Annotated in this window: 60 protein-coding genes and 4 tRNA genes (2 of these 64 cut by a window edge); 28 read left to right on the forward strand and 36 right to left on the reverse strand. The window is 42.1% G+C overall.

Annotated features, from left to right (window positions below; genetic code table 11):
* The 8 genes from ccoN to PHI47_RS07135 all read right to left on the reverse strand — a co-directional run.
* A protein-coding gene (ccoN, locus tag PHI47_RS07100; protein ID WP_299935501.1) for a cytochrome-c oxidase, cbb3-type subunit I crosses the window boundary here: on the reverse strand, positions 1-540 show its 5' end (the start). 942 nt of this gene lie to the left of the window's left edge; 540 of the gene's 1,482 nt are visible here — the first part of the coding sequence; it begins with the start codon at positions 538-540; the stop codon falls past the left edge of the window.
* Between the two features lie 292 nt (positions 541-832).
* Positions 833-1,960: a glutamine-hydrolyzing carbamoyl-phosphate synthase small subunit gene (gene carA, locus PHI47_RS07105; RefSeq protein ID WP_299935772.1), complete on the reverse strand. Its 1,128-nt coding sequence runs from the start codon at positions 1,958-1,960 to the stop codon at positions 833-835.
* Positions 1,960-2,511, reverse strand: a complete 552-nt coding sequence (locus tag PHI47_RS07110) for a DUF507 family protein (RefSeq protein ID WP_299924219.1) — start codon at positions 2,509-2,511, stop codon at positions 1,960-1,962. The genes carA and PHI47_RS07110 overlap by 1 nt, the downstream gene beginning before the upstream one ends.
* 74 nt (positions 2,512-2,585) lie before the next feature.
* Positions 2,586-3,110 carry a PDP protein gene (locus PHI47_RS07115; RefSeq protein WP_299935503.1) on the reverse strand — a complete coding sequence of 175 codons (525 nt, stop codon included), beginning with the start codon at positions 3,108-3,110 and terminating at the stop codon, positions 2,586-2,588.
* On the reverse strand, positions 3,107-3,529 hold the full coding sequence (locus PHI47_RS07120) for a flagellar export protein FliJ (protein ID WP_299935506.1): 423 nt from the start codon (positions 3,527-3,529) through the stop codon (positions 3,107-3,109). The genes PHI47_RS07115 and PHI47_RS07120 overlap by 4 nt, the downstream gene beginning before the upstream one ends.
* A gap of 20 nt (positions 3,530-3,549) precedes the next feature.
* The gene (locus PHI47_RS07125; protein ID WP_299935507.1) at positions 3,550-4,797 is read right to left on the reverse strand and encodes an adenylosuccinate synthase; all 1,248 of its coding nucleotides are present in this window, start codon (positions 4,795-4,797) and stop codon (positions 3,550-3,552) included.
* Positions 4,798-4,814: 17 nt separating this feature from the next.
* The gene (locus PHI47_RS07130) at positions 4,815-5,660 is read right to left on the reverse strand and encodes an ATP phosphoribosyltransferase regulatory subunit (RefSeq protein WP_299935773.1); all 846 of its coding nucleotides are present in this window, start codon (positions 5,658-5,660) and stop codon (positions 4,815-4,817) included.
* Positions 5,661-5,664: 4 nt separating this feature from the next.
* Positions 5,665-6,768, reverse strand: a complete 1,104-nt coding sequence (locus PHI47_RS07135) for an aminotransferase class V-fold PLP-dependent enzyme (RefSeq protein WP_299935510.1) — start codon at positions 6,766-6,768, stop codon at positions 5,665-5,667.
* 113 nt (positions 6,769-6,881) lie between these two features.
* Between PHI47_RS07135 and PHI47_RS07140 the strand changes: the two genes are divergently transcribed.
* Positions 6,882-7,661, forward strand: a complete 780-nt coding sequence (locus tag PHI47_RS07140; RefSeq protein ID WP_299935512.1) for an undecaprenyl-diphosphate phosphatase — start codon at positions 6,882-6,884, stop codon at positions 7,659-7,661.
* Here PHI47_RS07140 and rdgB read toward each other — a convergent pair.
* Positions 7,634-8,260 carry an RdgB/HAM1 family non-canonical purine NTP pyrophosphatase gene (gene rdgB / locus PHI47_RS07145; RefSeq protein ID WP_299935514.1) on the reverse strand — a complete coding sequence of 209 codons (627 nt, stop codon included), beginning with the start codon at positions 8,258-8,260 and terminating at the stop codon, positions 7,634-7,636. The genes PHI47_RS07140 and rdgB overlap by 28 nt on opposite strands.
* Positions 8,261-8,360: 100 nt before the next feature.
* On the opposite strand from rdgB, the gene PHI47_RS07150 reads away from it, so the two are divergent.
* On the forward strand, positions 8,361-9,683 hold the full coding sequence (locus PHI47_RS07150; protein WP_299935517.1) for an MFS transporter: 1,323 nt from the start codon (positions 8,361-8,363) through the stop codon (positions 9,681-9,683).
* A 42-nt stretch (positions 9,684-9,725) separates the two neighbouring features.
* Here PHI47_RS07150 and PHI47_RS07155 read toward each other — a convergent pair whose 3' ends face one another.
* The 6 genes from PHI47_RS07155 to PHI47_RS07180 form a co-directional block, all read right to left on the reverse strand.
* The gene (locus tag PHI47_RS07155; RefSeq protein ID WP_299935520.1) at positions 9,726-10,328 is read right to left on the reverse strand and encodes a hypothetical protein; all 603 of its coding nucleotides are present in this window, start codon (positions 10,326-10,328) and stop codon (positions 9,726-9,728) included.
* Positions 10,329-10,455: 127 nt separating this feature from the next.
* Positions 10,456-11,340 (reverse strand): ORF6N domain-containing protein, encoded by an 885-nt coding sequence (locus PHI47_RS07160; RefSeq protein WP_299935523.1) that lies wholly within the window; start codon positions 11,338-11,340, stop codon positions 10,456-10,458.
* 72 nt (positions 11,341-11,412) lie between these two features.
* Positions 11,413-12,018 (reverse strand): hypothetical protein, encoded by a 606-nt coding sequence (locus PHI47_RS07165; RefSeq protein ID WP_299935526.1) that lies wholly within the window; start codon positions 12,016-12,018, stop codon positions 11,413-11,415.
* A gap of 126 nt (positions 12,019-12,144) precedes the next feature.
* Entirely contained in the window at positions 12,145-13,350 is a 1,206-nt protein-coding gene (locus PHI47_RS07170) for a molybdopterin molybdotransferase MoeA (protein WP_299935529.1), read from the reverse strand.
* Positions 13,347-13,793: a molybdenum cofactor biosynthesis protein MoaE gene (locus PHI47_RS07175; protein ID WP_299935532.1), complete on the reverse strand. Its 447-nt coding sequence runs from the start codon at positions 13,791-13,793 to the stop codon at positions 13,347-13,349. The genes PHI47_RS07170 and PHI47_RS07175 overlap by 4 nt, the downstream gene beginning before the upstream one ends.
* 2 nt (positions 13,794-13,795) lie before the next feature.
* Positions 13,796-14,017 carry a MoaD/ThiS family protein gene (locus tag PHI47_RS07180; RefSeq protein ID WP_299935535.1) on the reverse strand — a complete coding sequence of 74 codons (222 nt, stop codon included), beginning with the start codon at positions 14,015-14,017 and terminating at the stop codon, positions 13,796-13,798.
* A gap of 116 nt (positions 14,018-14,133) precedes the next feature.
* Between PHI47_RS07180 and PHI47_RS07185 the strand changes: the two genes are divergently transcribed.
* Positions 14,134-14,814 carry an MqnA/MqnD/SBP family protein gene (locus PHI47_RS07185; protein WP_366882742.1) on the forward strand — a complete coding sequence of 227 codons (681 nt, stop codon included), beginning with the start codon at positions 14,134-14,136 and terminating at the stop codon, positions 14,812-14,814.
* On the opposite strand, the gene gltX is transcribed toward PHI47_RS07185, so the two are convergent.
* Entirely contained in the window at positions 14,808-16,193 is a 1,386-nt protein-coding gene (gene gltX, locus PHI47_RS07190; protein WP_299935540.1) for a glutamate--tRNA ligase, read from the reverse strand. The two genes, PHI47_RS07185 and gltX, sit on opposite strands and share 7 nt — an antisense overlap.
* 90 nt (positions 16,194-16,283) lie before the next feature.
* Between gltX and PHI47_RS07195 the strand changes: the two genes are divergently transcribed.
* Positions 16,284-17,120 (forward strand): peptidyl-prolyl cis-trans isomerase, encoded by an 837-nt coding sequence (locus tag PHI47_RS07195; protein ID WP_299935542.1) that lies wholly within the window; start codon positions 16,284-16,286, stop codon positions 17,118-17,120.
* Positions 17,121-17,160: 40 nt separating this feature from the next.
* Here PHI47_RS07195 and PHI47_RS07200 read toward each other — a convergent pair whose 3' ends face one another.
* Entirely contained in the window at positions 17,161-18,501 is a 1,341-nt protein-coding gene (locus tag PHI47_RS07200; RefSeq protein ID WP_299935545.1) for an acetyl-CoA carboxylase biotin carboxylase subunit, read from the reverse strand.
* A gap of 2 nt (positions 18,502-18,503) precedes the next feature.
* On the reverse strand, positions 18,504-18,959 hold the full coding sequence (accB, locus tag PHI47_RS07205; RefSeq protein ID WP_299935547.1) for an acetyl-CoA carboxylase biotin carboxyl carrier protein: 456 nt from the start codon (positions 18,957-18,959) through the stop codon (positions 18,504-18,506).
* Between the two features lie 73 nt (positions 18,960-19,032).
* On the opposite strand from accB, the gene dcd reads away from it, so the two are divergent.
* The 4 genes from dcd (at position 19,033) to PHI47_RS07225 (ending at position 21,003) form a co-directional block, all read left to right on the forward strand.
* A complete protein-coding gene (gene dcd / locus PHI47_RS07210; RefSeq protein WP_299924157.1) occupies positions 19,033-19,593 on the forward strand; it encodes a dCTP deaminase in 561 nt (186 codons plus the stop codon).
* 43 nt (positions 19,594-19,636) lie between these two features.
* The gene (locus tag PHI47_RS07215; RefSeq protein ID WP_299935548.1) at positions 19,637-19,873 is read left to right on the forward strand and encodes a DUF465 domain-containing protein; all 237 of its coding nucleotides are present in this window, start codon (positions 19,637-19,639) and stop codon (positions 19,871-19,873) included.
* A 123-nt stretch (positions 19,874-19,996) separates the two neighbouring features.
* Positions 19,997-20,512 carry a GAF domain-containing protein gene (locus PHI47_RS07220; RefSeq protein WP_299935550.1) on the forward strand — a complete coding sequence of 172 codons (516 nt, stop codon included), beginning with the start codon at positions 19,997-19,999 and terminating at the stop codon, positions 20,510-20,512.
* A complete protein-coding gene (locus tag PHI47_RS07225) occupies positions 20,509-21,003 on the forward strand; it encodes a GAF domain-containing protein (protein ID WP_299935552.1) in 495 nt (164 codons plus the stop codon). Before PHI47_RS07220 ends, PHI47_RS07225 begins: the two co-directional genes overlap by 4 nt.
* Before the next feature lie 2 nt (positions 21,004-21,005).
* Here PHI47_RS07225 and asnB read toward each other — a convergent pair whose 3' ends face one another.
* Positions 21,006-22,811 carry an asparagine synthase (glutamine-hydrolyzing) gene (gene asnB, locus PHI47_RS07230; RefSeq protein WP_299935554.1) on the reverse strand — a complete coding sequence of 602 codons (1,806 nt, stop codon included), beginning with the start codon at positions 22,809-22,811 and terminating at the stop codon, positions 21,006-21,008.
* Between the two features lie 71 nt (positions 22,812-22,882).
* Between asnB and PHI47_RS07235 the strand changes: the two genes are divergently transcribed.
* The 12 genes from PHI47_RS07235 (at position 22,883) to PHI47_RS07290 (ending at position 36,717) form a co-directional block, all read left to right on the forward strand.
* On the forward strand, positions 22,883-23,752 hold the full coding sequence (locus tag PHI47_RS07235; RefSeq protein WP_299935557.1) for a hypothetical protein: 870 nt from the start codon (positions 22,883-22,885) through the stop codon (positions 23,750-23,752).
* Positions 23,749-25,461: an ABC transporter ATP-binding protein gene (locus tag PHI47_RS07240; protein ID WP_299935560.1), complete on the forward strand. Its 1,713-nt coding sequence runs from the start codon at positions 23,749-23,751 to the stop codon at positions 25,459-25,461. Before PHI47_RS07235 ends, PHI47_RS07240 begins: the two co-directional genes overlap by 4 nt.
* A 31-nt stretch (positions 25,462-25,492) precedes the next feature.
* On the forward strand, positions 25,493-26,656 hold the full coding sequence (locus tag PHI47_RS07245) for a hypothetical protein (RefSeq protein WP_299935563.1): 1,164 nt from the start codon (positions 25,493-25,495) through the stop codon (positions 26,654-26,656).
* A 6-nt stretch (positions 26,657-26,662) separates the two neighbouring features.
* Positions 26,663-27,328 (forward strand): bifunctional 2-polyprenyl-6-hydroxyphenol methylase/3-demethylubiquinol 3-O-methyltransferase UbiG, encoded by a 666-nt coding sequence (locus tag PHI47_RS07250; protein WP_299935565.1) that lies wholly within the window; start codon positions 26,663-26,665, stop codon positions 27,326-27,328.
* Entirely contained in the window at positions 27,329-28,267 is a 939-nt protein-coding gene (locus PHI47_RS07255) for a glycosyltransferase family 2 protein (protein ID WP_299935567.1), read from the forward strand.
* Complete coding sequence (locus tag PHI47_RS07260) at positions 28,249-29,328, forward strand: glycosyltransferase (RefSeq protein ID WP_299935570.1); 1,080 nt, start codon at positions 28,249-28,251, stop codon at positions 29,326-29,328. Before PHI47_RS07255 ends, PHI47_RS07260 begins: the two co-directional genes overlap by 19 nt.
* Complete coding sequence (locus PHI47_RS07265; RefSeq protein ID WP_299935573.1) at positions 29,325-30,434, forward strand: glycosyltransferase family 4 protein; 1,110 nt, start codon at positions 29,325-29,327, stop codon at positions 30,432-30,434. Before PHI47_RS07260 ends, PHI47_RS07265 begins: the two co-directional genes overlap by 4 nt.
* A complete protein-coding gene (locus PHI47_RS07270; protein WP_299935576.1) occupies positions 30,424-31,029 on the forward strand; it encodes a sugar transferase in 606 nt (201 codons plus the stop codon). The genes PHI47_RS07265 and PHI47_RS07270 overlap by 11 nt, the downstream gene beginning before the upstream one ends.
* On the forward strand, positions 31,016-31,648 hold the full coding sequence (locus PHI47_RS07275) for an acetyltransferase (protein ID WP_299935579.1): 633 nt from the start codon (positions 31,016-31,018) through the stop codon (positions 31,646-31,648). The genes PHI47_RS07270 and PHI47_RS07275 overlap by 14 nt, the downstream gene beginning before the upstream one ends.
* 67 nt (positions 31,649-31,715) lie before the next feature.
* The gene (locus PHI47_RS07280) at positions 31,716-33,827 is read left to right on the forward strand and encodes an STT3 domain-containing protein (RefSeq protein WP_299935582.1); all 2,112 of its coding nucleotides are present in this window, start codon (positions 31,716-31,718) and stop codon (positions 33,825-33,827) included.
* Between the two features lie 2 nt (positions 33,828-33,829).
* Positions 33,830-34,939 (forward strand): UDP-N-acetylbacillosamine transaminase, encoded by a 1,110-nt coding sequence (gene pglE, locus PHI47_RS07285; protein WP_299935584.1) that lies wholly within the window; start codon positions 33,830-33,832, stop codon positions 34,937-34,939.
* Entirely contained in the window at positions 34,936-36,717 is a 1,782-nt protein-coding gene (locus PHI47_RS07290; RefSeq protein WP_299935587.1) for a nucleoside-diphosphate sugar epimerase/dehydratase, read from the forward strand. The genes pglE and PHI47_RS07290 overlap by 4 nt, the downstream gene beginning before the upstream one ends.
* Here PHI47_RS07290 and PHI47_RS07295 read toward each other — a convergent pair.
* Genes PHI47_RS07295 through ilvD form a run of 3 tightly spaced genes read right to left on the reverse strand, consistent with a single transcriptional unit; the run spans position 36,647 to position 39,676 of the window.
* Positions 36,647-37,207: a hypothetical protein gene (locus PHI47_RS07295; protein WP_299935589.1), complete on the reverse strand. Its 561-nt coding sequence runs from the start codon at positions 37,205-37,207 to the stop codon at positions 36,647-36,649. The genes PHI47_RS07290 and PHI47_RS07295 overlap by 71 nt on opposite strands.
* A complete protein-coding gene (locus PHI47_RS07300) occupies positions 37,185-37,937 on the reverse strand; it encodes a UDP-2,3-diacylglucosamine diphosphatase (RefSeq protein ID WP_299935591.1) in 753 nt (250 codons plus the stop codon). The genes PHI47_RS07295 and PHI47_RS07300 overlap by 23 nt, the downstream gene beginning before the upstream one ends.
* Positions 37,938-37,987: 50 nt before the next feature.
* A complete protein-coding gene (ilvD, locus tag PHI47_RS07305) occupies positions 37,988-39,676 on the reverse strand; it encodes a dihydroxy-acid dehydratase (RefSeq protein ID WP_299935594.1) in 1,689 nt (562 codons plus the stop codon).
* A gap of 154 nt (positions 39,677-39,830) precedes the next feature.
* Here ilvD and PHI47_RS07310 point away from each other — a divergent pair.
* The 4 genes from PHI47_RS07310 (at position 39,831) to PHI47_RS07325 (ending at position 40,255) form a co-directional block, all read left to right on the forward strand.
* A tRNA-Gly gene (locus PHI47_RS07310) sits at positions 39,831-39,905 on the forward strand.
* Positions 39,906-39,966: 61 nt separating this feature from the next.
* A tRNA-Leu gene (locus tag PHI47_RS07315) sits at positions 39,967-40,053 on the forward strand.
* 11 nt (positions 40,054-40,064) lie between these two features.
* A tRNA-Cys gene (locus PHI47_RS07320) sits at positions 40,065-40,138 on the forward strand.
* 29 nt (positions 40,139-40,167) lie between these two features.
* Positions 40,168-40,255: transfer RNA gene (locus tag PHI47_RS07325), tRNA-Ser, on the forward strand.
* A 112-nt stretch (positions 40,256-40,367) separates the two neighbouring features.
* Here the strand turns inward: PHI47_RS07325 and PHI47_RS07330 are convergent.
* The 6 genes from PHI47_RS07330 to cowN form a co-directional block, all read right to left on the reverse strand.
* Entirely contained in the window at positions 40,368-43,103 is a 2,736-nt protein-coding gene (locus tag PHI47_RS07330; RefSeq protein ID WP_299935596.1) for a calcium-binding protein, read from the reverse strand.
* Entirely contained in the window at positions 43,104-44,285 is a 1,182-nt protein-coding gene (locus PHI47_RS07335; protein ID WP_299935598.1) for a WD40 repeat domain-containing protein, read from the reverse strand.
* A gap of 109 nt (positions 44,286-44,394) precedes the next feature.
* The gene (locus PHI47_RS07340) at positions 44,395-45,549 is read right to left on the reverse strand and encodes a WD40 repeat domain-containing protein (protein WP_299935601.1); all 1,155 of its coding nucleotides are present in this window, start codon (positions 45,547-45,549) and stop codon (positions 44,395-44,397) included.
* 46 nt (positions 45,550-45,595) lie between these two features.
* A complete protein-coding gene (locus tag PHI47_RS07345) occupies positions 45,596-46,780 on the reverse strand; it encodes a hypothetical protein (RefSeq protein ID WP_299935603.1) in 1,185 nt (394 codons plus the stop codon).
* A 205-nt stretch (positions 46,781-46,985) separates the two neighbouring features.
* A complete protein-coding gene (locus tag PHI47_RS07350) occupies positions 46,986-47,861 on the reverse strand; it encodes an AEC family transporter (protein WP_299935606.1) in 876 nt (291 codons plus the stop codon).
* 77 nt (positions 47,862-47,938) lie between these two features.
* Entirely contained in the window at positions 47,939-48,241 is a 303-nt protein-coding gene (gene cowN / locus PHI47_RS07355) for a N(2)-fixation sustaining protein CowN (RefSeq protein WP_299935607.1), read from the reverse strand.
* A 151-nt stretch (positions 48,242-48,392) separates the two neighbouring features.
* Here cowN and PHI47_RS07360 point away from each other — a divergent pair, with 151 nt between their 5' ends.
* Both PHI47_RS07360 and PHI47_RS07365 read left to right on the forward strand, forming a co-directional pair.
* Positions 48,393-48,623: a CDGSH iron-sulfur domain-containing protein gene (locus PHI47_RS07360; protein WP_299935609.1), complete on the forward strand. Its 231-nt coding sequence runs from the start codon at positions 48,393-48,395 to the stop codon at positions 48,621-48,623.
* 5 nt (positions 48,624-48,628) lie between these two features.
* Complete coding sequence (locus tag PHI47_RS07365; RefSeq protein WP_299935611.1) at positions 48,629-49,519, forward strand: MBL fold metallo-hydrolase; 891 nt, start codon at positions 48,629-48,631, stop codon at positions 49,517-49,519.
* Positions 49,520-49,537: 18 nt separating this feature from the next.
* Here PHI47_RS07365 and PHI47_RS07370 read toward each other — a convergent pair whose 3' ends face one another.
* The 8 genes from PHI47_RS07370 to PHI47_RS07405 all read right to left on the reverse strand — a co-directional run bounded on the left by PHI47_RS07370 (position 49,538) and on the right by PHI47_RS07405 (position 56,280).
* Positions 49,538-49,891 (reverse strand): sulfite exporter TauE/SafE family protein, encoded by a 354-nt coding sequence (locus tag PHI47_RS07370; protein WP_299935612.1) that lies wholly within the window; start codon positions 49,889-49,891, stop codon positions 49,538-49,540.
* A 17-nt stretch (positions 49,892-49,908) separates the two neighbouring features.
* Positions 49,909-50,436: a YceI family protein gene (locus tag PHI47_RS07375; RefSeq protein ID WP_299935614.1), complete on the reverse strand. Its 528-nt coding sequence runs from the start codon at positions 50,434-50,436 to the stop codon at positions 49,909-49,911.
* The gene (locus PHI47_RS07380; protein WP_299935615.1) at positions 50,433-51,386 is read right to left on the reverse strand and encodes a hypothetical protein; all 954 of its coding nucleotides are present in this window, start codon (positions 51,384-51,386) and stop codon (positions 50,433-50,435) included. The genes PHI47_RS07375 and PHI47_RS07380 overlap by 4 nt, the downstream gene beginning before the upstream one ends.
* On the reverse strand, positions 51,383-52,933 hold the full coding sequence (locus PHI47_RS07385; protein ID WP_299935617.1) for a hypothetical protein: 1,551 nt from the start codon (positions 52,931-52,933) through the stop codon (positions 51,383-51,385). Before PHI47_RS07385 ends, PHI47_RS07380 begins: the two co-directional genes overlap by 4 nt.
* Positions 52,902-53,543: an ABC transporter ATP-binding protein gene (locus PHI47_RS07390; RefSeq protein ID WP_299935618.1), complete on the reverse strand. Its 642-nt coding sequence runs from the start codon at positions 53,541-53,543 to the stop codon at positions 52,902-52,904. The genes PHI47_RS07385 and PHI47_RS07390 overlap by 32 nt, the downstream gene beginning before the upstream one ends.
* On the reverse strand, positions 53,540-54,619 hold the full coding sequence (locus PHI47_RS07395; RefSeq protein WP_299935619.1) for an FtsX-like permease family protein: 1,080 nt from the start codon (positions 54,617-54,619) through the stop codon (positions 53,540-53,542). The genes PHI47_RS07390 and PHI47_RS07395 overlap by 4 nt, the downstream gene beginning before the upstream one ends.
* Entirely contained in the window at positions 54,616-55,074 is a 459-nt protein-coding gene (locus tag PHI47_RS07400) for a hypothetical protein (protein WP_299935621.1), read from the reverse strand. The genes PHI47_RS07395 and PHI47_RS07400 overlap by 4 nt, the downstream gene beginning before the upstream one ends.
* Positions 55,075-55,155: 81 nt before the next feature.
* Positions 55,156-56,280 carry a hypothetical protein gene (locus PHI47_RS07405; RefSeq protein WP_299935623.1) on the reverse strand — a complete coding sequence of 375 codons (1,125 nt, stop codon included), beginning with the start codon at positions 56,278-56,280 and terminating at the stop codon, positions 55,156-55,158.
* A 106-nt stretch (positions 56,281-56,386) separates the two neighbouring features.
* Between PHI47_RS07405 and PHI47_RS07410 the strand changes: the two genes are divergently transcribed.
* A complete protein-coding gene (locus tag PHI47_RS07410; RefSeq protein ID WP_299935625.1) occupies positions 56,387-56,992 on the forward strand; it encodes a hypothetical protein in 606 nt (201 codons plus the stop codon).
* A gap of 44 nt (positions 56,993-57,036) precedes the next feature.
* Positions 57,037-57,671, forward strand: partial view of a hypothetical protein gene (locus tag PHI47_RS07415; RefSeq protein ID WP_299935626.1) — the 5' portion only. Its footprint extends 199 nt past the window's final position; only the first 635 of its 834 coding nucleotides appear in the window; its start codon is at positions 57,037-57,039; the stop codon falls past the right edge of the window.

A 57,671-nucleotide genomic window follows, 5' to 3' on the forward strand; every position in this document is an offset into this window, starting at 1 on the left:
AGCGATACCCAAGAAAGTAGCGATGTAATACCAAATAGAGATATACAATGATTTTTCACGGCGAATACCGATCAAACCAAAAATAGACATACCCCAGATAACCCAAACTAAAACAACCGCGATATCGATCGGCCATTCAAATTCAGCATACTCTTTTGATGTAGTGATACCCATCAATAGTGAACCAACAACTGCAACAACGACCAATAGGTAAAGGGCAAAATGCAATTTACCAAGGAACATCAAGAATTTTGATTCCGCCATTGATACTTTTAGAACACGTTGGCCAACATAGTACCAAGTAGCCCAAATACCACTAAGGGTAAATCCAAAAATTACTGCATCGGTGTGCAACGGGCGTAGACGGCTGAAGTTTGTATATTCTGCCAATCCTGATCCCGCGATAGTATTGACAGCAGGAAATGCCATTTCCCAAGCCAAAATAACGCCGACAAGCATCCCGACGATTCCGAGTAACACAGTTGTAAGCATAAACATCTTCGCAACCGTGTAATCATACTCCAATGGACGATTCTCCATTTACGACCTCCTTAAAGATTCAAAGCATAAGAGCCTATTAGGGCACCTCTGACTTCGCAACAAAATATGTGAAATCAAAGATGCCCTTAACACTTTTGTAACAAAAGTAGGCTATTAAACGCTCTAATGATAGCAACCGGAGTATTTAAGGAATCTTAAATTATTAAATGTTCTTAACACTTTTGTAACAAAGTGATTATTTTAAGCTAATTTACAGATTTGAGTGAAAAAAAGTAACACACATCGATAATTTTATCGTCAAAAAAGGGATTTTTATTCCCCGAAGGGGAGATTAGCGCTGAAGGAGTTGAAGAAATTCACTGAATATGTAGCGACTCTCTTTTGGGCCGGGGCTTGATTCAGGATGATGCTGAACAGAAAAGACATGCCCACTGTGATAGCGCAGCCCTTCGATCGTATTATCAAATAGATTTACATGCGTTACTTCGGCAATATCACGTACTGATTCAGGAACATTATAATTATGATTTTGAGCCGTAATCTCTACCATCCCTGTTTGAACATTTTTGACCGGGTGATTTCCACCGTGATGACCGAATTTAAGTTTATGGGTATCGTACCCGTGCGCTATACTTAAAAGCTGGTGCCCCAAGCAAATTCCAAATAACGGTATTTTGCGTGCAATGAGCTTTTTGATCTCATCTTGCTCTCGCTTTAGGACCAATGGATCTCCCGGACCGTTTGATAAGAAAACACCGTCAATATCTTTAGAGTCATAACGTGCAATCAACTCATCCGCACTAAATGAGTTCGGAAGTACTTCTACTTCCAATCCAGCTTCGGTCAACTCATTTAGAATATTGCGTTTAACTCCAAAATCGATTGCGGCGATTTTAGCTTTAGGTGTCGGAGCATCGTTATATCGGAAGCTAAACGGATCGTAGATACCGTTACGATGAACGTATGATGTTTTAGTGCTTACTTCTTCAATGTAGTTGATCTCTTCGATACGCGGTGAACTCTCAAGAAGTTTTTTGAGTTCCTCTTTATCACTCACTTTTGTCGATGCGATCATCATCATTGCACCTTCAGTGCGAAGCATTTTAGTGATATAGCGGGTATCGATGTCACAAATTCCGATAATTCCGTGTTTTTCTAAAAAAGTATGCAATGCTTCTTGTCCACGAAAGTTTGAATAATGAGTTTGGTATTGACGAACAAGGATACCCTTGCAGTGCGCTTTGGAACTCTCCATGTCTTCATCATTGACACCGACATTACCGATCTCAGGCATAGTAAACGTTACGAATTGCCCTGCATACGAAGGATCGGTAATAATCTCTTGATACCCGCTCATTGAGGTATTAAAAACGATTTCGCCTACGGCTGTCGTATCAGCACCAAAGCTTTTGGCACTTAGATACATCCCATTTTCGAGATAAATCCAAACATCACGCATCATGCCATCCCCCGTCTAACCAATTCATCTTTATAGAGTTTTTCATACACGATCTCATATTCATCGGTTCCGGGAATAAGATCACGTTTATAGCTTTTAAGTTTTTGATATACCGCACTCTCAATCTCGCTCGAATCGGCGATAGAACCGGTTATCGCATCATAAATAATATTTTTGATACGATTTTCACTGACATCGTAGTTAATCAAATCTTCTTCGTATAATTCATTAAGTATCTGATGTGCAATATCTGAATAACGGTCTTCATACGAAAGTACAACACCGAATTCCGGTGCTAATTTCTTTTTGATCATAAAAAAGAGTTGTCGCTCATCCGCAAGATAAAAATCGATCTGCTCTTCATTTGCATTAACGATCTCTTTGACTTTTTCTTCCAAAGCGATCTCTTTTTTAATGTTGGCAGCCAACACTTTTTCAGCCTCTTTAGCGGTACTTTCAAGCCCTTTGGTCATAGTAACCAAACCGCTGCGGCTAAGATCGACGGCGATTCGCGTCGCGATATGGGGTACGTGTGTCAGTGAAACCTTCATTGCCAGCCCTGGAGTGAAATTTTTTGCATTTTACTCTAAAAGACCTCTTAAATCGCTTAGAGCAATCAAGAATGCTATTTTATAGGTTCGGGTACTTTTCGTAGTTTAGTAGTTATTTCGGACCCTTTTTTCGGCTCCATCTTTGCCAATATTTGCCCTACTCCCTTGCTATTCAAGGTAGTCAATATGGCTGCCGCTTCATCGGCTGACATTTCCGAGAGTATCAATGCCGCCGCTGAGGGTTTCATTTTGCCATACGCCTGAGAAACTTTATCAGCTTTAAGCTGCTTCATTTCATCCAGCACTTTTTTGTTCTCATCCAACATCTTTTTAATGGATGCCTCTTTTGCTTTAATCTCATTCAGTTTTTGATCTACTTTGGTGTCTTTGCCTTGAAGCAATGCCTCTTTTTTACGTAAAAGATCTTCAGTAGCACGTTTCAAAGTATCTAGAGACTGTCGCTGCTCATCCAATCGTTCCAACTGTACCAAAAGTTCATTTTTGCGATCTTCAAAAATCTTGGTACATTCATACGATTTGGTGGCTTGTGCCCCTTGCAACCAAACAATCCCCAACACCAACACCCATATAATTTTCATAGTATCTCTCTTTTATAAATCATTGTTCCTATTTCATCAAGCATTTTTGCCTCTTGATTCTTCAGTGCTTTTATTTGCGCATTCATCTCTTGAACTTCCAAATATTTGAACTTCTCATAATCTATCATGGCTTGTTTAAAATGTTCCCGCATCTGTACCTGTTTGAGCTGCGCAGCCTGTAATGTATGTTGACACTGTTCAATACTGAGGTGCTGTGCTTGAATTAAGGCAGTTACTTGTGAAAATTCACGCACCGAACCATGTGTCGGAAGAGTCATGTGTGAGAGATATTCATACGCACTATTGAGTTTATCGGATGCAGAGGAGAGGGCATTATTGGCACCGATAAGGGCACGTTCGGCATTGTCCAAACTCTTTTTTTTGAGTTTAACCAAAGGCTCGTAACGCGATTTTCCCATAACGGCTCCTTAATTAATGATTACAAGGTAATTGTATCGTTTCGATCCGGTGATGTTGAAATCATACCTATTTTCGTTTGAGTCAACTCTTCGATAGCACGAAGGTACTCTTGTGCCGTTACCGGAAGATCTTCAAAACGACGAACACCCTCGGTTTTATCCCATCCCGGGAATGATTTGTAAACCGGTTTGACATTGTCCAAATCAAGTGGTAAATAGTCGATTACTTCACCGTTGACTTCGTATCCGACACAGACTAAAACTTCATCAAAACCGTCCAGGACGTCAAGTTTCATAATGGAAAGATCATCACAGCCGTTCAAACGGCTTGCATAACGGCATGCTACGGCATCAAACCAACCGCATCGTCGAGGACGTCCGGTTGTTGTACCAAATTCATGTCCTTGTTTACGAAGGCGCTCACCGATCTCACCGTGATCTTCTGTCGGGAAAGGACCGTTTCCGACACGGGTACAATACGCTTTAACGATACCGGTCACTTTGCCGATATCTTTCGGATTAACCCCAAGACCCGTACACGCACCGGCTGAAATCGTCGATGAGCTGGTTACAAACGGATAAGTTCCGTGGTCGATATCAAGCATCGTCCCCTGAGCCCCTTCAAGGAGGATTTTTTTGTCTTCATCCATGAGTTTCCATGCCATTTGGGTCGTATTGGCTAAAAACGGCACCAATTTTTCGGCATAACCGTTTAACTCAAGCAACAACTCTTCACGTGTCGGCAATGCAATTTCCAATGCTTCAAAAATTGCTTTATTCTGAGCAAAATACTCCATTACACGATTTGTCAACGTTTCAACATCGCGAAGTTCTCCGAGGCGGAAGCCCGCACGGGCGATTTTTTCGCTATACGCTGGCCCGATACCGCGTCCGGTCGTTCCGATCGCTTTTTCACCGCGCAGTTTCTCTTTGGCCTGATCGATCAAAGTATGAAATGTCAAAATCATATGTGCCGATTCAGAGACAAACAATCGTCCAAGCAAGTTATCAAATTGTTTCATCTCTTTGATCAATGCTTCAGGAGAAACAACGACACCGTTACCGATAATATTGATCGCTTTTGGATTCAAAATCCCTGATGGGATCAGATGAAGTGCATGGGTTTTACCGTCAACAACGATCGTATGACCGGCATTATGTCCCCCTTGATAACGAGCGACACAATCGTATTTTTGCGCGAGCAAATCGACAATTTTCCCTTTTCCTTCGTCACCCCACTGGATACCGACAATCAAATCTGCTTTCATAAATAATCCTACTTTAGTTATTGGTGTAATGCGTCAATTAACGCATCGGTGTAAATTGCGAATCCGACCGAAACGGTTTCATCACTTTTGTAGCGTCCGCCCATAGCATAGACTTCATTGTTCTCGATGACACGGAAAAAAAGTTCATCATAATAGAGCATTTTAGCGTAATAAAGGGGAGCGATAACCACATTAGGATATTCCAATCCTTCACAAAGCTCTTTGATTTTAAAAAGCTCAGGTTTGATCGCATCAGGAACAATCTCAACTACCGTATCGATCTCACTTGCATGCTGCATATAAACCAAACGGGTTAACCAATCGATTTTCAAGGATAACATTTTCTCGATGTTCACATGACGAAAATCGTCCAAATTCAGATCCAGTGTCTCACTGAGAATTCGAGGAATATTGATGTTTGAAATTTGCAATAATGGCTTCATCTCCAACACATTTAATATCCGTGTTGCTTGGGTAAGAGCTACCGAGAGATTTGGTTCATCGATGATCTCCACACCGATTTGATATTGTTCATCAGCAGGATAACGGTATACCGGTTGAATATAAAACCATTTTTTGTGCTCGGTATTTCCGCCAAGACGTTTATTGAGTATGCGTACCACATCGATCGTTGAATCGGCACGGAGACTCATCGAATGATTTTTACTGTCACCAAAACGGATCAATTCCCATTCATCAGAGACACTTTGGTGTTGATGATAGGAAAAAAGCGGTGTTAATATCTCTTCAAATCCGGCATCGCTCAACAGTGTGCTTGCTTTGGTTTCGATGATTCGCTTTGTCTTTGCCGTTGCGGCAAAGTACAGCTTTGAGCCCTCAGGAATTTCGTGTTCAAATACCATAATATTAAAGACCAAAGTAGACGGTGTTAAACACGCGGTTAGCGGTTCCGTCATAGGTGCGGCGTCCCATTTTATCGAGAGCCAATTCCACCGCGTTAGCCGCCCAACACGCTTCATACGGAGCGATCAGACCCATGTGGTTGATACGGAAAATGGAGTCTTTGATATGGTCTTGTCCGCCGGCGACGTTTACATCGAACGCTTTGAGGGTTGAGCGGATTTTTTTCGCTTCCGCGTCCCCTACCGTCGTCATCGAATCAGCCGGATTGATTGGATAGATACTCAAACCGATCGCTTTCATCGCTTCGCGGGTGGCACGCGCACGGCGCGCCGTATCGGCGTAGAGTTTATCCAAACCGCCTTCGGCTTTGATGCGGTTCAAAATAGACTCCAAACCGATAGTAATCGTCGTTGCCGCCGTCCATGCCGTCGTATTCTTGCGCTGGTTTTTGATCTCGGTAGCGAGGTTAAAGTAATACCCTTTGCCGCTTCCGATTTTTTCGATCGCTGCAGTGGATAAACCCATGATCGCGAGTCCCGGAGGGAGCATCAACGCTTTTTGGCTTCCTGAAATCAAACAGTCGATATTGCTCACGTCGATTTTCTCAACGCCCACCGCTGTGATACCGTCCGCAATTACCATGATGGCTGGGTTGTGCGCTTTTACCGCACTCGCGATTGCTTCAACATTGTGACGAAGACCGCCCGCACTTTCACAGATTTGAATGGCGATTGCATCGATATCAGGGTTTGCGTTCAATGCCGCTTGGACTTCCTCAACGGTAGCCGGAGTGTCCCATTCGTGTTTGATCTCGACGTTTGCGATCCCGTGAGCCACAGCAATTTTGCCGAAACGCTCACCGAATTTTCCCGAATTGATCGAGAGAAGTTTGGAGTGGGTGAGATTAATAACCGCCCCCTCCATTGCTCCGGTACCCGATGAAGCGAGCATTAATACTTCATCCATCCCTAAAAGTTCAAACAGCAATGCGCGGGTTCGCTCAAAAATTGCCTCAAATTCGGGAGTTCGGTGATGTAGCGTTTCACCTGCCATGGCGATTCGTACCGACTCAGGTACAGGGGTAGGTCCGGGAGTAAAAAGTAGCATTAAAAAATTCCTTGATGGAAAGTGTCACAAATCCGCGAATTTTATCCTATGTGAGGTTAGGGGAGGTTTAAGATACTTTCCTATGCTACAATTGCGCCAAAAAAAGGTTATAAATGACTTTATTTGATTCATTGATATTGGGTGCTCTTGAAGGAGTAACCGAATTTTTGCCTATCTCCTCTACAGGTCATCTTATTTTAGCTTCGCAATTATTAGGACTGCAACAAACCGCTGCCCATAAAGCGTTTGAGGTCTCTATTCAACTGGGAAGTATTTTAGCCGTCTTATTTTTGTATGCCCAACGACTCATTGCCGATAAAACACTATGGCTTAAAATCGCCATTGCCTTCTTGCCTGCCGGAGGACTAGGATTTTTGTTCTATAAACAGATTAAGGCGCTTTTCGGGGTGGAAACGGTGAGCATTATGCTGATCGCAGGGGGAGTTGTTTTTCTCATTTTTGAATATCTTCGACGCAACAAACCGATTGATTCGGGCAAAGACATTAAAGAGCTCACTATCAAAGAAGCTTTTACCATCGGCATATTTCAAAGCCTCTCCATGATCCCAGGAACAAGCCGATCGGGGGCTACCCTCATCGGAGGGCTGGTTATAGGTCTTAGCCGTAAAAGTGCCGCAGAGTTTTCGTTTCTCCTCGCCATACCGACGATGATCATTGCTACCGCATATGATTTGATCAAACACCGAAACGAAATGGTCGTAGATGATTATTTCATGCTCTCAGTAGCATTTATAACGGCATTTGTATTTGCACTCGCTACGGTCAAGCTATTTGTCACCTTTGTCAGCCGCCACACCTTTACCCCGTTTGCGATTTACCGAATCGTTGTAGGGTTAATATTCTTTTATTTTGTCACTGCACTTCCGGCATAAGATCGTAAAAATTTAATCTGATCAATCAGAATCTTCGCTAACTCCAACGCTTTGGAGCGGTGAGAGAGCCCTTTTTTCACATCATTTCCCAATTCTCCAAGGGTTTGATCAAATCCGACAGGGATAAAAATCGGATCATATCCGAAACCATTTTCGCCGCGTAACTCCGTAATCACATCCCCGTGCATCCATCCATGAACACAGTTCTCACCTTCTCGCGAAACAACCGCAATCGCTGCCGTATAGTGAGCGGGTGATGTATTTAAAGCTTTTTCTTTCAGTGATTCGACGAGCTTGAGGAGGTTGTCCCGATCACTCGCACCCTCTCCGCCATATCGTGCACTGTAAATCCCCGGCGCGCCATCTAGCGTATCAACACTAATGCCACTATCATCAGCGACGACAATCGCATCTTTATCCCCCAATGCCGCATAGACGGCGCGTGCCTTGATCAATGCGTTTGCCTTGAACGTCTCACCGTCTTCAACGATCTCAAATCCCTCGATCAAATCAGTATAAGGAAAAACTTCCCGATCATGGAGCAATTCGATAATCTCCCGAACTTTCCCTTTGTTTGACGTTGCCAAGACGATTTTCATTTCATTCCTTACAGTAGACTTTAACGTTCGGTGTTTACCCGACGTTTCATCTAAGGGTATATTATAATGCTGAAAATTTTAACGTATCTAAGGTTGCACGGTGTTTAAAACGGTTCTCCCACTCTCCGCGATTTTGTCGCTCCGATTTTTCGGTCTATTTTTAGTTCTTCCTGTTCTCTCAGCCTATGCGCTGGGTCTCGAAGGTGCCACACCCATTCTGATCGGTGTCATTGTCGGAGGATACGCTCTGACGCAGGCGATCTTTCAAGTACCTTTCGGGATCATGAGCGATAAGATCGGTCGTAAACCGACACTGCTCCTCGGACTTGTCATCTTCTTGGTCGGATCGATCATCTGTGCGGTGAGTACTGATATTTATACGTTGATGGCTGGGCGTTTTTTACAGGGGGCAGGAGCAATCGGTGCCGTCATCCCTGCGATGATCAGCGATCTAGTGAATGAAGAGTCACGCGGTAAAGCGATGGCGCTTATGGGGGGAACCATTGCAATCAGTTTCGCCGCCGCGATGGCACTCGGACCCGTCCTTGCCGCAGGGTTCGGATTCTCATCACTCTTTTGGATCGCGGCTGTTTTGTCGATTGTATCGATGATCGTTCTCTTTACCAATGTCCCGACCCCTCCGCGTATCCGTCACATCTACCACTCCACGACAACGACCAAAGATATTCTCAAAGACCCGAATCTCCTTAGTATGATTATCACCAACGGGATGCAAAAAGGGCTTATGACCGTTTCATTCGTCCTTATCCCTATTTTTCTGACTAACCCAGAATACGGCTTTTTGTGGGATAAAAAAGACCTCTGGCAGGCCTTTATCCCCGCAATGGTGATGGGACTTTTGGCAATGGGACCCGCCGCCGTTTTCGGAGAAAAATACAATAAACCGCGCGAAATTTTCCTCATCTCCATCGTGTTGTTCATCGTCGCATTTACCCTTATGGGATTTGCAACTAAGAGTTGGGAATTTATCGCAGGAGTAGTGAGCTTTTTCATGGCGTTTAATATGATGGAGCCGCTGGTACAATCGATGATTTCCAAATACGCGAAAGTGCACCAAAAGGGGGCGGCACTCGGTATCGCCAACGGGTTCGCCTATTTCATGACGTTTGTCGGCGGTGCGGTGGCAGGTATCGCGCTTCAATACTCAAGCCGTGAAGTGTTCACCATCGCGTTGATCGTTATCACTACGCTGTGGCTGTTATGGACGCTCAAAATGCAAAATCCGCATAGATATTCCCATCTCTATATCTCGATGGATCATGTCGATATGGAGAAATTAAACGCTCTAGAACATGAACATATCGCGGAGTGGTATATCAATGAGACCGAACATATCGTCGCGGTCAAATACCGTAAAGAGTTGATTGAAGAAGAGGCGATTAAAGCGAAGATAGTTAAGTAATCTTCCGTCATTCCCCCCGCGAAAGCGGGTGAAGTGCCCTTTTCAAGACACTATAAAACTGCCCATCAATCCAAACCATACGTCTAAAAGTAGATGCAAAACGACACCAAAATTTATTGCGTACCTGTAAAATGCAAAAAAAGCTTCATTTGCTCGTGCATTTTTATATTGATACTGTTCATCATTCGTTAATATTTTCCCCTTGAATTTTGCAAGATACGCATTAATACGTGCCAAGGCGTGTTCATTTTTTATCTTCCAAAAAGAAGCGGTAAAATATATAAAACAATAAGGCATCAGACTAGCTGGCATTACAAATATCACCAACATGAAAAAAACACTTAAAAAATAAAGTGGAGATAAATGGAACCAATCCATTCCGGCAAATACATGAAAAGGTATACTTATCATCAGAAGAAAATCTCCGAAACTGTATTTCTTCGTTTTGTACTTATAAAGGTTATTTGCTTCTATCTCTTCTCTATTCATCGATTCTTTCATCAACTTCTTCCGATGCAACTCCATCGCAATTTCACGTTCAGGACTTTTGAGAGTGCAGTATGGACGGTAGCGGATCGTCAGATACGCCCCTATCGCCATAATGATTCCAGAAAAAATATAAAGCGGCATGACCCACGGTGCCATTTCGTACAACCTTTGATTAAACAATCACTTATTATACAAAAAATATTAGATTATGTTGAGAATTAGAAAAAAATGAAGATTGAGTTCACCCTTCGACTGGCTCAGGGCGAACGGTAAAAAATCATCCCTATTTCAACCTCCCTAACATCTCAAGCGACCCTTTTTCAAATTTCGAGAACGCAAACCATTTCTTACCCAAATCTTTGAGACTTGCCCCTATATGGTATATCTCCTCTTCGTTTAGGATTAAAAAGCGATCATGCGAAGCAGAGAACTCTTTGACTTCTATAGGTGGATATTGTGCATTATGTTTTTTGAGATCAAGGGAGAGTTGTGAAGTGATTGTTTTTGTGTAGATCGTTGCTCGGCATCCATCGACTCTTTTGGATAGTAGTACCAATACACTCTCATCCACATAATTATCGATGAGGACGATAGAGCGTTTGGCACTTTTGATCAAATCACTGGCAAATACATACGCATCGAAAATTTGGTTCTCGTAAAAAATCCCATGATCGGGTTTAAGCTCTTTGGACTCTATCGCATTAAAAAGCTCGTTGAACTTTTTATCGGACTCTATTTTGTGTTCCATTTGGATACTTTCCAATCGATCAAGCCGTTGAAAGAGTAATCCGTTTTGAGAGAGGAAACGACGCATCTGAACGAAAGCTCTCATAATTTTTATGTTGATTTCGATAGCGATTTTATTAGTCAAAACACCGGAAATACTTGCAACTCCCTGCTCGGTAAAAACATACGGCAAACTTCCGCCTAAATGACTTTTGGAGGGTATCGCATTTTGCGATACCAGTGTATCGATCTCATCATTGGAGAGCTGAAACATAAAATCCTCTGGGAATCGATCACTATTACGTTTCACCTGTTCTCTGAGGCGAATAGGTTTGACCCCGTACAACTCCGCCAAATCTCTGTCCAACATCACTTGCAACCCGCGAAGGGTATAGATTTTGTTTTGGATGTTGTGTTCGTCTATGATAGCAATCTCATTCACACTAAGTCCTTACCATGTAGGATACTATTGTGATGATTGTACATTAGCTAATGAGGAAGATAAAAAATATGGCTATTTGCCATTTAAGAGTGTTAATACGCTATGAAGCACCGACGCCAAAATATGTAAAAATATAGCACTATAGAAAGTTACTCTTTGCCAAGAATGAAACATTATCTCTGTCTTAGTATTTTTCATAATTTGTTGCTCATCTAGATTTAATGTACCTATCTTTTGTTGGTGATATATTTCTAAAATTGCCAACTCTTTATCCTTACTATTGAAAAGACAGAAAGGAAAAATAACATTAGCATTTGTAAACCAATTTATATGACTTAGAATTAATAAAAATCCACTCACAATATATAATGGCATTTCTAAATGCCAATTCATCCGCATGAATAAAATAAAAAGTATTCCAAGATGTACAACAATTGCTATAGAAATAATACGTACCCAATATCCAAATATTCTGTTTGCCCGCATTATTTCTTTTTCTTTTTTATCTTCTTCCTCACTCATCGATTCTTTCATCAACTTCTTCCGATGCAACTCCATCGCAATTTCACGTTCAGGACTTTTGAGAGTGCAGTAAGGACGATATCGGATCGTCAGATACGCCCCTATCGCCATAATGATCCCAGAAAAAATATAAAGCGGCATGACCCACGGTGCCATTTCGTACAACCTTTGATTAAACAATCGCTTATTATACAAAAAATATTAGATTATGTTGAGAATTAGAAAGAAATGGAGATTGAGTTCACCCTTCGACTGGCTCAGGGCGAACGGAGAAGACGGAGATTACAATTTGATAACGCGAACCAGCGTCCCCGCTTCCAAATCCCCATCCTCTTCACCGCAGATCATCAATCCCGCATTCCCGAGAAGATTCGTCAAAATAGCGGAACTCCCTGTCTTTTTCCCCTCGAAATCGACCCAATAACGTCCCTCTTCAAAAGAGAGATTACAGGCGGTAAATTCGCTTTTGTTTGAACGTTTGGCAAACGGTACTTTGAGGGTTGCTTCAATCACTTCATACGGGTTTTCAATTCCCAGCATCCGCGCCATAAGTGGTACGGCATAGAGGATAAAAGTGACTGTCGAAGAGTAGGCAAATCCCGGTAGAGAGACGATAAACTTCGATCCCCTCTGCGCCACCATTACGTGCTGCCCCGGTTTGATATTGACCCCTTTGAAAATCACTTCGGCACCGAGAGCAGGGACAATATGCTTGACGAAATCGTAATCCCCGACGCTCACCCCTCCCGTACTTACCACGATATCACATGAGCTGATCGCCTCTTCAAACCGCTCCATAATAGCATTTTTATCATCGCCGACAATCCCCATCTGAACACTCTCGCCTCCGAGAGAATCGACAAGGGTTTGAAGGGTATAGCTATTGGAACTTCGTATCTGTCCTGCATGACGAGCTGCTTCGCCGATATCGATGATTTCACTTCCGGTAGCAATTATGGCGACACGCGGACGCTGTGCTACTGGTACCATAACCCGATTAATCCCCGCCAGCACACCGATCTGTGCAAAGGCGAGTTTTGTCCCCTGTGCAATCAGCACTTCTCCCTCACGATAACTTTCTCCGATGGGACGAACAGCAAACCCTTTTGGAACTAATTTTTCAATGACAATGTACTCACCCTCTACACGGACATTTTCGATCGGGATAAGGGTATCTGCACCTGAGGGCATGAGTGAACCGGTAAACGTTTTGATACACGCTCCGCTCATGACACCGCCGATCTCATCGGCTCCGGCGGGATTGTCTCCAAGAATTTCCAGTGACTCGTACTCTCCCAAATCGCTATGCAGTATCGCATAGCCGTCCATCGCCGAGGTAGGAAGGCTCGGATAATCGCTGTCGGCAACAATATCTTCCGCCAAAATACGACCCACGGCAGAGGTCAAAAAAATTCGTTCACTGCGCACAGCCCCCATACTGAGAAGGCTAATCATATTTTGGGAAGTTTGGTATGAAATCATACTCATAGAGCAACCCCTAACAATCCCGCACCTTGTATTGCCGTCGAGCGTTCGCGAGCATAAAGACGCTGACCATTTTTAAGATCATATTTCCAAATAGGGGCAGAAGCTTTAAAATCTTCGACAAACTGCTCGATCGTCTCTAACGCAACACGCCGTTTCGGTGAAAATACCGCTGCGATATAGGAGGATTCATGTACCAATACATCGCCTCGACTGTGCGCCATTTTTAATTTTGCACCTAAAAGTGCTGCTTTTGTCACCCAAGATTCAAACCATGCATTTAAAATAGGTTCATACACATCAAAACTAAGCCCGTCAATTCCGTCTTCTTCGCGTACCGTTCCGACAAAAGGAATATAGGCACCATAGTTATAGTCAGTTTCTTCCGCATACCACCGAGTGATTATTTCAGGAACATTCAAAGCGCCGTCATAAAGTTCTAGCATCTTCATCCGCCGCATACAGGAGGCAGTAAGGATACTTTATCCCCCGATTTGAGTGCTGTATCCAATGATGCTACAAGCGTATCATTTACCGCCACTGCGCAGTTATCGAGCCACTGTGCCATTTCTGCATCTTGTTTCAATACCTCGGCAACATCACGCAGTGATGAAGCTTCCAACGTTAACGGAGCCTTTTGAATCGGTCCTAAAAATTCGATTGTCACCATAACAATTCCCCTTTTTGGGTAATTAAATTGAGATAAATTATAGCAAAAGAGAACTAACAGTCCCTTGTCAGGGATCAATTAGTATAATGATTTTTATTTTTGGTAGAGGAGAAGTTTTGATTTTCGGAAAAATAGATTTTTTAAATCTCCTCCCGTTTCATGTATTTATCAAACGCTACGCCCGCAGCACCCGATTTCACCAAAGCCTCTATTACCACAAAGGGGTCCCCTCCGCTCTCAACCGTGAGTTTGCCATGCGTCGAATCGATGCGGCGTTTATCTCCAGTATTACCGCTAAAAACTGCCGCCATTTCGGGGTCGGAATCGTTGCACAGCGCGAAGTGCTCAGTGTCATTTCACTCCCAAATGCCGACAAAGCGGATGCTGATTCTGCGACCTCCAATCTGCTGTCTCAGATTTTAGACGTTAACGGAGAGGTGCTGATCGGAGATAAGGCACTGCGATACTATTACAGCGGAGGGGAGCATATCGACCTGGGAGGACTTTGGCATGAGAGGACAGGACTGCCGTTCGTCTTTGCCCTGCTGTGCACCCATCATCACAGCGATGAACTTCGCCGTCTCAGCCATGCATTTATTTCCAAAAAGGTGAAAATTCCGTATTATATATTGATGGAAGCGTCCCGCCGAAGCGGACTTAGCCCTGAGCAAATCATCTATTATCTAAAGTTTATCAGCTATAACGTGGGTGAGAAAGAAGAAAGAGGATATAAACGGTTTGTGAGCGAGGCAAAAAAGAGAGGGTTAAACCCCTCTTTACGAAAAATTCGTTATTGATGGGCTAACAGCGCATCGATCCGTGCCAACGTCTCATCGACTCCGATAATCGCCATAACGCTATCAAGCCCCGGTCCTGAGAGTTTCCCCATGAGCGCAATTCGCAACGGTTGACCGATTTTCCCAAATCCGATTTCAAGTTTGCCAACAACTTCTTCCATAACATGATGATAATCACTCGGCAAATGAAGTTCAGAAGCATTTTTAAGTGCTTCAGCAAAGCTTTCCAATATTGCTTTACTCTCTTCTTTGTACCCTTTTTTGAGTGCCGCTTCATCAAATACTTCAGGACGGGTTAACATCTCAGTAATCAAAGCCGCCATCTCTACAAGTGTTTTAGCACGCTCTTTTATTGCATCGAGGATAATTTCGCGTTTATCATGACTGATTAATACAACGCCATGAAATTCGAGAAGTTCACACAATTTTTCGTTGGGCGTATTTTTGATGTAATGGCTGTTGAGCCAGTCGAGTTTCTCGACGTTGTAGACCGAGGCGGAGCGGTTGATATCGCTCGGATCAAAAAGCTCCAACATTTCTGTCATTGAAAAAATCTCCTGATCACCGTGACTCCATCCCAAACGAACCAAGAAATTGAGCAATGCTTCCGGAGTATATCCAAGCGTTTTATACATCATAACATCGGTTGCACCATCACGTTTGGACAGTTTTTTCCCCTCATGATTGTGGATCATCGGAACATGGAAAAAACGGGGGATCGGGAAACCAAGAGCATTGTAGACCACGATTTGTTTCGGAGTATTGGAGAGGTGATCGTCTCCTCGGATAACGTCAGTCACTCCCATAAGCGCATCATCAACCGCCACTACGAAATTATAGGTCGGAGTACCGTCAGAGCGAGCGATGATAAAATCATCCAAGATATCGGCAACATTGAAAACCACATCCCCTTTGACTCCATCATGCACGGTAATAGAACCTTCCAACGGTGCTTTAATACGGATAACCGCTTCACGCCCTTCAGGAGCTTCTCCTGTAAAATCGCGGTATCGGTTGTCGTATTTTGCTCTCTCTTTACGTGCCGTCTGCTCTTCGCGCAACGCTTCAAGCTCCTCTTTAGACATATAACATTTATATGCCTTCCCCTCATCGAGAAGTTTTTGGGCATACTCTTGGTAGATCGCCAAACGGCTCGATTGGTATTCGATTACTCCGTCATGTTCCAGTCCGACCCATTTAAACGCTTCGACAATCGCGAGAGCTGCCGCTTCATCGTTACGGCTAAAATCGGTATCTTCAATTCGGAGCAAAAATTTTCCATTGTTGCGGCGCGCCCAAAGATAACTAAGCAGCGCGGTACGCAATCCGCCGATGTGTAAATATCCCGTCGGGCTTGGGGCAAATCTGGTTACTACCATGTTATAAATCCTTTTTGGATGCAATTGCGCAATTTTAGTTAAGGCTATGTTAAAAGCGGGTAAAATAGGAGACTTTTACAAGGAGCTTCGATGCGATCGCTAACCCTTTCTGCTTTATTAGCCACATTTTTATGGAGCGCCCCTATCGGCGGTGTTGCCGTATTGGTCAAGAATAATCCCATTACCCTGTATGAAGTCCAGCAAGAGATGAAACAAAACGGAACCAATGCACAAACCAGTGCCGATACACTGATCCGTAAAAAGCTAGAGCAGCTTGAGGCGGAAGAGAAAAAAATCACTGTCTCCTCTGCAGAAGTACAAGAAGAACTGAGCCGTATGGCTACTCAAAACAATCTCTCCGTCGACCAATTTATGAGCGCGATGCAAAATGTTCGGGGATTGAGTGAAAAAGAGCTGAAAGCCAAAGTGGAAGAGAGTATCAAAGGACAAAAGCTTTACAGTGCCATTGCTTTTTCCAAAATGAGCCAGCCAACGGCTGAGGAAGAAAGCGAATATTATCAGCTTCATTTGGATGAGTTTTCACGTCCGGAAAGTTTTGATGTAACGATATATCTCTCAAGCAATCAAGAAGCTCTCGCAACAAAAATTGCCGATCCGATGCGTAACGTCGGTAATATTCAGATGAAAGAGGAAAAATTAGCCTACAAATCTATCAATCCTCAGCTCGCTCAACTTCTCAATAAAATTCCCAACGGAAGCTTCGGTTCCATCCTTCCTGATGGTAAAAACGGCTTTATGAGTTTTTATATGCGCGATAAGCAAAATGTCATCACTGAAAATATCGATACGGTACGCCCTCAAATTGCCAATACGATTATGGGGGAAAAACGAAATCAGGTGTTAAACGATTATTTTACACGTTTGCGTCTAAGTGCGGATATAAAAGTTGTAAGATTACCGGAGTAATACAAAGAGTCTCCCCGAATTAATCGGGGCAGGCAAAGATTTACCCCTGATAGTTTTCGAGGTATTTGGTATCGAAGTTATTATTTATAAAATCGGGGTTTTTCATCATTTTCATGTGAAAAGGGATGGTTGTTCTAATCCCTGTAATCGTGAACTCGCTTAATGCACGATGCATACGTGCAATTGCTTCATCACGATCTTTGCCATATACAATCAGCTTTCCGATCATCGAGTCATATGTCGAAGGTACAATATACCCGGCATGTGCATGAGTATCGATACGGATATTACGCCCGCCCGGAGCAATCCACTGCGTGATTTTTCCCGGACTTGGTAAAAATTTGATCGGGTCTTCTGCCGTAATACGACATTCGATCGAGTGACCGCTGAGAACAACGCTCTCTTGTGATGGAAGGGCTTCACCCTCCGCTACACGGATCATCATTTCGATCAAATCCAAACCGCTTACCATTTCGGAGACGCAGTGTTCTACCTGAAGACGGGTATTCATCTCCATAAAATAGAACTTTTTATCGGCATCAAGGAGATATTCAAACGTCCCAGCACCTTCATATTTGATATATTTGGTTGCACGGACCGCTGAAGCGTGCAATTCAGCACGGATTTCAGGGGTCAATGCAACCGCAGGGGATTCTTCGATCAGTTTTTGGTGACGACGCTGCATCGAACAGTCACGCTCACCGATATGAAGTACGTTTCCATGAGAATCCGCGATCACTTGCACTTCAATATGGCGAGGATTTTTGATGAATTTCTCCATGTAAATCGTACCGTCACCGAATGCTCCAATTGCTTCCGCTTCTGCTGCTAAAAACGCATTTTCAACGTAACTCTCATCTTCAACTACACGCATCCCGCGTCCGCCGCCGCCGGCTGCCGCTTTGAGGATAATCGGATAACCGACCTCTTTAGCGCGTACTTTTGCTTCGGCAATATCTTTGATAGCCCCATCCGAGCCGGGAACGACCGGAACACCCGCAGCGATCATGACATCTTTGGCTTTGGATTTATCGGACATCATCACCATAACTTCAGGAGTCGGTCCAATAAATTTAATCCCGTGATGGGTACAGATTTCAACAAAATGTTGATTTTCGCTCAAAAACCCGTATCCAGGAAATACCGCATCACACCCGCTGATTTCACACGCGGCGATAATAGCAGGAATATTGAGGTAACTTTGAGAGCTTGGAGCGGCACCGATACAAATCGCTGCATCGGCAAGCTTAAGATACGAAGCCTCTTTATCGGCAGTAGAATAAACCGCTACCGCTTCTTTCCCCATCTCTTTAATTGTTCGGATAGCGCGTAACGCGATCTCGCCCCGATTGGCCACTAATATACGTTTTATTTCCGCCATAATTAAAGCTTCTCAACCGCGAAAAGTGGCATATCGTATTCAACCGCTTGAGAATCAGAAACAAGAATACTTACAATCTTACAATCAAATTCCGCTTCAAGTTCATTCATGATTTTCATCGCTTCGAGAATACCGATTACTTGTCCTTTTTTCACACGGTCACCCACTTTTACAAATGGAGCCGAATCCGGTGAAGGAGACCCGTAAAATGTCCCGACCATAGGTGAAACGATCATGTCTCCGGTATGTACCGGTGCTGCTGAAACTGTAGATTCAGCAGCTGCCGCTGCTGCTACTGGAGCTGACGCGACAGCCACAGGAGCTGCCATTATCGGTGCTGCTACCACACCAATATTTTTTTCAAGTTCAATCGAAAAAGCGTCTTGTGTAATTTTTAATTTTGAAAGAGTACTTGCATCAAACTCTTGCAAAAGGGCTTTAATTTGTTTCATATCCATTGGGAAATGCTCCTAAAAGTAGGGTAATAGATGTGTTATACTACCACAAATAAAATTAACAACGGATAAGAACATGGGCCTCAAAAGCGACGGGTGGATACGGGAAAAAGCATTAAACGAGGGGATGATCTCCCCATTTTGCGAAGATCAGGTGGGGGTTGGTGTCGTTAGTTACGGGCTTAGTTCGTACGGTTATGATATCCGCGTGACGAATGAATTTAAGATTTTTACCAATCTTAACTCCACGGTCGTCGATCCGAAACATTTCGATGATATGAATGTCGTTGATTTCGTGGGAGATGTATGTATCGTCCCACCTAACTCATTTGCATTGGCGCGTACGGTGGAGTATTTTAAAATTCCTCGTGACGTTTTAGCCATCTGTTTGGGAAAATCGACCTATGCACGCTGTGGTATTATCGTCAATGTTACCCCTTTTGAACCGGAATTCGAAGGACATATTACGATTGAAATCTCTAACACTACCCCTTTACCGGCTAAAATTTACGCCAATGAAGGAATTGCTCAAGTGCTCTTTTTGCAAGGAGATGAGATGTGTGAAACCAGCTATAAAGATAAAAGCGGCAAGTATCAGGGACAAGAAGGGATCACCCTTCCACGGATTTTAAATTAACTAGTGATACAATTCCGATAAATTTCCACGCTAAGGACCCAAAATGTTGCACGAATACCGCGATGTTATCACCCATATGAAACAAAATGATGCGGCAAATGCCCACTTTTTGAAAACTTTTGATCGCCATAACGATCTTGACAACCAAATCAGCAAGGCAGAAAGCGGTGAGATTCCTATGACTGACCTTGAGCTCGAAAAACTCAAAAAAGAGAAATTATTGCTCAAAGATGAAGCGTATGCGATGATCATCGAGTACAAAAAAGAACACAGCCTCTAATTCTCTCCTCTTCTTCCCCCCTCCGGGGGCTTTATTTCTCACTTTTTTCAACTGAATTGATTTACTTTTTAGTTTAAAATGGATACGATTTATCTTTTCCTCACACTATTCAAGGGGTACTCTATGATCACTTCCTATGCTGCGCTGTCCGAATTTGGACAAACCTTGTTAAAACGCCCAACCCTGAGTGAAGGTCTGCCGCTCATATCAGAATATGCAAAGCAAGTCAGCAGTGCGCAACGATGCTCAATCTTTATTTACAATCCCAATATTCAAATGCTCTGGACAACATTGGCAGACGAAACAGAGAAAATCATGGTACATGAAGACGACGGGATTGTCGGACATACAATCAAAGAGGGCAAACCAATTTTGGTCAATGACCCCTATGATGACCCTCGTTTTTTCCCTATGATTGATAAAAAAACAGGGTTTGTAACAGAAAATATCGCTTCCATTCCTATTTTTAACTCTGCTCGCCGTATTATAGGGGTATTTCAACTGCTGAATAAACCGGGCGGATTTTCACGCGACGATGTCAAGTTTATGATCTTCTTTGCCCACTATATCAGCAGTTATCTTGAACTCGCAATGCTGTTTGATGATGATGCCAAAATACTTAATAAGGAGACTGAATGAGTCTTGAAATCTATAAAAGAATTGCCGATTTTGGGAAACGGCTCTCAAGTCTCGACCGTATCGAAGAGGCATTACCGACTATTTCAGAAGAAGCCAAAGCAATCGTGAATGCTGAACGGTGTTCGATTTTTATCGTCGATCTTCCCGGGAACATGCTTTGGACAAAATTGAGTGACGGGATAGGGAGAATCGCAATTGGACTTGATTCGGGAATCGTCGGAGATACGGTCCGTACCAAAGCCGCTAGATTGGTTAACAATCCGTATGAAAATGCCCACTTTTTACCAAAAATTGATGAAAAAAGCGGTTTTGTAACCCGAAATATCCTTGCTGTACCTATCTTCAATTCCCGTCAAGAAGTGATTGGCGTCATTCAGCTGCTCAATAAATACAGCGGAGATTTCAACGACAAAGATGAAGGAATTATGAGCTTTTTCGCTAACTATGTCAGTGGGACCTTGGAACTAGCACTATTAATGGAGAAACAATAAGGTTACAATAACTCTCGGTTTATCCAATGGCTAAGGACATAAAGTCCCCATACATGTTGTTTAAATTTTCCTCGTCGTGCTAAGTCGAGATACTCTTCAATCACTTCGGGATAAAACAACCCCGTTTTATCATTGACTTCCCGTATCAGATCAATCCGTCCCGAAGCAATCAGCCACTCCATATAGGGGTTGGCAAACCCTTTTTTCTTCCGATCAATAATCGCATCGCTTAGATAATTTCGGGCAACTTGCTTAAGGAGTGTTTTGGTCTGCCCCTCACCGATACGCAACGCAGGATCAACTTTAAATACCGTTTCTGCCAGAGTATGATCTAAAAACGGAGTCCTCGCTTCAAGGGTATGTGCCATCGATACCCGATCAAGTTTGGCAAGGAAGTGTTCACCCACAAAAAGTTTCAGATCAATCATACTATACCAAATGCTCGGATCGGTGTGCGCGCTTTGTTCAAACATTTGCCGATAATTTTCTAAAAAACGGAGCGATTCATTATCCCGAACATTCCGACGAAACAGTTTATTTTGCTGTAAATCGGTAAATTTCTCCCCCGATGTCCTAAACAACAATGACTCATCAAAAACCCGCTTGTACCATTCCCACTCACGATTCATCGAAAAGTGGCTGTGGAAATACTTTTTGAGCCAGTTTTTGTGGTGCAGAGAGGCCGCTTTTTCGATATCAAGATACTCAAAATATTGCCGATATCCTAAAAATAGTTCATCCGATCCCTCGCCACTGAGGACAACCTTGTAGCCTTGAGAAGCGATTTTTTTCATCAGCAGATAGAGGGGCAACGCGGCGGGATCATTAAGCGGTTCATCGAGATGAGTCAATAGTTCGTCCAAATGCTCCTCAAAATCGTTTTGAGAAATGATCACTTCAGTGTGTTCAAGCCCCAAATAGTTTGCGGTTATTACTGCATTTGCCCTCTCATCATAAGCACTGTATTCATTATACCCCAAGGTAAAGACAGGAAGTTTTTTTCCCTGTCGTGCGGCGATGGCACAAATCATGGCACTGTCCAGCCCCCCAGAGAGCAAAGCCGCAATCGGTGCACCGGCATCGAGACGCAAGGCAATCGAACGATGAAGGTCCGCTTCAATCCGTTGCAAGGCATCCTCTCTATCGGTAATTACCGAGTAGGGAGTGTCCAATACATTGTAATAGCAATGTTTGGTAATTTTTCCGTCTTCAAAGCATAGCCACTCACCGCTTTGCAATTTGTCAATGCCCTGATAAAACGTATGCGGAGGTGCAGGAGCCAAAAATGAAAGATACGAATGAAGTGCTTCATTATTCATCTGTACTGAAGATAAAAAAGGTTTGATCGCTTTGATCTCCGAAGCAAAAACAAAAGCCTCACTCCCCTGATGATAGAAAAGGGGCTTTTTACCGAAGCGATCACGTACGAGATAAAGCTTATCACCATCGATCAGAGCAAAGGCGAACATCCCTTCCAAATGATTCACACACTCGATTCCCCATGCCTCATAGGCGGCCAATATAACTTCGGTATCACTTGCGCTTTCCCACTTCGATACGTTTAAACGCTCACGTAGTTCATGATGATTATAAATTTCTCCGTTAAAACTGATAATCACCCCTCCTCTGCGCATCGGTTGATGGGATCTGGGATGGGCATCAGTAATAGAGAGACGCTGGTGAGCTATAAAAAGGTTCTCTTGCTCTACGATCCCACAATGATCCCGGCCACGGTGAACCAAACGGGCTAACGCTTCACGCGCTTTGAGGGGGGAGTAGTCACCGATAATTCCGAATACACCGCACACGTGAAACCTTTTTTTTCGCAATTATACGCTATCATAACTCAACCATAAGTACGCGTGAGTGAGCCAAATTGATGATACCGCTTTCCATATCTCAAAAACAAGTAGTTCTGCACTTTTTTGAAGATGATATTAAAATCGTAAAAAAATATTTTAATGCCATCGGTTTTGATTTTGATGATGAATTCCGCTTTGATGTTTTTAAAGAATTTATCTACTCTGCCGCTGGTATGTTCAAAGATTTGGATACCACCATTTACAATCAAGAACTTGTCAGTAAATTTAACACCATCCGCTATCTGAGTGAGCGCTATAGCGATTTTGAGCAGCGCACCAACTTTGCCCAACGAGTCTATACCAAAGACTTTTTACTTGCACAGGAAGGATATGTTGCTGAAAAACATCAATTTGAACTTCTCAAAGCTGAACTGCAAATGCTTATTGGCAAAGAACAAAGCCTTACAGCTAGACGGGAAGTAATGGAACGTCAGTTTATAGACGAAGCCAATCTCATTTCGGACAAAGAAGCGTTTGAACACGAGCTGAAAAAAGTTCGACGTGAACAAGTCGATACCATTCATATGATCGGAAATCATAAACACGAACTTGATGAGCGGTTCATTACCCTCAAAACATTTGAAGATCAGCACCGCGAAGAGTTTCTAACCTATTTCAATGAAATAAAAGAGAAACTCACCTACCAATTTACGCAAGCACTCAACTATTTCGGATACGATTTTAACGAGGCACTGTTTCGCAATTCCGAACTTTCAAGCTCTATTCAAAGCTTTAAAAAAGAGGCCGGAATCCAAGGGGATATCAATCTATGTAAATACGTCGAATATTATCTGCGCAGTGTTGTTCCTGAAGCTCTATCTGATACAGGGCACAAAGAACGACTTCTTATCGCAAAAAAATATTGTGACCGTGCAGGGAAAAAATGAGGCTTTTTTTTACGAAGCTTTTCTCTATTCTAACCAAACACGATAAAAAATTTCTTTTTATCCTAATTTTCATCTCCATTACAGTCTCCCTCATTGAAATGATCGGAGTAGGTGCGATTCTCCCCTTTATCAACATCGCCAGTAACTTTACAAATATTCACACAAACACTTATACCGAGAAAATATATACTTTCTTTCGCTTCGACAGCGATATTAATTTTGTGATAACTATCGGTATTGGCCTTTTGATCTTTTATTTTTTACGTTCACTGCTTAATCTCGGATACTTTCATCTGTTAGCCAAATTTTCAAAAGGACGTTACCACCTCATCGCGTATCGACTCTTTGAAAATTATTTGGGGATGAGTTACCGTTCTTTTATCGATAAAAACAGTGCAGATTTATCTAAAGCCATTGTTAATGAAGCGCAAAACATGACGGCACTCATCTCCGGTCTCCTACTGATGCTTAGTGAAGTATTCGTTGTAATATTCATATATGCGATAATGCTTTATATCAACTGGAAAATCACCTTTTTAATCAGTACTATCCTTATTGTCAATGCTTTTTTACTCACAATGACCGTATCTCGTGCTATTAAAAAAGCAGGAATTTCCCGTGAAGAACATCAAAAAAAGTTTTTTGAAATTATCCAGAGCAGTCTCGGAAACTTCAAAATGATGAAACTCACTTCCAGCACCGAATCGATTCTTGAAAAGTTCAACCTAGCCAGTTCAGGTTATGCGTCAGCTAACATCCGAAATGAAACTCTGACCCATTTTCCCAGACTTTTCTTAGAAGCACTGGGTTTTGGCATCGTTATTTTCATGGTGCTCTATCTGATTCACAAGTATCAAAGCGATATATCCGGAGCATTAGCACTAATCTCAATGTTTATATTAGGGCTGTATCGTCTGATGCCCTCCGCCAACCGTATCCTCTCAGGCTATAATCAAATCCTTTTTTACAAAAGTTCCCTAGATATTATCCATAACGATTTGATGTATGATGCAGAAAAACTTCAAAACATCCCTATCAGTTTCGGCCAAACATTGCAACTCGATCATATCTGCTTCGAATACAATGAAGAAAAACCCATCTTGGAAGATATTTCTCTCACGATCCATAAAGGGGACAAAATCGCCTTTATCGGTGAAAGCGGCAGTGGTAAATCAACCCTTATTGATCTCATTATTGGACTTTATCGACCAAAAAGCGGAACGATCAGTATAGACGGAACACGATTGGATGAGTCCAATATCAAAGCGTGGCGAAGTAAAATCGGGTATATTCCCCAAAGTATCTACCTCTTCGACGGTACGGTAGCCCAGAATGTCGCTTTCGGGAAACCTATCGATGATGTTCAAATTAAAGAATCTCTTCGTCAAGCCAATATTTTAGAGTTTTTGGAAATGCACCACGAAGGAATTAATACTAGGGTTGGAGAAGGGGGAATCAAACTCAGCGGAGGCCAGCGTCAACGTATAGCCATCGCACGAGCCCTCTACGGAAAGCCTGAAATTTTAGTCCTGGATGAAGCCACCAGTGCTCTTGATACTGATAGTGAAGCCAAAATTATGGAAGAAATCTATAAAATTAGTGAGAATAAGACTTTAATCATAATTGCGCATCGATTGAGCACAACCACTAAATGTCAAAGTACGTATCGTCTAGAGAAGAGGAAATTGGCTCTAAAGCGACTTATATAACTAACGTTATACTCACTAAGAAATGGATAGAATGAAAACAAAACAAAATCAACTTTTTGATTTTCTTATTGAAAATCAAAAGATTTATCCCTTTTTTGCCACCAAAATTGAGCAATCCGTGCGGCTCATGTTACGCTATTTAATAATACAAAAATTAATTTATAAAATTTTATTTCGAAATTTAACCCATAAAAAATATCTTTTTTTTGGTTTAAAGTATAAAGAGCTTATAGAATCCTTATCAAAAAATGATGTATTGCTTCTAGGAGGGGGTAAAAGTTATCTCAAATATAGTTTAAAAACAAAAATACCTACTCTTTTTGTTTATAACTATTTTAAATTTTTGCTTCCTTTTTTTAAAAATATATCTTCTGATTTTTACCCTCTTTCACAATCGATTAAACATTTAACAAAAAGATTAATACAAACGGATGCTTGCTATTTGATTGTAGAAAGTGATTCTTTACCTCCTCATAGAATGATTATCCAAGCAGCAAAACAAGCACATATAAAAACAATTTGCATACTTCATGGCATTAGTACATCAACATGTCCAGCGACTCTTTCAGACGGGCAATATGCTGATTACATTTTTGTTTATGACGATCATCAAAAAAATGTTTTAATACGTGCCGGAATAGAATCAAGCAGAATACGTGTCTTTGGTTTTTACTATCCTATCCCTCTTCATCCTCCTTTAAACCTTGATCGCAAAAAGGTTTGTGTGTTTGGTCAACCATGGAAAGAATACAATATAAACATGTTTGAGCATTATCAAACTTCTACCCGTTGGATCATCCTAACTCTTTTACAAAACAGATTTGATGTAATCTATAAGCCGCATCCAGCAGAACAAGAAATATCATACATTCAGGACATATCTAATGAAGTTATGATAAATTATTTTGATATGGAAAGTTGTTTAGCGGAATATGATCTTTTTGTTTCATATGCAAGTACAGCATTACTTGAAGCAACTCTGCATGGGAAATTGGCGGTTCAAATTTATACAGGAAATCTTTATGACGATAATTTTGAAAATTCCGAGTATGCATATACTGTCAACCTATATGATACAGATTCTTTTATTTCCCATCTGGAGCATTCTAAACCGATAGTTCCCCTTCATTTGATTGAGTTATCAAAAAAGCCATTACAACAAAGATTCGAAGAAATTATTAGTACTCTGGAATAAAATCATATGAAAAAAACATTCTATCAAGATAAACCGGATGGCTACTTTACCTCAGTTAGATTTGATTTATTAAGTCTTATTCCCAATGAAAATAAAAACAAAAAGATGCTTGAAATCGGTGCAGGAGGTGGAGATACGCTTTTATATGCCAAACAACATGGATATGCCAGTCATATATACGGCATTGATCTTTGCCAAATAGAAAATTCTTATCAAAACAACTCTCAATTTGATCAATTTATTATTGGTGATGTAGAAAATATCGACTTACCTTTCGATGAAGCGTCTTTTGATGTAATAATATGTGGAGATGTTCTAGAACATCTCCTAGATCCATATAGCTTAGTGAAAAAATTAAAACAACTTTTAACGCCAAATGGAATTCTTATAGCGAGCCTTCCAAATATAAGGGAGTGGCATGTACTTATGGATATTGTTGTCAAAGGTGATTTTAACTACCAAAAAACAGGTATTTTAGACAAAACACATCTAAGATTTTTTTGTAAAAAAAATATAAATCATTTGTTTTTAAATAATGATATGAGTATATTAAGTTGTACAAGTAATATCGATTTCACCGGCTATAAGAAAAAAATTTTCAATCGTATTACCAATAGATTATTCGAAGAATTCCTCACTGTGCAATATTATTATGTCGTAGGAAAACACTAAATGCAATTAATTTCGATTGCAATGACAACCTTTAACGGCGAACAATATATAAGCGAGCAAATTGAATCAATCCTCAATCAAACGCATACGAACCTTCAGATAATTATTTGCGATGACGGCTCTACTGATTCTACGCCCCGTATTTTAGAAACCTATGCAAATAAAGATCCGCGCATTACCATTATTTTCAATGACACAAATATTGGATTGGTAAAAAATTTTGAAAAAGCTCTTTCTTTATGCGCAGGAGAATACATCGCCCTAGCCGATCAGGATGACATTTGGGAAAATGACAAAATAACCTGCTTACTCTCAGCAATCAAGAGTTCTCTTCTTATTCATTCCGATGCAACGCTTATCGACGCTCACGGAACGATTATCAATAACTCCTATACCCGCTACTCGAAAAAAAATCTCGAAAAAAACATTTATTCGTATATAATAGAAAATAATGTTACAGGATGTACAACACTCTTTTCTCGGGAACTTCTCACATATGCACTACCTTTTCCAGAAAATATTTTAGTTCACGATTGGTGGCTTGCACTCTGCGCTTACAAACATGGAACTATTACCTATCTAGATCAGCCCCTTATCCGATATAGGCAGCACGAAAGCAATCAAATTGGAGCATCCGAAACCTCTAAAATTCATTCATTTGAACAACGTGAAAAAGCCTATAAAAAAACAACTTTATTTTCAAAAACTCTTTTGAAGGTACCCTTCTTTTCGACGGAAGAGAAGATTTTTATTGCCCAATTAATCCAATATTACGAAGATTTTTTTTCAAAAACTTGCCGATTCCATTCTCTTTTCTTCCATCTAAGATATTTTCAATATTTTAATGAAAGCAAACCTTTTTCTTATAAGTTAATCGGGCTTTGTTTATCGTTTTTTGGAGCAAATAAACAACGAATTTTATGGAAATATCTAACATGATAAACCTCACTTTTTTCACAAAATATCCAACACAGGGCGCAACCAGCCGATATCGGAGTTTTGCTTTTGCATCTCGCCTTTCTGAAATGAATTACAATATCGAAATTCAATCGTTTATGCCTATTGATTATTTAAATCGTTTGTTTTCCAACCAACCCAAGCAAAAAAGCCAAATTCTCCTTTCTTATCTCGAACGGTGTTTGGCGGTATTTCGTTCATCTCAAAATCTCATCATCGAGCGTGAACTTTTCCCTTATCTCCCCTATGGAATTGAAAAGCGGTTTTTACAAGGGAAAAACTATATTCTCGATTACGATGACAACGTTTGGGAAGACTACCACGGTAAAAAAATGCTTGAGGGCAAATATGATGATCTTGTCAAAAATGCTGCCGGCGTTATTGTAGGGAACAATTTTCTTGAAGAGTATGTGAAAAAACTCAATCCCAGTGTCATTAAAATTCCAACAGTTATTAATCTTGATACTTATCAAACAAATGCAACTCCACAAAAGTTTGACCGTTTCTCGCTGGTATGGATCGGTAGTCCCATAACCTACCGTTATATAGAAGCGTTTGCCTCTATGTTTCAAACTCTTGCAAAAAATCTTGATTTCGATCTCATTATCATTGCTTCCAAAACATTGGAAGGCAGAGCAATATCGGGTGTATCAATGAAATTCTATGATTGGTCAAGTGAAACAGAAGTCGCACTTTTAAAACAATCCCATATAGGGATTATGCCCCTCAATGATGATCCTTTCAGCCAAGGAAAATCAGGATTCAAACTGATTCAATATCAAGCGGCCGGACTACCTTCGGTAGCAAGTCCTGTCGGAGAAAATTGCACCATTATCCAAGAGGGGATGAATGGTTTTTTACCTAAAAAACACAATGAATGGATTGATGCAATTACACAGCTTCATAATGACGCAGGTCTCTATACTCAATACTCGCAATATGCTCTCCAAAATGCTTTTCATTTTTCGATACAAAAATATTTCCCGATTTATAAAAACTTTATTGATACACTATTTAGTACCAAAATAGAAACAAAACAATGACCTTCGGCTTCCTTTCCCACCTCGATTACAACCTTTGGCTCTTTCGTCTGCCGATCATGCAGGAACTGGTACGTCAAGGACATACAGTATATGCCATTTGCCCCTCAGGAGAAATAAGTAACTCATTTTGCGAACACGGCATTACCCATATCCCGTATGAAATAGAGCGTTCGAGTCTCAATCCGTTCAAAGAATTGGATGCTATACGAAATATCTATATTGCCATCAAACCTCTTAATCTCGACATCCTCCACACCTTTACCGCCAAGCCTAATATCTACGGCACTATTGCAGGAAGATTCGCCCATGTGCCTCGTATTATCAATCTCGTCGAGGGGCTGGGAAGTTTTTATCTCGAAAACGATTTAAAAAGCCGTATTGTCCGTAATCTGATAGAGATACTCTATCGTCAAACGTTTAAACTCGCCGATACCGTAATGTTTGTCAATCAAGATGACCCTGCTTATTTCGTTCACAAAAATATTATCCCTCAATCAAAAGTTTTTAGCATCAAAGGGGTTGGAATCGACACCGCTCTTTGGAGCCCGTTACCGAAAACAGACACGTGGATTCGTGTCACCATGGTTGCGCGTGCTCTCAAACACAAAGGGGTGCAAGAGTTCATCGATGCTGCAACGATACTTACACAACACTATCCCGAGGTATCGTTTCAATTTGTCGGCGCACCCGATGAAGGGAACCGTTCAAGCTTCCCTGAAATATTTATGAAAGAACAGACCTCCATACATTACCTCGGACACCAAAATAACATCCGTCACATACTTTCCCAAAGTGATATTTTTGTTCTGCCGAGCTATCGGGAAGGGTTACCACGCACCTCTATGGAAGCGATGAGTATGGGACTGCCTATCGTTACAACTGATGTCGTCGGATGCCGGGAAACAGTGGATGATGGAATAAACGGATTCTTAGTGCCGCCGTACAACGCTTTAGCGCTCTCAGAAGCGATCAAGAAATTGATTGAGAACCCTGGTTTGCGTTCTCGAATGGGACAAGCGGGAAGAGAAAAAGCCTTAAGAGAGTTCGATGTGGCTACAATTGTCGACAAACATCTAGAAGTGTATGGACTGAAACGTGTACGTTAATCTCATCAAACCTCTATTGGATCGTTTCGGAGCATTGATTTTATTAATTCTCTTTTCACCTCTCATCCTACTCGTCACACTCGTGATTAGCGTTAGCATGGGACGTCCCGTTTATTTTGCTCAGCGCCGTCCCGGATTGCATGGTCAGATCTTTACAATCTATAAATTTCGTACCATGACGGATGAAAAAGATTCACAGGGGAACCTTCTGCCGGATTCAGAACGATTAAAGGGGATAGGTCAATTCATTCGAAACCTTAGTTTAGATGAGCTCCCCCAACTGCTCAATGTTCTCAAGGGTGAAATGAGTTTTATCGGACCGCGTCCTCTCTTGCCGGAATATTTGCCGCTCTATACCCCGCAACAGGCACGTAGACATGATGTCAAACCCGGCATCAGCGGATGGGCTCAAATAAACGGACGCAATGCGATTAGCTGGGAAGAAAAATTTCGATATGATATTGAATACGTCGAAAACATATCGTTTGCTTTCGACCTTAAAATCTTTTATCGTACCTTGACAAAGCTTTTAATAAGAGAAGGAATTTCCCAAAACGGAGAAGCAACGATGGAAAAATTCAATGGAACAAAATAAAGTAATTTATATTTATGGCGCAAGTGGGCATGGACGAGTAATTGCCGATATTGCTTACGCATGCGGTTACACGATAGGCGGCTGGATTGATGATAGCATATACAATGATGCCCCGGACTGGGAAACATTTATTCAGACACATACATCCTGTCCCATTGCATTGGGCATTGGCAACAATTATACACGCTTTGAACTATCCGAAAAAATCACTCGATTGGGCTATCAGCTTCCCGCTCTTATTCATCCTTCAGCCATTATTTCACCCTCAGCTGCTATCTCCTATGGAACCGTGGTTATGCCGTTATCCGTCATCAATGCCCATGCCATTATCGGCAAAGGGGTGATTGTCAATTCCGGAGCCATTATAGAACACGATTGTATCCTCGGCGATTACTCCCATATTTCCCCAAATGCCGCGCTGGCAGGAAACGTCACCATAGGTGACTACACTCACATTGGAATTAGTGCGACTATCATTCAAAACATAACGGTTGGAGTACACGCTCTCATCGGTGCCGGTTCAGTGGTTATTGATCATATACCGAATAATTGCACGGCAGTGGGTGCCCCATCAAGAATTATCTCCTCTTCATTGAAACCACACCCTGTATCATCTTAAATCCATTTTTATGGGTGGTTTGGATACACTAACAAAAATTTTGTATAAACCAAAAGGTAAAAAAATAATGAATTTTTTAAAACTTCCCAAAGAAGATTTCGGAATTAAACTAACACTTTTCCTCATCATTATTGCGTATCTCTTCTCACTCTCTATGCGCTACATTTGGGTCTCTGAGGTTAAAAATACACAGCAGTTTTATTGGCATAACGAACTAATGATCAATACCAATGACGGTTATTATTATGCTGAAGGAGCCCGAGATATTTTAAAAGGTCACCATGAGCCTAACGATCTCTCTCCGATTACTGAACCGATTGCACTTTTAACGGCATGGCTCTCGAAAATAATTCCCGTTAGTTTTGAAACACTGATCCTTTATATGCCCTCCTTTATCGGGTCGTTAATCGTAATACCGATTCTTTTAATCGGACGGACGATAGGACAAACCGGTATAGGCTTCATTGCCGCCCTTATCGCCAGCGTAACACATAGCTACTACAACCGCACCATGATCGGCTATTACGACACCGATATGCTGACGATCGTTTTACCCCTCTTTTCCCTCTATTTTATCCTTTTGGCAATCACCCATCAGCGCAATCGACTTCTCCTACCCATAACTGCTGCTTTTGCTCTAGCTCAATGGTGGTACCCTCAGAGTTATTCACTTAACACTGCTATTTTAGTTGTCACACTTATCTATGCGGTGATTTTCGAACGTAAAAATCACTATTTCTATAAAATTGCTCTCTTTATCATCATCGGCGTTTTATCCCTTCCGATTTGGCTTAAACTTACTATTGCGTTGGGAGTTTTTTCATTTTTTCATTTTCTGCCGAAACTCGATCAAAAATGGTTTTGGTCTTTGTTTACCGCCATCCTTATTATTTATTTTACGACAGGGGGGATTGACCCGATTTGGGCTCAGTTAAAAGGGTATCTTTTCCGTGAGAGCGTCTCAAATGAGGCCGGCGGACTTCATTTTTACAATGTAGCCCAAACCGTCCGTGAAGCAGGTCATATTCCCTTTAATGTCTTTGCAGAACGGATCAGCGGGCATCCGATTACTTTTCTGATTGCCTGTGTCGGTTATGCGTTTGCTGTTATCGCATATCGTCCTCTTTTGATCACCTTACCGCTTGTAGGTCTTGGTTTTATCGCCATGTCGGCAGGTTTACGTTTTACAATCTATGCCGTTGCACCGATGGCAATTGGATTTGCCTACTTTCTGATGCTCATTACTAAACCGATAGAAAAATCATGGTTGAAATACACTGCACTACTCGTGTTCATGGGAGCTGCTCTCTACCCTAATTATCTGCACATCAAAGAGTATATGACACCGACTGTTTTTACTGCCCAAGAAATCTCAACACTTGATCAACTCGGTAAAATCTCCGGACGGGAAGATTACGTCATTACCTGGTGGGATTACGGTTATCCAATACGCTATTACTGTGATGTTAAAACGCTTGTGGACGGGGGAAAACATAGTGGTGATGTCAACTATCCCGCAAGCTATATTTTAACCCAACCGCAACAAAATGCTGCAGACATGGCACGACTAAGTGTTGAATATACTGAACGAGGGTATGCAACTAGCAGTTCAAATGAAATCATCGCAACCATGCTGAAAGCGTATAAAGCCGATTCGATCGATGATTTGATGGTTAATGTTCAACTCAACCCTGCTTCATTGCCAAAACCGACACGCGATGTATACCTCTATCTCCCTCTACGAATGATGGAAATATTACCGACGGTAACCCTCTTTAGCTCCCTCGATCTTAAAAATCCGGATAATCACCCTCAAGAGCCTTTTTTCTATATGACTCAGCAAGTTAAAGATACGGGCAAAACCCTTGAACTCGGTAACGGCATCTCCATCCTCAAAGAGAAAAGTATTCTCAAACTCGGAAAGCAAGAAGTGCCGATCAAAGGATTTTACCAAGTGGGCTACAACAAAGCCCAAAAGCTAGATATTACCGAACAGCATTTCTCCTCTGAGGGGCTTAATGTCATCTTTATGGCAAGCTACGGGCGATTTTTAGTAATGGATGATTTTTATTTTAATTCTTCCTACATCCAAATGTTCGTCTTTGATCATTATGACCCGAAACTGTTTGAGCCAATCATCCTTGATCCGATGAGCAAAGTCTATAAACTAAAAGTATGAAAATGCAAAATCAGCGCCTTTTCCTCTCCCCTCCCCACATGAGCGGAAGAGAGCAATCCTACATCGCTGACGTGTTTGAAAGTAACTATATTGCCCCTCTTGGGCCTATGGTAGATCGCTTTGAACACAGTATTCGAGATCTTACTCGTGTGCCGTATGCTCTCGCACTTAGCAGCGCTACTGCGGCGCTTCATTTGGCTTTGCGGGTTCTGGGAATAGGAGCGGGAGACATCGTATTAACCTCATCCTTTACCTTTATCGGCGGGGTTGCCCCAATCCTCTACCAAAATGCGACTCCGGTTTTTATCGACAGCGATTCCGGAAGCTGGAATCTCGATCCGCTCCTCCTCGAAGAAGCAATAGAGCGATCTCCGAAAAAGCCTAAAGCCCTTATCCTCGCACATCTCTACGGCCAATGCGCTGATTTGGAAAAAATCATCGCTCTTTGCAATCTTCACGGTATTGCTTTGATCGAAGACGCGGCAGAAAGTCTCGGTACCACCTATAACGGTCAACAAACCGGAACCTTCGGTACCTTCGGCGTCTACAGTTTTAACGGAAATAAAATCCTCACGACCTCTGGGGGAGGAATGCTGATTTCCTCTAACAAAGAGCTCATTGAAAAAGCCCGTTTTTATTCCACCCAAGCGCGTGACGATGCTCCTCACTATGAACATACGGATTATGGTTATAACTACCGTATGAGCAATATTTTAGCCGCTATCGGTGTAGCTCAAATGGAAGTACTACAAGAGCGAATAGCGACTCGACGACAGATCTTTGAGTGGTACACCCAAGCACTGGGAGATATTGGCGAGATTACCTTTATGCCGGAACTTCCGCATACAAAAGGAAACCGTTGGCTCACTGCCCTCACGTTTGAACACTCTAATCCAAACCGAATCCGACTTGCCCTCGAAGATAAAAACATTGAAAGCCGTCCCCTTTGGAAACCGATGCATCTGCAACCTCTTTTTAAAGATGCCATGTGTTGTGAAAACGGTACGTCCCAGCGCTTGTTTGAAAAAGGTCTCTGCCTCCCCAGTGGAACCCAGATGAATCGTGACGATGTCGAACGCGTCTGCACCCTTCTAAAAAAGGCGCTGCAATGAACGGATGGCTTCGTCCAAGCAGTGCCAAACGGATCACTTTTTTTCTCCTTTCCGACGTATTTCTATCCCTGTTTACCCTTTTCTGCGCTTACCTTTTACGCTTCAACTTTGATATTCCACCCGAATTTTTAGATCCTTTTATTGTGGTTGCAGTTACTCTTATCAGCATCAAAGCCTTCTTCATCCATTGGTTTAAAAACTACACCATCATTTGGCGTTTTTACGGTTTGCAAGAGGCCAAAAATCTCTTTTTTGCCCACCTTGCTACGTATGCAGTTTTCGCTTTAATTCATACTGTCAACTCCACACTTTTTTCCCCTTTTCCACGTAGTGTTATCATAATCGATCTCTTTCTTTCATTCATCTTTCTAGGTGGAATTCGTCTCTTAAAACGGATGCTCCTCGATATCAGTGGACCTCGTGAAAACCTCGAACCGACGCTGCTTATCGGTATCTCCGCCAGCACCGCCAATCTCATCAAAAGTATGCTGGAAAGCTCAAATGAATACTATCCGGTAGGGATTATTGCTCTCCAAGAGAAAAATTACAATATGATCGGTTCGTACCTCAACAATATCAAAATTTCCGGGAAAAGTGATATTCCCACCTTTCTAACAAACAAATCAGTCACCGCCGCTATCATTGACGGGTCACTGCCAAACGAATATCTACGAGAAGCCTATCAGCTCCTCAGTGATGCAGGGGTACGAAATATCAAACGTTCACGAGGGCTGGATGATACCCACAACCAAATAGAGGAACTCTCGATCGAAGAGCTCCTTGCCCGACATCCGAAAGATCTCGATACCGGGACCATCGGAGTATTTATACGGGGGAAAACCGTCCTTATCACGGGTGCAGGGGGAAGTATCGGCAGCGAAATCGCTCAGCAATGTCACCGATTCGGTGCGGCTAATCTGATTTTACTCGATCACAGTGAGTACAATCTTTACCAAATCGGGGAGAAAATACCCTCAGCAACAGTACTACTTTGTAACATTATCGATAAAGAGATACTCGATACGATTATGGCAGATGCACATGCCGATATTGTCATTCATGCCGCAGCCTACAAACATGTACCGCTGTGCGAAGCCAATATTCACGCAGCAATTATGAATAATATTATCGGCAGTCGAAATGTCATCGACAGTGCCATCGCTAACAATGTTAGTAAAGTTGTTATCATCTCTACTGATAAAGCGGTACGCCCTACGAATGTTATGGGGGCAACTAAACGGATTGTGGAACTCTATGCCCAAAACGTTGATCCCCGCAACAGCGAGATTGTCTCGGTACGATTTGGCAATGTCCTCGGTTCCAGCGGAAGTGTTATTCCGAAGTTCAAGTCCCAAATCGAAGCAGGTGGCCCCATCACTATCACCCATCCGGATATTACCCGCTATTTTATGCTCATCAGCGAAGCGTGCCAACTCGTCCTCCAAGCCGCCGCTATCGCGCGCGGCGGAGAGCTTTTTATCCTCGATATGGGCGAGAGTGTAAAAATCACGGATTTGGCTCAGACCATGATACGGCTCTATACCTCTGAACCCATAGAGATTATTTATACCGGATTGCGTCCGGGTGAGAAACTTTATGAGGAACTTCTAATCGACGAAAGTGAACAAAAAACCGCCTTTGAATCGATTATGATCGCACGATCTACCCCCTATGATATAAATCTTTTAAATCAGGAAATAGACGACCTTACCCTCTCGTCTGAGGCACGTTTACTCTTACAAAATATCGTTCCTGAATTTGCTCCATCGCACGAATAAGAGTAAATAAATCGCTGGGGGAAAGCTCATGCGGATGATACTGACGAATCGGTTCTAACACTGTCAAAAAAGATTCATAACGAGGAGATCGGCTTCGAGCCATCAGCCGATACGCATATGCTAAATCATCGGCATTGCTTTTGGAACAGAACCACCGCTTTTTATCATGCAACCCCACTCGAAACACCTGTGAGAAAACAATTCCGATCCAATCGTACGACGTCCCATTTTTACGCAATTGTCTGTGTTCTACCCGATCTACAATCTCAGAGGGCAATTCAATTTTGCACACTTCCCAATCCGTGGTATTGATATCCAAAGTATGTGTGCGTGAAATAAATCGAAAGCGGTCGTTTGAATGATATAAACCGTCGCTTCGTCCGAATTCACAATGTGAAAATGGGCTTTTAGTCCATAAACGAACCAGTTTTTCAGCCAATGTACCCGACCCTTTGTAAAAGACGATGCTAACGGTTTTGGTCGTGTTCATAAATTTCGAATCTCCCGTCATGATGCTCGACGATTGCCGTACACGATTCAACCCAGTCCCCACAGTTGAGATAATCGATATCGTTGATGACTCGTATCTCTGCGTGATGGATATGCCCGCAAATCACTCCATCATACCCTTTTTCATCCGCATGAGACGAAAGAACCTCTTCATAATCGGTGATAAAGCTCACCGCCTGCTTGACACTTTGTTTTGCCATTTTGGAAAGCGACCAATAGTGATATTTACCAAATAAACGACGGATAGTATTGATCGGACGATTAAGCCGAAGCATAAACAGATAACACCGATCTCCCAAATGGGCAACCCATTTTTTCGTCATCGTTACCGCATCGAACATATCGCCATGAACGACAAGATAGCGCTTTCCATTCATACCGTAATGAACTTTTTCATGGGTAAAGGAGATGTTGTCCCCCATCATCATCGGTAAAAACGGTCGCAAAAATTCATCATGATTACCGATGATGTAGTAGATATTTGTCCCTTTTCGGGCTTTTCGGAGGATTTTTTGGAGAACATCGGATTGAGCTTGACTCCAACGCCAGTTTCGGCGGAGTTCCCATCCGTCAATAATATCACCGACAAGATAGAGGTTTTCACATTCAACGTTTCGGATAAACTCCAAAAGACGATCCGATTGAGCGTCGCGCGTTCCGAGATGGAGGTCAGAGATAAATACACTGCGAAATGACAATAATTCATTCATGAGAGAAAGTGTAACCCCGAAGGATTACAATCTGGTGACAGAAAAGAGGTTTACAATTCCGTTTTTAAAGCAGCACCGTTAGAGGCATTAGAGACGAGAAGACTGTAGCGTTTGAGCCATTTAGAGGGAATATCTTTTTTGATCGGTTTCCAATGAAGACGACGTTGCTCCAATATTTCGTAACTCACATTGAGCTGTAAGAGATGGCTGTCAACATCGAGTTCGATCTCATCACCATCAACAATTAGAGCAATCAAACCACCCTCTGCCGCTTCAGGGCTTACGTGCCCGATAGAAGCACCACGTGTTGCACCAGAGAAACGTCCATCGGTGATAAGAGCAACGCTCTCACCAAGCCCCATCCCCATGATAAGCGCCGTAGGAGCAAGCATCTCTTGCATCCCTGGACCACCCTTAGGACCTTCGTAACGGATAACGACGACATCGCCCGCTTTGACTTTATGCCCCATAATTCCGGCAATGGCTTCATTTTGGGAGTTAAAACAAACAGCACGGCCTTTAAACTTACGCATATTCGGGGTAATTCCCGCTGTTTTAACGACTGCTCCCTCTTCGGCCAAATTACCAAATAAGATTGACAAACCGCCGACCGGAGAGTACGCATTTTCATTCGTATGGATGATATTCGTATCTTTGATCACTGCATCTTTGATTCGCTCGCCGAGTGTCTCACCAGTCACGGTCATAGCGTCTGTGTGCAGGATTCCACCACGTCGTGAGACTTCTTTCATAACAGCGTTAACACCGCCGGCACGGTTAATGTCATCCATATGAACCGTAGAGAGAGACGGGGAGATTTTTGCGATGTGGGCAACATTCTCAGAAATTTTGTTGATTTGGGTAATATCAAACTCAACTCCCGCTTCCTTAGCGATGCTCAACATATGCAATACGGTATTCGAGCTTCCGCCCATCGCCATATCGACGACGAACGCATTATGGATCGCTTTGTCATTGAGAATATTTTGCATATTCCATTTTTGGGAATTTTCGTCTTTGACCATCTCGACGATACGACGTGCCGCCGTTTTAACCATCTCGATACGCTCCGGCGTCATTGCGAGAACCGTTCCGTTGCCCGGCAATGCAACCCCCATCGCTTCACAGAGGGTATTCATCGAGTTTGCCGTAAACATCCCCGAACAGCTTCCCCCGCTCGGACACGCTTCACACTCGATCTCATACAGCTCTTCATCGGACATTTTTCCATCCGCATGTTGTCCAACCGCTTCAAATGCCGTCGCCAAATCGATCGCCGTTCCGTCTTTTTTGTGCCCAGCCTTCATCGGCCCGCCCGAGACGAAAATCGTCGGCACATTGACGCGCAATGCTCCCATCAGCATACCCGGAACGATCTTGTCACAGTTAGGGATACAAATCAATCCATCCAACTTATGAGCATTCATCACTGTTTCGATACAGTCAGCGATCAATTCACGGCTCGGTAATGAGTAAAGCATCCCGTCATGTCCCATCGCGATACCGTCATCCACCCCGATCGTATTAAACTCGAACGGTACACCGCCCGCTTCACGAATCGCCTCTTTTACGATACGACCGTATTCCTGGAGGAAAAAGTGACCCGGGATAATATCAATATGAGAGTTGGCCACTCCGATAAACGGTTTGTCAAAATCTTCGTCTTTAAGTCCCGTAGCTCTCAAAAGGCTCCGGTGAGGGGTTTTATCAAATCCGCGTTTAATGGTATCACTACGCATGGGATTCCTTTGCAATTATATGGTTTTAAATTGACGCGATTATAGCGCAGTGGAACTCTAAAAAAGATATACCTCAAAAAAAATAATAAAAAAGGAAACGAAACTCTTTACATGCCATAAATTTTTTGATATACTTCCAGTCCACAAAAACAATGCGGGAATAGCTCAGTGGTAGAGCACAACCTTGCCAAGGTTGGGGTCGCGAGTTCGAACCTCGTTTCCCGCTCCATATACCTCAGTTGAAATATCGAGAAACCGATGTCTTAACTGAGGTATTTTTTGTTATCGTTGCCCGGATGGCGAAATCGGTAGACGCAAGGGACTTAAAATCCCTCGGTGGTAACACTGTGCCGGTTCAAGTCCGGCTCCGGGCACCACATACATGGATGGTGGTATGGCCAAGCGGTAAGGCGCTGGTTTGCAAAACCTTGACCCCCAGTTCGAATCTGGGTACCACCTCCAAAATGTAAAAAATAGCTTCATTCTTATACGGGTCACTGGCAGAGTGGTCGATTGCACCGGTCTTGAAAACCGGCGAGGGTTAAACCTCCCAAGGTTCAAATCCTTGGTGGCCCGCCATCACAACACAAAATTCCTTCTTCAAAACATCAACACTTCAAAAATCCATTCAATATAACTTTTTACATTACGTACGTAATCAACGGCAACGTCACAAGAGATACGATAATCATTAAGCTACCAAAAAGTCCGCATTCGTAATCGAAGGGTGAGAACCGGTACCAAGGAGTGCGAACTGGGTTGCGGCAATGCTTCCGATTCCATCAGCATCATAATACAACGCGCCTGTAGTCGTATTGTAGAGGATATAGTCATTGGCATCACCTGCGGTACCGGTAGCGTTTGCTACAAAGTTAGAAGCAGAAAGAGTGCCTATAGCAGTTAGCGCAGTAAAGATATCATTTTCGAATTTAATTGTATCATCAACGGAACTAAAGTCAGTAATGATATCTTTATTGGTCCTTGCATTGAGCACTGTATTAAAGACAAAGGTATCAGCTCCCGTACCACCGTTTAAAACATCATTTCCGGTGCTGCTATTGATTAGATCGTTACCTCGTCCCCCATATATTCTTCCGGTGCCGTAGAGAGTATCATCACCTGAGGTACCGATACTCCATGAGCTGATATTAAATGATGAATTATCAGTGAAAGAAATGAATTCACTGCTCCCTTTCGTAGTAAAAAATTGAATTACAGTTATGAGATCAGAAAGCTGATCGATATTGTTGCTGTCGCCATTGGATCGGACACCCAGAAGTAAATTGCTACCGTCTCGTTCTGCATCGATCATATCGATAGTAATTCCGTCTCCAAAAGAGATCGTATCATCACCAGCATTAACCGCTTTGAGGGTGAGGTGTTTCGTGAATCCATAGCGCACTGCTGTTTGGATAAAATTGTAATCAAGAATCATGTCTTTTCCATCACCTGTATTAAAGAAATAGGTATCGTTGCCTAGATCACCGTTTAGATAGTCATTGCCGGCTCCACCGTTGAGAGTATCATTCCCATATTTGCCCATAAGCATATCGTTGCCACTTAATCCGTTGAGCGTATCATTGCCTGCATCACCAAAAAGAGCATCCTTATAATTAGAGCCGGTAAGATTTTCAAAATTGAGAATAGTATCGATTCCTGCACCGCCTGTAGCTTGAGCCGTTGTAAGAGCGATATTAATGGTGATTCCGGCAGTAGCAGTGGCATACGAGAGAGTATCGATGCCGTTACCGCCGTCCATAACGTTGTTTCCTTCGCTACTATAAATTGTATTATCAAGAGCATTTCCGGTTCCGTCGATGGCAGCTGTTCCTGAGAGGGTAAGGTTCTCAGTAGTCTCTTCGAGTTTCCAACTGATAGTACTCACTATGGTATCAGAACCGCCAGATATATTTTCAATGATTCTATCACTAATGCTATCGACATAATAAATATCATCCCCATTATTTCCGATCATGGTGTCGGCTCCGCTGCTTCCATTGAGGATATTATTGGCACTATTTCCCATCAGGAAATTATCCAGAGCGTTTCCGGTAGCATTAATGGCTGTGTTCCCCATAAGGACAAGCATTTCAACATTATCACTTAATGTGTAGGTTACGCTGGACAGAACAGTATCATTTCCTCCGTCAGCTTGTTCCGTAATGCTATCTGCCACATTATCCACAAAGAATGTATCGTTTCCACTGCCTCCATTGAGAGTATCAACTCCTCCGTTACTGCCTGAGCTATTTCCTATACTGTTTACGGATACAAGGCTGGCTTGGCTATCCGTGAGAGGTAAAGAAATATCTAATGTATTTGTAGAATAAAAAAAGTTTTTTATATGAATCGTTGAGCCTGCTATATGCACCTCTACATCTGGACCTAACATAGTGTAAATCTCTTCGAACGCTCCTTTCCATGTTCCCGTCCAATTTCCATTAGCATCGTAAACTTTCTCTCCGCCTATCAGTTTTAGGTATCCTCCGTTCACCTGGACCAATACTGCTCCTTGTGCTCCGTAATCGTTTATAAATGCATCACCACCATCTATAAGATAATAATCGTAATCCTCAGCACCGGATAAATAATTACTCGGATATCCACTGCTAATGATGATATCATTTCCTATTCCACCGTATGCCGCATCATGTCCTACAGTATAGATGACATCGCTACCAGTTTCTCCATATAAGTAGTCTGGATCCGTATCATTTCCTCCACGCAGAATATCATCATCATTACCTCCATATAGATAATCAGCCCCCGCACCGCCGTCGAGGATGTCGTTTCCTTCTCCCCCTTTGAGGGTATCATTACCGCCTCTACCATAGACAGTATCATTACCAATACCCATCTCAAATGTATTGCCATTATCATTTCCAACAACCGCTACATCAAAGCTTTCCGTATTTTTATGTGCTGTGTAGGTATACTTTGTTGTTGCAGATAATGAAGTGTCTCCTCCATTATAATAATTCCATTGGAGGGGCACGTCGTCATGTGTATCTTGAATCGTATATTGACCCCACTCATCATGTCCACGGTATCCGGTACGAAGATCATAACCCATTTCAGTTCTGTAAGCATTTTCAACACTGAGAATATTGTCTTTTTCACCATTATGACCTACAAGATGACCGAATTCATGAATAAGCATAGTTGCGATTGTCGAATAACCGAATGTATTTGCACCAATCGGAAACCCAAATTCATCTTGAGTACTAAGATAAATCGTATTATTATCTCCTGTGTAACTTTTTCCCCCGTAATCCACAACAGTAAGCAAAATGTTGTCATTCATAAGTTTAGAAATTACTTGTTGTCCTATTGTTGTTTCTAAGAGCTTATTCATAGCCGTTTGAGCATTTTCCGTAATACGTCCACTGTTATATAAATTATCAATATATTGTTCTTCAGATGTCATTTATTCCCCTTTACCGGTTGTATTTAAATTTTTGATGTCCCAAACATCAATTCCGCCATCGACAACATGGGCTAAAGTAATATATTTGCCATCAGAGATTTCATGCAAATACTTAAAACCCGGTCTTCTAACTTGACGATCGGTTGTCCATTCATCCAATAAAACATACGAATCGACAATTTTGCCACTATCGATGTCAAAACGTTTTAATAGTGCAATTTCTCTATATCGCTCACTTGACAACAAAGTACTTTCTTTAGGTGGTGTGATCTTTATTTTATCGGTATACTGATCGATAAAAATCCCATACTTTCCATCTTTAGAGAGGGTCAATACTGGAATTCTTCCTTTTACTGGAATCTTATATTTCAGTGTATTGCTACTTATATCAAAAGTTTTAATACATATATCAATCGCTTTTTTACAGTCTTTGCATAATGTATCTTCATCCATCGTACTTAAAATGATATTTTTACCATCAGCCGTAAATTCTATGGCTCGGTCATTTGTAAAAGACAACAAAGAAGGTAAATAGCGATGATTTGGATCTAAGGTTTCATCAAAGATAGTGATTTTCCCCTTGCTCTTTCCAGTTCTTGGATCAAAAATATCAATCCATCTACGAGCATCCATAAATGAAAAAGCATTAACATGATTGAAGCGAGTGTATAGTGGACTAGAAGGTAAATCAATACCTCTATCCACAGATGCAGGCGTTATAATTAATTGACCCGTTTGTAAATTCCAAAGTTTGGTCGATTCTTGCCTTGATGCAGTCATTACCCTGCTATTATCATCTGAGATTGAGACACTAGTAATCTCTTGCGTATGTCCGTCTATCTTTCGTACTAACGTCTTTTTCGGAAGATTCCATATCTCTACCTGACCTTTTAAATCTCCCGCTATGATCATTGTCATATCTTTGGAGAGATCGGTGCTGGTGATGTCATCGAGGGTTGTGTGTAAAACTGCAATATTATTTTTATCTTCGAGATTCATGATAAAAATATTGCCGCCCAATGAGCCCATCACGACAAATTTGCCATCTGATGATACATCCACATCTTTGATTGGACCAAAAAGTGTAGTGTGTTGAATTTTCTCGGATGGTGTCGACTGTACTGAACCATCCTCGGAAAATAAACTCGTAATAAGAATGATGATGATAAGTAACGTTTTCATTAGACAGCCTTTTTGTTAAATTGTGAATTGATCGACTTAAATGTGAATTTACTTGTACCTGCTTGTTGCGAAATACAAGCTGTTAATTGCGCTTCCGTAATCGTTGCCATTAGTTATTCTCCCATTTCATGATTGATTTTAATGTTTGTTGTACGATTTTTGGATCGTACAGGTTTAAAGTGCGAGATTGTTCTTTACCATCTTGGAGACGCTGATTAAATATTTTTAACCCATTGTCTGAACTATCAAAACTCCCATCGGGTGTTACAATAACCCACTCGCCGTTTTCAAAGATATACAATTTTAATAGCTCTTTGTCATTTTTAATATCCCATATCCGCATATCGTTTGTAATGACGGTATTTTCATTTAGATATGCTATTCCAAATATATTCTGCTTTGATAATTCAGGCAGTTCACGAATAAGCTTTCCAGTTGATATTTCGTAAATACCGATTTTCTTCGCAAGACGCAGCAGCATTTCGTTTGTATGTGTTTGTCTATTATTAATAAAGTCTTCCCCGAAAACATATGCTTCTCCAATATCTATACGGTATAGCTTTTGATTGGTTGCGATATCCCAAGCATCGAGATGAAATTTTCTGGTTGAGAAATCAAAAACTTTATTAATAAGAATTTTTCCATTTGGACTGAGAACAGGATAAACGAGTCCGCTATCTGCATCTATAACACCAACTTCGGATTTATCATCATAAATAAATATATTTGACTTAAATTCAGTTATAAATCTTGAATATGCAAATACACTTATCCTCTGGTTCATATAAATTTGATCAGCATTACCTTCGAAAAAAATTATTTCTCCGTTAATAAGATTATAGAGAGCTATATAATCGCCTTTATTATCACGGTAATACTTAAGCAATAGCCTATTTCCATCAGCATTTACATAGGGTGTTGTATCAAGAAAATCATAAGTTGATAAATTCAAATCGACAATCAACTTAGATTCCCCGTTTTCAATGTTAAGAGAATTTATATATCCTTGTTTTTTTGATGTTACAATCACATTACTAGCATTGATTGTCGCTGTAATCGGTGAAAAGTTATCAACTTTTGATGGCGCAACGATCGTTTTTGCCCCTTTGTCTGAAAAATTGACAAATGTTTTACATCCATCAAAAAGTGTGATACTCTGAGATTTTGGAGAAAGTATGTATCCGGTATTACCGAAGTATTTACAGTCGTTGTCCTGAGCCCATACTCCTATCGTAAGTAGGATTAATAGAATGATGTGTTTCATGCTGTGATTTCCTTTGGTGAATTTGTCGTATCGATTTGAGTTCCCATTAGTTATTCTCCCATTTCATGATTTGATTTAAGATTTTTTGTACGTACTGGGGATTGTATTGTGCTTCATTCAGCGGTTTTTCTGAACTCTCTTTGATATGGTCATTAAAAACTTTTAATCCGTTTACCGAACACTCAAAACTCCCATCAGGTGCTACAATAACCCACTCACCATTTTCAAAGATATAGAGCCTTAAAAGCTCTTTGTCATTTTTGATATCCCATATCCGCATATCGTTTGTGATGACAATATTTTCATCAAGATATGCTATTCCAAATATATTCTGCTTTGATAACTCAGGCAGTTCACAGATCAGCATACCTGTTGATATCTCATAGATACCAATTTTTTTTGCTTTGCGTAAAATCATCTCATTAGTGTTAAATTCTTTATGAATAAACTTTTCTCTCAACAAATATGAATCATTCGTATCTATACGATATAGTTTTTGATTTTTTGCTATATCCCATCCATCGAGATGATATTTTCGGGTTTGTAAATCAAATACAGCGTTAATTATAATTTTTCTATTTGGACTAAGAACAGGAGAAATAAAGCCAGCACCCGTAAATGATGGAAGGTATGAAACTTCACCTGTTCGCTCTCCATTTTGGTTAAGTATTAATATTCGCTTCAGAGCAGGAAACATCCCATTTTTTACAATTACAAACTCGCCGGTTTCAGGATTCATGGAAGCCTGACTGAAATCGTTAACTGTAAAGATTACTTCATTATTAATAGGATTTAAAAGAGCTACCGTACTATATGTTCCATCTACAGAGTATTCAATCAACAACCTATTTCCATCCACATTTATATAGGGTTTTCCACTAAAAGAACCACCGTCAGTAAAATTTAAATCTATAATTTTGTTTGATTTTCCATTCTCTATATTGAGTGATTTAACAGAACCTTGCCTATCTGTTACTATCACCACTTCACTGCCATTGATTGTTGCCGTCATCGGTGAAAAGGAAATAATATTTGTCGAAGAAATAATTTTATTTGTTCCTTTATCTGAAAAATTGACAAACGTTTTACATCCGTCAAATAATATTAAATTATGACTCTTTGGAGAGAACGCAATTCCGGGATAACTACCACATTCAGGATTGATGAAAGGATAATTTTTTTCTGCAAAAACTCCTATTGTGAGGAGTATAATTAAGATGATATGTTTCATGCGGCGAGTTCCTTTATGGTTCGTTGTTAAATCTTGATAAGTTATAATTAATAACTATATCCAATTTAGTAAAAGTATTTTAATTTTTTATAGTTATTTTATGGTACATACACACAAACGATACTTTTAGAAACATAACTAATATGTATAATATTATTTTTTATTGCAGAAATATTAGTAGATGGGTGAAAAATCCAACCCGTATTTACATCAAATAGCTAATCAACGGCAATGTCACCAACGATACAATTATCCCATATCCTACCAATGCCGCGCTCAGCTCCGGTGCAAATCCTGCCGCAATCGCGAGAGCCCCCGCCGTAATCATCGAGGGCATTCCCGATTCGAGTACGGCGGTTTTTAGGGCAAGGGGATCGGTTCCCAACGTGTGTAAGATCCCAAATGCAATGAAAGGCATAATCATCAGCTTCAGAATCAGTGCCTTGGTAAACAGCCCATAATCAACCTCTCCGCCGAATTTCATCGAATACCCTACCGAGACCAATGCCAACGGTACCAACGTGGACGAGAGAAGCTGTAAATACGACTGAGAGGCATAAGGCATCTCTCCAAAAATAAGGGCGAATACGAGAAAGATAAACGGAGGGAAGAGAAGGAGTTTTTTGACAATCAATCGTTTATGGAATGTTCCTGTCTCATAACGTGCGATCACCGCCGCACCATAGAGCGAAAGAATCAAAAAGGTACCGAATTGATCGTACATCAGGACATACGGTATCGCCTCTTCGCCCAACAACGTATGAACGATCGGTATCCCGACAAACGATGTATTCCCCAGCGGCATAACTAATAGCAGTGCGGCACGAACATGGGGAGGCTGATTGCGCGTCATGGCAAATACCATTGCGACGGTAATAGGCAACAGTATCCACGGGATCAAAATCACCCCCAACGCAGAAAAGTCCAGATGAATTTTTGGAACTTGAAGTAATACCGTAGCCGGAAGCGATACATAAATCACAAAAAAATTGAGACTTTTAGCAAGATCGGCAGGGGCATCTGTTTTTTGGAGCAAAATACCAATCATTAACAATGTGATAATAAAGGCAAACTGCTCCATACGCTACTCCGGTTGTGATGGGCGAATAGTAATCGCATACCCCTTGTAATTCTATAAAGAAAAAGGGATAGTATTCATCAACAACACTGATATTCGCAAGTCGTCATTAACTCAAGCCCTAAGGAATGAGCACTTTCCTCAAATAGTTCTTCAATGTAAAATACCGACGAGCAGATATGGTATAGCACCTTTTCATCCGATTTGTGTTCATAGTAGCATTGGGGAATTTTTGCTGTAAAAGCTTCCCAAAAACGGTTGTTATAGCGTTCATCTTTGGTCACTTCCAAAATACAATCAATTACATCAGAGGCGTGTTTATAACAATCTATATTCATAAAAGAGAGATATCTGTCTGCTTTTTCACCGTTTTCGCTGTTCACGTTTTAACCTTTTTATCGTTTATAGTATTGTATATCCAACGGCACTGTTTTTCGACTCCCGGTTAAAGCAAAATATCTTTGTGACTGCTCATATTTACGACAATACCAAAATCGTGCTATGATTCTTTACTATCTGTAACGGAGGCGTATCATGGAAACCAAGTTTATAAATGACCCCTTTAAAGCATCGTTGGATGCCAATAAAGAGTATTGGTACTGTACGTGCGGACTCTCATCAACTTTTCCGTTTTGTGACGGAAGTCATGAGGGAACCGATAAGATGCCTATCAAATTTTCCGTTGATGTCGAAACCGATAAATGGCTGTGCCGATGCGGACGATCGGGAAGAAAGCCCTATTGTGACGGTTCACACCAGCAGTAGGACCAATGCAGCGATATACATCACCCAAAATCCCGCTCAAAACAATATTAAAATGGCAGTTCTCCAAATCGTTCTCTAAAAAGAGTACCTCTTCTGCCGCACTGCCGGTAATCTTGCAAGAGAGATTGCCGGAGGGAGAATATGCGCTGTGGCTCGGACATGCGAGCGTATGGCTTCATCTCGGAGAAACAACGCTATGCATCGATCCCGTATTGGGAAATATCCCGTTCTATCACCGCCAAAGCCCTCTTCCAATTGCGAAAGAAGCGTTACATACCGACGTCATTCTCATTACCCATGCCCATTACGACCATTTTGACAAACCTTCCGTACTGAGACTGTTGAAACAAAATCCGGAGTGCATCATCGTCGCACCGGCAGGATTTTGGCGGTATTTGAAACGTCATATTGCGCGGGAAAAGTGTTTTGAGCTGGAATGGTGGGAATCAGTGATGATAGGAGGACTTTTTATCACTCTTGTCCCCAGTCTCCACTGGAGCAATCGTATCCATTTTGACATGAACAAAGCGCTGTGGGGAGGATACGTCATCCAAAACAGCGATCATACCATCTACCATTCGGGAGACACCGCCTATGGGGAACATTTCAAAGAGATCGGAGAAAAGTTTGAGATTGATGAAGCATTTTTACCGATCGGAGCCTACCGCCCAGAAGAGATAATGAAACAAGTTCATATCAGCCCACCCGAAGCACTTCAAGCAGCACATGACTTAGGTGCCAAAACGCTTGTTCCGGTTCATTATGGAACCTTTATCCTCTCGGATGAACCACTGGATGAACCGTTACTATGGTTTGAGCAGTTGGTAGGTGAAACTGTTTTCCCTTTTCAGGCATATTCCCTCAAAATGGGGGAAATTTATCGTTTTAGCATCTGAATCCAAATGGATGCGATGTTATTTCGCCTCAAAAATCATATAAATGCCTAAAAAGACTAAAAATGCTCCGAATAGTATTTTTAACGTATGCGTATCGATATAATGAGCGCTTCGAGCACCGATCCAACCTCCGATGAGCGCCATTAATGCGATAATAAATGCCGCTTTAAAATCGACATTCCCACTGCGATAGTATTCTAAAACGGCGGCGATCCCTATCGGAGGCAACAATACGGCAAGACTGGTACCGATCGCCAGTTTCTGAGAAAATCCGACCAAATACATGAGTGCCGGAACGATTATAATTCCGCCGCCGATCCCTAAAATTCCTGCCAATATTCCCGATGACAATCCTATTGCTATAAAAATCATCCAAATCATTTATAAAGCTACCGTTTTAACTCCAAATCAACATTCAAATCGACTTGATCCCGCACGGTCAGGAACATCATTTTAATCGGTTTCATCCCGAAATCCGTCATTTTTAATGAACTGGTCGCTTTGATTCGAACTTTGTTTCCTTCGGCAGAAACACTCCCGTCAAAACTCATCGGTTTCGTTACACCGTGAAGATTCATCATCCCTTTTAGGGTGTAATTATCCCCCCCTTTTGCAACCACTTCTTTCACATCAAATACCGCTTTGGGAAACGAAGAGGACTCCAATGCTTCTTGCATATGTTCATCACGCTTTTTATTGTCGCTGAATAGATCACCCATCGAAATCTCGATAGAACCTTTTAACGTCGAAGGGCTTGCTTCCATACTCAAATGCGAAGTTGCTTTCTTCGCCATCGGGTCAATCGTACTATCACCAAATACTTCCGTATGCGCTTTAACCGAGCCCGATTCGAAATTCAAAGACCCCGCATACAACATTCCGCAAGCCAAAATGGCCAATATACTCAATTTTTTCATAATATTCTCCTATGATAGAATGGATAGATAATTCCAAAAAGCCCTAACACTGCCGCAGCTATCCAGAACCGATGTTCTATAGCAAGTCCGTTTGCAATCGATGAAGCGATCCAGCCGACTCCCACCATCGATAATGCAATGAGGCGTATGTCTGCCAATCGTATCAACGCCTGAAATAGCAAAACATTATAATAAGAAATCACAACCGGATAGACAACCGACAGTAAAATCGGCTCTTTTAACCAATATAAAGCATAGCTGAGAATAAATAAACCCAAAATAGCCCGTGTTTGTCTCATAAGCTCTCCGCCATATCGATAGGCTAAAAATACCCCTAAGAGATGCGCCGGAATAATAATGAGCGGGTATGTGCGCCAAATATCCATTCCACCGGACCGGCTAAGTGTCTCAAAGAGTGCCGAATCGGCAAAAATCCAGAGCATCATTACCGCAAGTATTTCCCAATGAAAAGAGATGCTCTCACTCTCACATTGATGTTTTAGATGTGAAAAATACAAAGCGCTCACCGATAGAAGCGGCAATATAATCGCAATAGCTCCCCGTTCAACGAATGGATAGGTATACAAAGCCGTTCCTACGGTATACGAAATCGCCAATCCAAAAGCAAGTTGTAACATACTTTGGGACCTAAAAATATACAGTAGCAACGGAGTCGTAAACCCTACCACAAACCCAAGAAGCAGCAACATTTCCAGTGAATAATCCGGATAAAACCAGGAAATAAGTATCTGAATTCCAAACAATACATAAAGTTCCATCCGGATATTTTGATGACGCCAATAAGCACTCAGAACACTTCCGATAATCCCTCCGATAGGGAGGGTATAAAGATCATGTATATGCGAATCAAACACTCCGACAACCCCAGTTTGTGCAATAAGAAGATAATAAAGAAGCTGTGAAGCAAGTACGATTACGAGGTAATTCACTCTCTGCCCCGTACATAAAGCCAGTAGATCATCGCATAGACTCCATCATAAAAGGCTACCAATACTGCAATAGTGTCCAATGTCCCCGCCATATACAGTGCTGCAAATACCGAAGCCACCAGAGAACGTATCGTCGCGCTCAGAGCAGCCAAACGTTCTGCATCGCCGTGCAATCCAGTCCAATGCACTATCCCTGTCCCGATCATAAAAGCAAAAATGACATATTCATACGTTCCGCTGAAATGCCATCCCATCACAGGGAAAATCCATCCGCCGGCTAAAAGGAGTATCAATCCACCCCCCGTATCGCTTAAAAAACCGATCCAGTGGTAGCCTTCAATCAAAGTTATATGCTGTGGTTTTATACGGTGCCAAAGAACCTGAAAAACTATCAAAATCAAGAGAAATCCAAACAATGAACGTCCGCCAAAAAAAAGCTGAGCATCTGTGTGTATCCATCCTGTTTCCACCATACCGGCAACACTCAATGAAAGTGCCATCAGCGCAATCAGTGTTGTCCAAAGGGTAGCGAATGTACGTGTCATCAATGCAGGAAGTGAGCGATGCACTATCGTCAGCGCCATAAAGGCAACGGCAATCCCCATCGCGATATGAGCATGTCCCACAACCAGATCATTGCGGTGAATCAATTCCCGAATCTGTGGAATAAACAAAATATTTCCTTCGATATCCACAAAGACAAACGCAATGATCGAGAAAAACAGATATGGGTTATACTCGAATTTCAAAGCGCCATCATGCCACCATCGCCAAAGAAGCGGAAGATACAGCAGGGTCAGATACTGAAAAAACCACTCTTCATTATAAGTGAGAGGATGAATGAAATTACGAATGTACAACGAGATAATGTATCCGCTCAGCGGAACGATCCACAAAATATGCCAACGAGGGGCAAACGGCTCTTTTGAAACCAGTTTTACCAATAAATAGTAAAGCGGAAGAAGTGCGAAACTCATCCCCAATGTATTATCTCCATGCGGACCTACTAGGGTTTGCTCCACCTGACCGTATTGAGGATTCATTAAAATCACCAATACGATCGGCGCGGCGACAACAGTGATAAGCGATACATTCACCCACAGTGGGCGCTTTTCGTAACGGCGCAATGCGTCAATGAGCGCTAGAAGGTAAAACAGACCGCTAAAGGCGAGGAGAAAATTGAGCTGATAAGGAAAATCATAAAAAGGGAGCCCTCGCATATTTCCAAACAACAGTGCCATGCTCATAAAAAGTAAAAAGAGGTTCCACACAACAAAATAACGGCGTAAATGCGCTATTGCATTCACTGATAATACCCCCTCTTTTTCAAACAGAGCAAAAGGTAAAAGTGACAACAACAAAGGGAAAAAACCGTACAGCATCAAAGAAATATGCAATGATCGGGCGCGTTCAGGGGAAAACAATGTCTGTGAGCCGTCTAATCCCAATATCTCCAGCGAATAGACGAGTCCCGCAATCAATCCGAATATGAGCCAGACAAGGGCGAGAGGAAGTTCATCGTTTAAAAATGTCTTTAACAATGCCATCCTCCATTTCGATAATCGTATCGGCAAAATCAGCGATTTTTTTGTCATGGGACGCAACGACAAACGTCGTATCATTGCGTGAAAACTCCCGAAAAAGTTCATACACTCCTAACGCATTTTTCGTATCCAGATTCCCCGTCGGCTCATCGGCGAATACCACTGACGGACGGTTGATCAGAGCACGGGCAATAGCGGCACGCTGACGCTCCCCTCCGGAGACCTCATCACTGTAGCGTTGTGCAAAACGTTCAATCCCAAGCCGTGCCATTAGAGGATCAATATCCTCTTGAAATTCAGGGAGTGCGGCAAGGGCAATATTTTCACGCAGCGTCAGATACGAAATCAGATAATGAAACTGAAAAACGAATCCGATATGACGGCGTCGGAACAGGTCTATACTTCCCCATTCCGAAAGGGCTTTGGCATCATACGTCACATGGCCGCTCGAAGGGCGCAGCAACGTTGAGAGGATGGAGAGCACTGTCGTCTTTCCGCTTCCGCTCTCTCCAATGATGGCTGTAAAGCTTCCCGGTTCAATACTCAGATCAATCCCGCGTAAAACGTGCTCGTGGACGTAATAATGTTCTAAAGCTTCCGCAACGATCTTCACGCTCCCCCCTTTTGGATCAAGCTCATCGGATCGATACGTGAAGCATAAATCGCCGGCATCAACGTCCCAAACAGCGCCATTATCACCGATACAACAAATACTTTAATCAACAATCCAATCGTTATTTCACCGTTGATGTAGCCTTGAAATTTATCGGCGTGCTTGATCAGGTCCAATACGCCTTCGCTAACCCCCCAGGCTACCGCGAAAGCGATAACAGCAATAATCAGTGTTTCACTGAGAAGTTTAAAAATAATCACCGACGAAGAGAGTCCGATGGAACGCATAATCCCAAATTCACTTTTTCGATCATTCACCACCATACTCATCATGCTCACGATTCCCAATATCCCCATCAAAAAGGCCATCGCGCCGATCACATCCGAGCTCGTTTTTATAATCTTGAATTGATTGTACGAATCGATGAAACTGTCGGTGGTTTTAGCTTCCAGATCGGGCTGCATCGCGTTGATCTGATTTATGATCGCAGTACTCTCCCCCAAATCAGAGAGGGTGAGGAGAAAAATCGAAGCACTTTTGTGAAATACCATCCCCGCACTTTGCAAATCCATCACAACCCCGCCGTCTTCAAATCCGATACGGCTTTTAAACACACCGCTAACGGGAAATGCTTTTTTGGAAAGGGTTATTATTTTAGGATGTTTCAGCGTCTCGTAGATTTTAGATCCCAACATCGCTTCACCCGCGTTAGGGTATCTACCCTGCGTCAAATGATAACCCTTAAATCGTCCCTCACTCACTCCGTAAATCCCTACAATCGGGAGCGGATCGACCGGAGCCGCCCCCAATATAAGACCGTTTACCTCTTTCACTCCATGCAGCTGTGCAATGCTATGGAGCAAAGAGCGGTTGATATCGCTGAAAAACGTATCGGCGATCCCGCGCTGAGTGACGATGATATCTCCGTCGGTTTTGAGCATCGCACTGTACATGCTCACCACTCCGCCCGAAATCGCGCTGATAAGAAAAATAGCGGAAATCGAAACACTCATGCTGATAAAAATGAGCGCCGTTTTGAAACGGTTTTTACGAAGGGCTTTAAGCGGGGTAATCACTGCTCAATCGCCTGTTTGAGTTCATCGGCGGTACTGACGTAATCGATGCGTTGAACGACATTCCCTTTTAGTTTCATAACGGTGATTTTCTCTTCTTGCCCCGGAAATTTCAAACCAAGTTCTTCATCATCGATCAATAAAACAATATGGGGATATTTCTGCATTTTCGGGATTGCGAACGTATTGCTGATAAAGGTAGGCATTCCACTGATATCGGCGACGAATATCGCATTATGAGCATTTAAGTACCCCTTGTCCTGCGCGGCGAGATACTCATTCACCGTGGCACCCGTCCCCTTTTCGTAAGCCAAAAGCAACGTCTTAGGCATCTCTTTTAAAGAGTGCATTTTCCCGAACTGGTCTTTTAAATTCAGCGGCTGAACCGATTGACCGACTTTATACGCCGCACCCCAAACACTTACAACCAGTAATAATAAAACGATAATTTTTTTCACAAGAACCCTTTATACACTTTCTCAAAAGTGTAACCTAACAAATGTAAACAGGTTATTTTTTTTGCGAAGGTTAGCGGGTTATTATGAATTTTTAATGAAGCTCTGATTTTTTATTTTCTCTTCGAGAATACGCAGTTCCGGCAGACTCAATGCAAAACTCTCATCCATTATTTTATCAAGATGATTCATTTCGGTGAGGGTAATCCCAAACGGATCTTTTTTCTCCGTCCGGGTCGTCGAACCCGTTAGGGTGATGTTGTCCAGTTTTTTAGCGCTGTGGCGGACGAAATAGGTGAGGAAATAGCCTCCGACATGGTCTTTTTCAATCGCGACAACAACCCGTGACGCATTGCTCCCCTCAAACTTCGCATCCGGTGCAAGCGTTTTAAAATCGTCAACGCTGAGATATCCGACATACACTTTCGTGTAAATATCATGATAACGCTGCGTCGCGCTTCGATTAAAAAAATCCATATCGATAGGGGATTTTGCACGAAGCGAGCGCAACATCCACGATAAGGTACTGTAGTATTTGAATGATGCAACTTTCAGCTCTTCCGCATGGGCGATCTTAGCACTCTCAACACGGATCATCGGTGCGCGCGGAGATTTACTGCTGAGTCGATCCAAAATATGGCGGGCGCTGTAGGGTTTTGTAAGCCATACGGAGGCATAAGGAGGCAGGTCCGATGTTCCCGTCGCACCTTCGTTGAGCACTAATAGCGCTTTCACGTTATAACGGGGAAACAGCACTTCGAGCAATGCCCGTTTTTTACGAAGTCGTTTTTTGAGATTGCTCACCGATTTGACGAGGGTCATCTCGACGAAGTAAAGCTCTTTGTCAGTGAAAAGCAATCCGTCGAACTCCCCGATTTCTTTGTGCCGGGCACGATAAATGATCTGCCCTTTCCAGCTTACCGATAATGCGTCACTTTGGGCACGGGTACGGTGCTTATGGGGGCCTTTAATAATAAAACTTTTAATCTTTGGTTCATTAGTGGCAAAACGGAGTAGCTTTTCGTAAATATAGTTTTCATACACTTCTCCCTCAAACGAGCGAAACGCACTGATGTACCCCTCATCTTCCATCGTAAGCCCTTTGGCTTCCAACGAGAGAAGGTGATCAATATTGTAATCGTAATAGAGAAGATTATCGCCGAGTTCCGTATCGCCATCAGGGATAACCGTTTCATTTATCGTGAGCATAAAACTCTTTTAGTGCAAATTTAAGGTATTTTGCAAACACCCGTCATTATTTTACCTTATTTTTACCCTAACACTTCTCTAAAGATCATCGTGATATACTTTATCTATGCAAAACAGACCAACTGAAGATCAAATCCGCACTCAATTCGTCACATCTTTGATGAATTATTTTAAAATTGAGGAAGACGTTTTTTTACGTAGTCATATCGATGAACTGATCCGTCCTATCGGTACCAATCGGTACAGTAGTTTTCTAAATCGGCTATCATCACGTGATATGCCCTATAAAACTGCCTTCGAAAAAATTGCCTTAATCGCTTCGGAATTTGAAGATGAAGCCCTCTCACCTATAGATCTGGAAGCTCACGATAGAACGCAAAAACTTTATGCATTGATGTATGATATCCGCCGTGATGTGAGTTCGATACGAGATGGTGAAAAAAGTGCTCTTGAGCGGTTTGAAGCGATCCGTTTCACCTCTATCAAACGTGCTGGTGAAGAAAAAGCTCTGCTGGATGAAACGGATATCAATGTCGTCAAAGCCCTCACCAAACAATGGATTTATGACTACATTTCACTGGATCGAAGTCTCTTTGAAACACGGGTGGTTCACGAATACCGTAATGAAATCTTGCGTCGTGAACGTTCTAAAAACGATATCCTTGCTGCACCGCTTAAAGCAAAATTCATCTCTTCGGTCAAACGTTCATGATTACCCTTCCTACTGTTCTGATCGATCGGGAGGATTTAAGTCTTATGGAGCGCGCCATAATTCCCCTTATCGCCCGTCATACCCAGCAATGGGGAGATAAACCGAGCGATGTCGATGCCTCTACGTTAGCTCAGGTTCTCCGTCACAGCCCGCGAGAAGTGATAGAAGCTCTCGATAGCCTCGTCAAAAAAAACATTCTAAAGACACTCCGCCGCAAAACGGAACAAGGGGTAATGATCTATTACACCTTTGTCCCGATCGCTACACTATCCGCTTCGAATGTAGCACTTACAGCAACGCAATACAGTGACAGCAACTATTACCTGAACCTCTCAAATGAAACATACTCACAGATGCACGCTTTTGCCCTGGAATTATGTGATCGCGAGGGACTTCGACGAGAGCTTTTTGATGATTTCAACCTATACCAGCGGAGTCAAAACCGCCGTTCTTTTGACTGGTGTGCCGAATTTGAGCGATGGGTGCGGCGTGAGATAAGTTCAAATGCTCCGGTATTAGCCTCAACTCAAGAGCTTGCCGAAGCCAAACCGACCATGGAAGAGTTTGAAATGGCGCAATACTTCATCCGACATCTCGCCTCGATCGATCCACAGTTCGAAGTGCCAGAAAATGTTCAAAGCTGGGCGAAGCAGATTAAAGTTCTTCTTGATACAGAGGG

The organism is Sulfuricurvum sp., from assembly GCF_028713855.1.
Taxonomy (GTDB): domain Bacteria; phylum Campylobacterota; class Campylobacteria; order Campylobacterales; family Sulfurimonadaceae; genus Sulfuricurvum.

Bases quoted from the DNA above. Each gene is read 5' to 3' on its own strand.
- PHI47_RS07195 (WP_299935542.1), top strand. From the start codon at position 16,284: ATGCGATCGCTAACCCTTTCTGCTTTATTAGCCACATTTTTATGGAGC.
- PHI47_RS07225 (WP_299935552.1), top strand. From the start codon at position 20,509: ATGAGTCTTGAAATCTATAAAAGAATTGCCGATTTTGGGAAACGGCTC.
- PHI47_RS07170 (WP_299935529.1), bottom strand. From the start codon at position 13,350: ATGAGTATGATTTCATACCAAACTTCCCAAAATATGATTAGCCTTCTC.
- PHI47_RS07335 (WP_299935598.1), bottom strand. From the start codon at position 44,285: ATGAAAACGTTACTTATCATCATCATTCTTATTACGAGTTTATTTTCC.
- PHI47_RS07280 (WP_299935582.1), top strand. From the start codon at position 31,716: ATGAATTTTTTAAAACTTCCCAAAGAAGATTTCGGAATTAAACTAACA.
- PHI47_RS07260 (WP_299935570.1), top strand. From the start codon at position 28,249: ATGGAAATATCTAACATGATAAACCTCACTTTTTTCACAAAATATCCA.
- accB (WP_299935547.1), bottom strand. From the start codon at position 18,959: ATGGATATGAAACAAATTAAAGCCCTTTTGCAAGAGTTTGATGCAAGT.
- PHI47_RS07410 (WP_299935625.1), top strand. From the start codon at position 56,387: ATGCAAAACAGACCAACTGAAGATCAAATCCGCACTCAATTCGTCACA.
- PHI47_RS07235 (WP_299935557.1), top strand. From the start codon at position 22,883: ATGATACCGCTTTCCATATCTCAAAAACAAGTAGTTCTGCACTTTTTT.
- PHI47_RS07370 (WP_299935612.1), bottom strand. From the start codon at position 49,891: ATGATTTTTATAGCAATAGGATTGTCATCGGGAATATTGGCAGGAATT.
- PHI47_RS07290 (WP_299935587.1), top strand. From the start codon at position 34,936: ATGAACGGATGGCTTCGTCCAAGCAGTGCCAAACGGATCACTTTTTTT.
- PHI47_RS07405 (WP_299935623.1), bottom strand. From the start codon at position 56,280: ATGCTCACGATAAATGAAACGGTTATCCCTGATGGCGATACGGAACTC.
- PHI47_RS07155 (WP_299935520.1), bottom strand. From the start codon at position 10,328: ATGGCACCGTGGGTCATGCCGCTTTATATTTTTTCTGGAATCATTATG.
- PHI47_RS07375 (WP_299935614.1), bottom strand. From the start codon at position 50,436: ATGAAAAAATTGAGTATATTGGCCATTTTGGCTTGCGGAATGTTGTAT.
- PHI47_RS07120 (WP_299935506.1), bottom strand. From the start codon at position 3,529: ATGGGAAAATCGCGTTACGAGCCTTTGGTTAAACTCAAAAAAAAGAGT.
- PHI47_RS07385 (WP_299935617.1), bottom strand. From the start codon at position 52,933: ATGGCATTGTTAAAGACATTTTTAAACGATGAACTTCCTCTCGCCCTT.
- PHI47_RS07345 (WP_299935603.1), bottom strand. From the start codon at position 46,780: ATGAAACATATCATCTTAATTATACTCCTCACAATAGGAGTTTTTGCA.
- PHI47_RS07115 (WP_299935503.1), bottom strand. From the start codon at position 3,110: ATGAAAATTATATGGGTGTTGGTGTTGGGGATTGTTTGGTTGCAAGGG.
- PHI47_RS07250 (WP_299935565.1), top strand. From the start codon at position 26,663: ATGAAAAAAACATTCTATCAAGATAAACCGGATGGCTACTTTACCTCA.
- PHI47_RS07265 (WP_299935573.1), top strand. From the start codon at position 29,325: ATGACCTTCGGCTTCCTTTCCCACCTCGATTACAACCTTTGGCTCTTT.
- PHI47_RS07295 (WP_299935589.1), bottom strand. From the start codon at position 37,207: ATGAACACGACCAAAACCGTTAGCATCGTCTTTTACAAAGGGTCGGGT.
- PHI47_RS07255 (WP_299935567.1), top strand. From the start codon at position 27,329: ATGCAATTAATTTCGATTGCAATGACAACCTTTAACGGCGAACAATAT.
- PHI47_RS07245 (WP_299935563.1), top strand. From the start codon at position 25,493: ATGAAAACAAAACAAAATCAACTTTTTGATTTTCTTATTGAAAATCAA.
- PHI47_RS07330 (WP_299935596.1), bottom strand. From the start codon at position 43,103: ATGACATCTGAAGAACAATATATTGATAATTTATATAACAGTGGACGT.
- PHI47_RS07135 (WP_299935510.1), bottom strand. From the start codon at position 6,768: ATGCTACTTTTTACTCCCGGACCTACCCCTGTACCTGAGTCGGTACGA.
- ilvD (WP_299935594.1), bottom strand. From the start codon at position 39,676: ATGCGTAGTGATACCATTAAACGCGGATTTGATAAAACCCCTCACCGG.
- PHI47_RS07125 (WP_299935507.1), bottom strand. From the start codon at position 4,797: ATGAAAGCAGATTTGATTGTCGGTATCCAGTGGGGTGACGAAGGAAAA.
- PHI47_RS07130 (WP_299935773.1), bottom strand. From the start codon at position 5,660: ATGGTATTTGAACACGAAATTCCTGAGGGCTCAAAGCTGTACTTTGCC.
- PHI47_RS07215 (WP_299935548.1), top strand. From the start codon at position 19,637: ATGTTGCACGAATACCGCGATGTTATCACCCATATGAAACAAAATGAT.
- PHI47_RS07175 (WP_299935532.1), bottom strand. From the start codon at position 13,793: ATGCTAGAACTTTATGACGGCGCTTTGAATGTTCCTGAAATAATCACT.
- gltX (WP_299935540.1), bottom strand. From the start codon at position 16,193: ATGGTAGTAACCAGATTTGCCCCAAGCCCGACGGGATATTTACACATC.
- PHI47_RS07140 (WP_299935512.1), top strand. From the start codon at position 6,882: ATGACTTTATTTGATTCATTGATATTGGGTGCTCTTGAAGGAGTAACC.
- PHI47_RS07350 (WP_299935606.1), bottom strand. From the start codon at position 47,861: ATGGAGCAGTTTGCCTTTATTATCACATTGTTAATGATTGGTATTTTG.
- PHI47_RS07200 (WP_299935545.1), bottom strand. From the start codon at position 18,501: ATGGCGGAAATAAAACGTATATTAGTGGCCAATCGGGGCGAGATCGCG.
- rdgB (WP_299935514.1), bottom strand. From the start codon at position 8,260: ATGAAAATCGTCTTGGCAACGTCAAACAAAGGGAAAGTTCGGGAGATT.
- PHI47_RS07340 (WP_299935601.1), bottom strand. From the start codon at position 45,549: ATGAAACACATCATTCTATTAATCCTACTTACGATAGGAGTATGGGCT.
- PHI47_RS07180 (WP_299935535.1), bottom strand. From the start codon at position 14,017: ATGGTGACAATCGAATTTTTAGGACCGATTCAAAAGGCTCCGTTAACG.
- PHI47_RS07110 (WP_299924219.1), bottom strand. From the start codon at position 2,511: ATGAAGGTTTCACTGACACACGTACCCCATATCGCGACGCGAATCGCC.
- dcd (WP_299924157.1), top strand. From the start codon at position 19,033: ATGGGCCTCAAAAGCGACGGGTGGATACGGGAAAAAGCATTAAACGAG.
- PHI47_RS07220 (WP_299935550.1), top strand. From the start codon at position 19,997: ATGATCACTTCCTATGCTGCGCTGTCCGAATTTGGACAAACCTTGTTA.
- PHI47_RS07365 (WP_299935611.1), top strand. From the start codon at position 48,629: ATGCAGCGATATACATCACCCAAAATCCCGCTCAAAACAATATTAAAA.
- PHI47_RS07240 (WP_299935560.1), top strand. From the start codon at position 23,749: ATGAGGCTTTTTTTTACGAAGCTTTTCTCTATTCTAACCAAACACGAT.
- pglE (WP_299935584.1), top strand. From the start codon at position 33,830: ATGCAAAATCAGCGCCTTTTCCTCTCCCCTCCCCACATGAGCGGAAGA.
- PHI47_RS07300 (WP_299935591.1), bottom strand. From the start codon at position 37,937: ATGAATGAATTATTGTCATTTCGCAGTGTATTTATCTCTGACCTCCAT.
- carA (WP_299935772.1), bottom strand. From the start codon at position 1,960: ATGCGTGATGTTTGGATTTATCTCGAAAATGGGATGTATCTAAGTGCC.
- PHI47_RS07165 (WP_299935526.1), bottom strand. From the start codon at position 12,018: ATGGCACCGTGGGTCATGCCGCTTTATATTTTTTCTGGGATCATTATG.
- PHI47_RS07360 (WP_299935609.1), top strand. From the start codon at position 48,393: ATGGAAACCAAGTTTATAAATGACCCCTTTAAAGCATCGTTGGATGCC.
- PHI47_RS07275 (WP_299935579.1), top strand. From the start codon at position 31,016: ATGGAACAAAATAAAGTAATTTATATTTATGGCGCAAGTGGGCATGGA.